This window comes from Paenibacillus jilunlii, assembly GCF_900102965.1.
In the GTDB taxonomy this organism is placed as follows: Bacteria; Bacillota; Bacilli; order Paenibacillales; family Paenibacillaceae; genus Paenibacillus_AQ; species Paenibacillus_AQ jilunlii.
Genome location: NZ_FNGM01000006.1, coordinates 173,014 through 230,684 on the forward strand (window position 1 = coordinate 173,014; position 57,671 = coordinate 230,684).

51 protein-coding genes (2 of these 51 only partly in view) are annotated in these 57,671 nt (G+C 47.6%); 8 read left to right on the plus strand and 43 right to left on the minus strand.

The genetic code is table 11. The features are described from left to right. From BLQ82_RS12940 to BLQ82_RS12970, 7 genes are all read right to left on the minus strand, one after another. Positions 1-49, minus strand: the 5' end (the start) of a protein-coding gene (locus BLQ82_RS12940) for an ATP-binding cassette domain-containing protein (protein ID WP_425287527.1). Its footprint begins 758 nt before the window's first position; only the first 49 of its 807 coding nucleotides appear in the window; it begins with the start codon at positions 47-49; its stop codon lies off the left edge, out of view. Positions 50-117: 68 nt separating this feature from the next. Continuing rightward, the gene (locus BLQ82_RS12945) at positions 118-495 is read right to left on the minus strand and encodes a GntR family transcriptional regulator (RefSeq protein WP_062520246.1); all 378 of its coding nucleotides are present in this window, start codon (positions 493-495) and stop codon (positions 118-120) included. Positions 496-887: 392 nt separating this feature from the next. Further along, on the minus strand, positions 888-2,375 hold the full coding sequence (locus tag BLQ82_RS12950) for an MFS transporter (RefSeq protein ID WP_062520248.1): 1,488 nt from the start codon (positions 2,373-2,375) through the stop codon (positions 888-890). Positions 2,376-2,531: 156 nt separating this feature from the next. Next, positions 2,532-4,121, minus strand: a complete 1,590-nt coding sequence (locus BLQ82_RS12955; RefSeq protein WP_062520250.1) for a response regulator — start codon at positions 4,119-4,121, stop codon at positions 2,532-2,534. 26 nt (positions 4,122-4,147) lie between these two features. Beyond that, complete coding sequence (locus BLQ82_RS12960) at positions 4,148-5,935, minus strand: sensor histidine kinase (RefSeq protein ID WP_062520252.1); 1,788 nt, start codon at positions 5,933-5,935, stop codon at positions 4,148-4,150. 25 nt (positions 5,936-5,960) lie between these two features. Next, positions 5,961-7,289 (minus strand): ABC transporter substrate-binding protein, encoded by a 1,329-nt coding sequence (locus tag BLQ82_RS12965; RefSeq protein ID WP_074648226.1) that lies wholly within the window; start codon positions 7,287-7,289, stop codon positions 5,961-5,963. 78 nt (positions 7,290-7,367) lie between these two features. Then, positions 7,368-7,646 carry an RNA polymerase alpha subunit C-terminal domain-containing protein gene (locus tag BLQ82_RS12970; protein ID WP_062520255.1) on the minus strand — a complete coding sequence of 93 codons (279 nt, stop codon included), beginning with the start codon at positions 7,644-7,646 and terminating at the stop codon, positions 7,368-7,370. 292 nt (positions 7,647-7,938) lie between these two features. Between BLQ82_RS12970 and BLQ82_RS12975 the strand changes: the two genes are divergently transcribed. Continuing rightward, the gene (locus tag BLQ82_RS12975; RefSeq protein WP_062520257.1) at positions 7,939-8,742 is read left to right on the plus strand and encodes a CPBP family intramembrane glutamic endopeptidase; all 804 of its coding nucleotides are present in this window, start codon (positions 7,939-7,941) and stop codon (positions 8,740-8,742) included. Between the two features lie 32 nt (positions 8,743-8,774). Beyond that, the gene (locus tag BLQ82_RS12980; protein WP_062520260.1) at positions 8,775-11,117 is read left to right on the plus strand and encodes a sensor histidine kinase; all 2,343 of its coding nucleotides are present in this window, start codon (positions 8,775-8,777) and stop codon (positions 11,115-11,117) included. Between the two features lie 190 nt (positions 11,118-11,307). On the opposite strand, the gene BLQ82_RS12985 is transcribed toward BLQ82_RS12980, so the two are convergent. The 8 genes from BLQ82_RS12985 to BLQ82_RS13015 all read right to left on the minus strand — a co-directional run bounded on the left by BLQ82_RS12985 (position 11,308) and on the right by BLQ82_RS13015 (position 21,494). Continuing rightward, a complete protein-coding gene (locus BLQ82_RS12985; protein ID WP_208810686.1) occupies positions 11,308-12,336 on the minus strand; it encodes a PTS transporter subunit EIIC in 1,029 nt (342 codons plus the stop codon). A gap of 251 nt (positions 12,337-12,587) precedes the next feature. Further along, a complete protein-coding gene (locus tag BLQ82_RS12990) occupies positions 12,588-14,144 on the minus strand; it encodes an ABC-F family ATP-binding cassette domain-containing protein (RefSeq protein WP_062520262.1) in 1,557 nt (518 codons plus the stop codon). A gap of 102 nt (positions 14,145-14,246) precedes the next feature. Next, positions 14,247-15,707: a protein adenylyltransferase SelO gene (locus tag BLQ82_RS12995; protein ID WP_062520264.1), complete on the minus strand. Its 1,461-nt coding sequence runs from the start codon at positions 15,705-15,707 to the stop codon at positions 14,247-14,249. A 97-nt stretch (positions 15,708-15,804) separates the two neighbouring features. Then, positions 15,805-16,740: a hypothetical protein gene (locus BLQ82_RS13000; RefSeq protein ID WP_062520266.1), complete on the minus strand. Its 936-nt coding sequence runs from the start codon at positions 16,738-16,740 to the stop codon at positions 15,805-15,807. Between the two features lie 95 nt (positions 16,741-16,835). Continuing rightward, on the minus strand, positions 16,836-16,964 hold the full coding sequence (locus BLQ82_RS32970) for a hypothetical protein (RefSeq protein WP_280117267.1): 129 nt from the start codon (positions 16,962-16,964) through the stop codon (positions 16,836-16,838). A 23-nt stretch (positions 16,965-16,987) separates the two neighbouring features. Then, positions 16,988-17,857, minus strand: coding sequence for an amidohydrolase family protein (locus BLQ82_RS13005; protein WP_062520268.1), 870 nt, complete (start codon positions 17,855-17,857; stop codon positions 16,988-16,990). Then, the gene (locus tag BLQ82_RS13010; protein ID WP_062520270.1) at positions 17,844-21,014 is read right to left on the minus strand and encodes a GNAT family N-acetyltransferase; all 3,171 of its coding nucleotides are present in this window, start codon (positions 21,012-21,014) and stop codon (positions 17,844-17,846) included. Before BLQ82_RS13010 ends, BLQ82_RS13005 begins: the two co-directional genes overlap by 14 nt. Before the next feature lie 135 nt (positions 21,015-21,149). Beyond that, positions 21,150-21,494 (minus strand): winged helix-turn-helix transcriptional regulator, encoded by a 345-nt coding sequence (locus tag BLQ82_RS13015; protein ID WP_062520272.1) that lies wholly within the window; start codon positions 21,492-21,494, stop codon positions 21,150-21,152. A 105-nt stretch (positions 21,495-21,599) separates the two neighbouring features. Here BLQ82_RS13015 and BLQ82_RS13020 point away from each other — a divergent pair, with 105 nt between their 5' ends. Next, positions 21,600-22,514, plus strand: a complete 915-nt coding sequence (locus BLQ82_RS13020) for an arginase family protein (protein ID WP_062520274.1) — start codon at positions 21,600-21,602, stop codon at positions 22,512-22,514. A gap of 73 nt (positions 22,515-22,587) precedes the next feature. On the opposite strand, the gene BLQ82_RS13025 is transcribed toward BLQ82_RS13020, so the two are convergent. The 11 genes from BLQ82_RS13025 to BLQ82_RS13075 form a co-directional block, all read right to left on the minus strand. Then, entirely contained in the window at positions 22,588-23,361 is a 774-nt protein-coding gene (locus tag BLQ82_RS13025; RefSeq protein WP_062520276.1) for a VOC family protein, read from the minus strand. A 3-nt stretch (positions 23,362-23,364) separates the two neighbouring features. After that, positions 23,365-24,171 carry a pyrroline-5-carboxylate reductase gene (gene proC / locus BLQ82_RS13030; protein ID WP_341874789.1) on the minus strand — a complete coding sequence of 269 codons (807 nt, stop codon included), beginning with the start codon at positions 24,169-24,171 and terminating at the stop codon, positions 23,365-23,367. Positions 24,172-24,188: 17 nt separating this feature from the next. Further along, a complete protein-coding gene (locus BLQ82_RS13035) occupies positions 24,189-25,037 on the minus strand; it encodes a MetQ/NlpA family ABC transporter substrate-binding protein (protein WP_208810688.1) in 849 nt (282 codons plus the stop codon). Continuing rightward, positions 25,034-26,068, minus strand: a complete 1,035-nt coding sequence (locus BLQ82_RS13040) for a uroporphyrinogen decarboxylase family protein (RefSeq protein WP_062520278.1) — start codon at positions 26,066-26,068, stop codon at positions 25,034-25,036. The genes BLQ82_RS13035 and BLQ82_RS13040 overlap by 4 nt, the downstream gene beginning before the upstream one ends. A gap of 30 nt (positions 26,069-26,098) precedes the next feature. Beyond that, positions 26,099-26,758 carry a methionine ABC transporter permease gene (locus BLQ82_RS13045; protein ID WP_025707876.1) on the minus strand — a complete coding sequence of 220 codons (660 nt, stop codon included), beginning with the start codon at positions 26,756-26,758 and terminating at the stop codon, positions 26,099-26,101. Continuing rightward, complete coding sequence (locus BLQ82_RS13050) at positions 26,733-27,776, minus strand: methionine ABC transporter ATP-binding protein (protein ID WP_062520280.1); 1,044 nt, start codon at positions 27,774-27,776, stop codon at positions 26,733-26,735. The genes BLQ82_RS13045 and BLQ82_RS13050 overlap by 26 nt, the downstream gene beginning before the upstream one ends. 34 nt (positions 27,777-27,810) lie before the next feature. Beyond that, positions 27,811-28,977: an amidohydrolase gene (locus tag BLQ82_RS13055; protein ID WP_244280780.1), complete on the minus strand. Its 1,167-nt coding sequence runs from the start codon at positions 28,975-28,977 to the stop codon at positions 27,811-27,813. Positions 28,978-29,006: 29 nt separating this feature from the next. Then, positions 29,007-30,221: a trans-sulfuration enzyme family protein gene (locus tag BLQ82_RS13060; protein ID WP_062520283.1), complete on the minus strand. Its 1,215-nt coding sequence runs from the start codon at positions 30,219-30,221 to the stop codon at positions 29,007-29,009. Positions 30,222-30,226: 5 nt separating this feature from the next. Beyond that, the gene (locus BLQ82_RS13065; RefSeq protein ID WP_062520285.1) at positions 30,227-30,907 is read right to left on the minus strand and encodes a GntR family transcriptional regulator; all 681 of its coding nucleotides are present in this window, start codon (positions 30,905-30,907) and stop codon (positions 30,227-30,229) included. Positions 30,908-31,403: 496 nt separating this feature from the next. After that, positions 31,404-31,865, minus strand: coding sequence for a GNAT family N-acetyltransferase (locus tag BLQ82_RS13070; protein WP_062520287.1), 462 nt, complete (start codon positions 31,863-31,865; stop codon positions 31,404-31,406). Then, the gene (locus BLQ82_RS13075) at positions 31,862-32,803 is read right to left on the minus strand and encodes a ketopantoate reductase family protein (protein ID WP_062520289.1); all 942 of its coding nucleotides are present in this window, start codon (positions 32,801-32,803) and stop codon (positions 31,862-31,864) included. Before BLQ82_RS13075 ends, BLQ82_RS13070 begins: the two co-directional genes overlap by 4 nt. Before the next feature lie 143 nt (positions 32,804-32,946). Between BLQ82_RS13075 and BLQ82_RS13080 the strand changes: the two genes are divergently transcribed. Then, entirely contained in the window at positions 32,947-33,495 is a 549-nt protein-coding gene (locus BLQ82_RS13080; protein WP_062520291.1) for a TetR/AcrR family transcriptional regulator, read from the plus strand. Positions 33,496-33,694: 199 nt separating this feature from the next. Here BLQ82_RS13080 and BLQ82_RS13085 read toward each other — a convergent pair whose 3' ends face one another. The 13 genes from BLQ82_RS13085 to BLQ82_RS13150 all read right to left on the minus strand — a co-directional run bounded on the left by BLQ82_RS13085 (position 33,695) and on the right by BLQ82_RS13150 (position 51,901). Beyond that, positions 33,695-37,222 carry an SIR2 family protein gene (locus BLQ82_RS13085; protein ID WP_163704430.1) on the minus strand — a complete coding sequence of 1,176 codons (3,528 nt, stop codon included), beginning with the start codon at positions 37,220-37,222 and terminating at the stop codon, positions 33,695-33,697. 243 nt (positions 37,223-37,465) lie between these two features. Further along, positions 37,466-37,594 carry a PadR family transcriptional regulator gene (locus BLQ82_RS32975; protein ID WP_082722599.1) on the minus strand — a complete coding sequence of 43 codons (129 nt, stop codon included), beginning with the start codon at positions 37,592-37,594 and terminating at the stop codon, positions 37,466-37,468. Positions 37,595-37,953: 359 nt separating this feature from the next. After that, positions 37,954-38,877: an NAD(P)-dependent alcohol dehydrogenase gene (locus BLQ82_RS13100; RefSeq protein WP_062522008.1), complete on the minus strand. Its 924-nt coding sequence runs from the start codon at positions 38,875-38,877 to the stop codon at positions 37,954-37,956. A gap of 111 nt (positions 38,878-38,988) precedes the next feature. Beyond that, entirely contained in the window at positions 38,989-41,712 is a 2,724-nt protein-coding gene (locus BLQ82_RS13105; RefSeq protein ID WP_482814530.1) for a winged helix-turn-helix domain-containing protein, read from the minus strand. A gap of 61 nt (positions 41,713-41,773) precedes the next feature. Next, a complete protein-coding gene (locus BLQ82_RS13110) occupies positions 41,774-43,822 on the minus strand; it encodes a methyl-accepting chemotaxis protein (RefSeq protein WP_062522006.1) in 2,049 nt (682 codons plus the stop codon). Between the two features lie 262 nt (positions 43,823-44,084). Continuing rightward, entirely contained in the window at positions 44,085-45,491 is a 1,407-nt protein-coding gene (locus BLQ82_RS13115; protein WP_062522004.1) for a M56 family metallopeptidase, read from the minus strand. 25 nt (positions 45,492-45,516) lie between these two features. Beyond that, positions 45,517-45,876, minus strand: a complete 360-nt coding sequence (locus BLQ82_RS13120) for a BlaI/MecI/CopY family transcriptional regulator (protein ID WP_062522002.1) — start codon at positions 45,874-45,876, stop codon at positions 45,517-45,519. Positions 45,877-45,983: 107 nt separating this feature from the next. Next, entirely contained in the window at positions 45,984-47,744 is a 1,761-nt protein-coding gene (locus BLQ82_RS13125) for an ABC transporter ATP-binding protein (protein WP_062522000.1), read from the minus strand. Then, positions 47,741-49,477, minus strand: coding sequence for an ABC transporter ATP-binding protein (locus BLQ82_RS13130; RefSeq protein WP_062521998.1), 1,737 nt, complete (start codon positions 49,475-49,477; stop codon positions 47,741-47,743). The genes BLQ82_RS13125 and BLQ82_RS13130 overlap by 4 nt, the downstream gene beginning before the upstream one ends. Positions 49,478-49,759: 282 nt before the next feature. Continuing rightward, positions 49,760-50,806 carry a radical SAM/SPASM domain-containing protein gene (locus BLQ82_RS13135; protein ID WP_062521996.1) on the minus strand — a complete coding sequence of 349 codons (1,047 nt, stop codon included), beginning with the start codon at positions 50,804-50,806 and terminating at the stop codon, positions 49,760-49,762. A 57-nt stretch (positions 50,807-50,863) separates the two neighbouring features. Further along, on the minus strand, positions 50,864-51,142 hold the full coding sequence (locus BLQ82_RS13140; protein WP_062521994.1) for a PqqD family peptide modification chaperone: 279 nt from the start codon (positions 51,140-51,142) through the stop codon (positions 50,864-50,866). Between the two features lie 40 nt (positions 51,143-51,182). Continuing rightward, the gene (locus tag BLQ82_RS31040) at positions 51,183-51,326 is read right to left on the minus strand and encodes a cyclic lactone autoinducer peptide (RefSeq protein ID WP_143013422.1); all 144 of its coding nucleotides are present in this window, start codon (positions 51,324-51,326) and stop codon (positions 51,183-51,185) included. Next, positions 51,323-51,901: an accessory gene regulator B family protein gene (locus tag BLQ82_RS13150; protein ID WP_062521992.1), complete on the minus strand. Its 579-nt coding sequence runs from the start codon at positions 51,899-51,901 to the stop codon at positions 51,323-51,325. Before BLQ82_RS13150 ends, BLQ82_RS31040 begins: the two co-directional genes overlap by 4 nt. A 158-nt stretch (positions 51,902-52,059) precedes the next feature. Between BLQ82_RS13150 and BLQ82_RS13155 the strand changes: the two genes are divergently transcribed. Beyond that, positions 52,060-52,803, plus strand: coding sequence for a LytR/AlgR family response regulator transcription factor (locus tag BLQ82_RS13155; protein ID WP_244280781.1), 744 nt, complete (start codon positions 52,060-52,062; stop codon positions 52,801-52,803). A gap of 140 nt (positions 52,804-52,943) precedes the next feature. After that, entirely contained in the window at positions 52,944-54,098 is a 1,155-nt protein-coding gene (locus BLQ82_RS13160) for a sensor histidine kinase (RefSeq protein WP_157243779.1), read from the plus strand. Here the strand turns inward: BLQ82_RS13160 and BLQ82_RS13165 are convergent. The 3 genes from BLQ82_RS13165 to BLQ82_RS13175 all read right to left on the minus strand — a co-directional run bounded on the left by BLQ82_RS13165 (position 54,091) and on the right by BLQ82_RS13175 (position 56,143). After that, on the minus strand, positions 54,091-54,960 hold the full coding sequence (locus BLQ82_RS13165; protein WP_062521987.1) for an aldo/keto reductase: 870 nt from the start codon (positions 54,958-54,960) through the stop codon (positions 54,091-54,093). The genes BLQ82_RS13160 and BLQ82_RS13165 overlap by 8 nt on opposite strands. 81 nt (positions 54,961-55,041) lie before the next feature. Then, entirely contained in the window at positions 55,042-55,458 is a 417-nt protein-coding gene (locus BLQ82_RS13170; RefSeq protein ID WP_074648208.1) for an RrF2 family transcriptional regulator, read from the minus strand. Between the two features lie 127 nt (positions 55,459-55,585). Next, positions 55,586-56,143 carry an isochorismatase family protein gene (locus BLQ82_RS13175; protein WP_062521982.1) on the minus strand — a complete coding sequence of 186 codons (558 nt, stop codon included), beginning with the start codon at positions 56,141-56,143 and terminating at the stop codon, positions 55,586-55,588. A gap of 172 nt (positions 56,144-56,315) precedes the next feature. On the opposite strand from BLQ82_RS13175, the gene BLQ82_RS13180 reads away from it, so the two are divergent. Beyond that, complete coding sequence (locus tag BLQ82_RS13180) at positions 56,316-56,756, plus strand: DUF6376 family protein (protein WP_062521980.1); 441 nt, start codon at positions 56,316-56,318, stop codon at positions 56,754-56,756. Between the two features lie 72 nt (positions 56,757-56,828). On the opposite strand, the gene BLQ82_RS13185 is transcribed toward BLQ82_RS13180, so the two are convergent. Beyond that, entirely contained in the window at positions 56,829-57,353 is a 525-nt protein-coding gene (locus BLQ82_RS13185) for a DinB family protein (protein ID WP_062521978.1), read from the minus strand. Between the two features lie 204 nt (positions 57,354-57,557). Here BLQ82_RS13185 and BLQ82_RS13190 point away from each other — a divergent pair, with 204 nt between their 5' ends. Next, positions 57,558-57,671, plus strand: partial view of a lipase family protein gene (locus tag BLQ82_RS13190; protein ID WP_062521976.1) — the start only. 708 nt of this gene lie beyond the right edge of the window; only the first 114 of its 822 coding nucleotides appear in the window; it begins with the start codon at positions 57,558-57,560; its stop codon lies off the right edge, out of view.

Here is a 57,671-nt window from a genome sequence, read left to right on the forward strand (position 1 = left end):
CTCCATTAGGGCCCAGCAGCCCGTACATTGTGTTGTCCTCCAGCGTCATATTCAAATGGCGGACAGCCTCGTTTTTACCATAGCTTTTGGACAGGTCCGAGCATTCAAGAATCGCACTCACTTTCGATCAGCCCCTGTCCGTTCTTTAATCATTTCAATAACATCCTCATTGGTTATTCCCAGCTTCTCCGCCTCCTCGAGCAGTTTCGAAACCATTTCATCATAAAATCGGATTCGCCTTTTGCCCATTATCGTTTGCTTGGCCCCTTCGGCAACATACATACCCAGCCCTCTTTTCTTATATAGAATTCCCTCACCCACTAGCAGCCCGATTCCTTTCACAGCCGTAGCCGGATTGATTTGAAACGTGCTTGCAAATTGCGCCATCGAAATTATCTGATCACCTTCCTGGTACGTTCCGTTCAGAATATCGTCCTCAATCATTTCAGCGATTTGTTGAAATATGGGCTGACTTGAGTCAAAATTGGTTTTCATTCACTCACCCTATCGGTATGTTGGTATCGCAACACACTATAATGCTGCTCTGAGTAAGTGTCAAGCCTTAATGAAAAACAAAAAAAAGACACTCCTCATAAAGGATGTGTCCATACATCCATACCCTGCTCATATGTATTTTATTTATTTTTATCTCACATAGAAAAAGCAGCCTATCCGGCTGCTTTTTCTGAAATCTTATTCCGGAACTCTCTTCCTCACTTCACAACCTCAGCACCAACCACCAGATGAGGGACATACGGCTCTTCCAGCGAAGCAATTTCTTCAGGTGTTAGTGTAATGGACAGAGCGGCGGCTGCATCTTCGAAAAAGACATTAACAAGGTGTTAGTGTCCTGGCTTGCGTGCGGGTCAAAGCGAATGATTCGCTTATTAATTCCATATCTTCTCGTATTTATAGCCTGTTAAGTCTTCAAAAATCTTTTGGGTCTCTGGATCAACCTGTGATTTGGAACCGTTGAGCTTTAACCGGTCGACCTCTTTTACCAAAACCCCGTGGGTTTTCTTGTTCAGCTTGAAGGTCCATGCAAAGATCAGGGCCAGCACGAGCAATGCGCTTGCTCCGAACATCAGGGTATTGGCAATCACGCTAATGGCTTCCGGCGATTGATGCTGCTGGCCTTTGACAAAGCCTCCCTCTTCAAGAACAATTCCGACGATAAAAGTTGCTAATGCCACTGTCGTTTTCCGCCCAAAGGTCATGACTGCTGCAAACAGGCCTTCGCGTCTTTTTTGGGTTACCGCCTCGTCCACGTCGGGAATGAAGGGGAACACGTTCCATGGTGTAAACTCCAGCAAGCTTCTTCCCATTTGGTACACAACTGCAAGCACATACATAATGGCTATTTTAGAGGAAGGATCATAGAGATATATCATGTAAAAGCCTGCCAGACATAAAATCATGGTCGAATACGATACTGTGTATAACCGTGAAGGTCCGAATTTGATGATCGCAAAGCCAGCCAAAAGGGTAATCGGCAAACCGACAATACTCAAAGACAGCAGATCGGCAGCTTGAGAGGAAGAAATACTTAAGCAATACACACAGAAAAATACAAATACGGTGTTAAAAATATCTTTAGCGGTAAAAGAAAGCAGGTAAATCGCCAAATGCTTGCGGAAAGCTCTGATTTTGAAGGTGGATGCATATTCTTTCAACATGTCGCATAGTGCGAGTATCCGGTCAGCAAAAGACTGCTTGGTTGGGCCCTTCTCCAATTCTTCCAGCATCGTAGGCGTTAGTTCTCTTTCCCAAGTTACTTTATAGGTGATAAAGATGCAAATCGCGAACAGGACGGCAAAAATAAGACCATTCAGAAAATAAGCATACGAATTGTCATCGCCAAAATATTTGATGAGACGGCCCGGAACAAAGGTGGCCAGGAAAGTGCCCAGCGCAGAAATAAACATCCGGCAGGTGGACAGCTTCGTTCTTTCTGTGAAATCCTTCGTCATCTCAGAAGGCAAGGTTTCCCACGGAATCAATACAAGCGCGGCAATAATTTCAAACATGAGGTAACAGACTAGATAGAACGCATAACTTATACCGTCAATCCACAGCAACGCGTAAACAATCATTAAAGGCGATCCGACCAGCAGGAAAAATCTCCGTCTGCCGAATTTCTTCCCTAGCTTTGTTTTATAAAAATGATCTGTGATGCTGCCCATAAACAAGCTGATAACGGCATCAACGATTCTCGCAATAGCCACAATAGAAGCCGCTTTCACCGGTGACATTCCCACGAAAGTCGTGTAATAAAACATCAGCCATGCCCCAATTATGGTAAACGCACCCCCACCCATTAAATCGGTCAAGCCATACCCGATACTCACCGGAATGGTTACTTTCTTTTTTGCCATTTCCTTGCACTCCTTAAGGTCAACTCAATTTGTTGTGATCGTATTCAACTTCCCTCGTCTTGATTATAGCGAAGGGGGATGTACACAATCCCATGCAAACTGTTCGGGATTTTATGATCTTGGGAGTGAAATGTGGTGGAATTGTGAATTGTTTCACTATTGCAGTTGCTTGAATTCCGATGGCGTTTTGCCGGTATGTCTTTTGAAAAGGACGCTAAAATGCCGCGGATTGGCGTACCCTACCCGACTGGCTACTTCATAGGTTCTCATTTCCTCTCCTCGCAGCAGCTCCACGGCTTTTTTCATGCGTACGTCCTGGAGGAATTCGCTGAAGGTCGTACCGGTTTGTTTTTTGAAAATCATGCTGAAATAACTGGTGCTCAGGTGCACCTGATCGGCGACATCCTGGAGTGACAGTCCTTCCTTCATGTAAGTCTTCAAGATGTAATCCACAGCCTGGTCCACCTGCCGTTTCTGCTGTGTACTCCGGCTGTCATTGACACCGGCGGCAGTGTCGCGGATCAATACTCTCAAGCTTTGGAATATGTCTTTGGCAGTACGGATTTTGGGCAGCTCCTGCAGGAGCTCCTCCACCCGCTCCCGGTCATAGGGCGGTTCGCTCCAGCTCTGAAAGGTGTTGACGATGACCAGCACGATCTCGATGCCGAGCAGACGAAGACGTTCCAGCGTAATGGGAGCGGATTGGATTTGCATTTCAATATACTCCAGCACCCGCAAAGCCTCTTGAATAAAGCCCAGCCTGATATTCATGCCCAGATCGGCCTCCCAACCCCCGTTGACGGCGGGATGACCGGACGCTTGCTGCTTCATCTGTGTATCCCGGAACGACAGGACCTGATTGGTACCCGCTATATGACGGAATTCTGTAGCCGCCTTGGCTCCATGGTAGGATTGGGCAATACCGGTCAGATCTCCGCAGACCGGACCCGTACCTAAGGTAACTGTGGTCTTCAGATACACTTCAGCGTTATAACGGATATGCTCCGCCATCTGCATAACCTTTTTTTCCAGAGCCTGCTGGTCTGCAGAACCGGTACAAATTATAGCAATCTCATCTTCTCCAAGCTCAAATACAACTCCTTCGCCAAGAGAATCCAGTACCTCCAGGGATATGTTGTGTATGCAGTATTTCAGCAGCTCCTGCCCGAACCGGTTTCCGGCTCCCGTTTCGTAATAGTCGTCAGCTATAATCAAGAGAACAGCGTATCGTTCCGCCTTCAAGGGAAGCTCCAAAAACGCCAGCTCATGATCTATTTCCTCTTGCCGATATTTTCCCCGCAGCAGATTCTCATAGAATCGCTGCCGCAGAAAGGGAACACCCTCTAGCACCTTTTTAGCCAGAACCCGCTCCTGTTCCCATTCGGCAGCCGCCCGCAGGGCAACCTCCAGCAGCTTGTCATTCTCCACCGGCTTCAGGACAAAATCGAAAACCTTCAGCTTCAGCGCTTTTTGGGCAAATTCAAACTCATCATAGCTGGTCATAAGAATGATTTTCACGTCAGGAAACTTACTCTTGAGCGCCTCGGTCAACTGCAGACCGTCCATGAACGGCATCCGGATATCCGTAATGACGACATGCGGCCGCTCCCTCTCTACTGCATCCAGCCCTTCTTCTCCGTCGTGCGCAGAAGCGGAAACCTCGAAGCCATATTCCCCCCATGGAATATTACGGCTTAATCCCCGCAGAATAATATGATCGTCATCGATTAACACTAGCTTCCACATGGCTGTTCCTCCATTGCTTGGGTTGTCTATTCTTTACCGGCGCTTAGTGGGAAGGTCACCGTAACCGTAGTGCCTTTTCCCTCGGCACTGTCGTAGGCCAGACCGTTACTGCTTCCATAATGAAGCTGCAGCCGGCGGTGAACGTTGCGGACCCCGAAGCCTACGGGCGGTTCCTCCTGCGGCTCTTCGCCCGCTGCCAGGGCAAGGTTCAGTCTGTCCAGTTGCCTCTGATCCATGCCAAATCCGTTATCTTCTATTCGAATTCGGCAGAGTTCCCCCTCCATCCTGCCGCTGATATGGATGAATCCGGGCCGCCGGACCTTCTTGATTCCATGGTAAATAGCATTCTCCACCAACGGCTGTAGGGTTAATTTGACGATGGGAACCGATAGCATCTCAGGAGCAACATCCATCTCATACCGGATAGAATTCCCGTAGCGCATTTGTTGAATCGTCAGATACTGACGGATGTGCTCCAGTTCAGTCTCCACCGGGATCATCTCATCGCCTCGGCTGATGCTGATCCGGAAATAATGGGAGAGTGCCGAGATCATCCGGGAGGCTTCAGCTGTCTCCCCCAACTCACACAACTGTTTAATGGAATACAGAGTATTGTATAGAAAATGAGGATGAATCTGCGCCTGAAGAGCTGCAAACTCGGAGATCCGTTTTTGCTCCTGCTCGTACTCTACCTGGGACAGCAGATGCTTGATCCTCTCCATCATGTCCTTGATCCCTTTGCTCAGGATACCGATTTCATAATTGTCCGACTCTATGAACTGAACATCCAGATGACCCTCTTCGATACTGTTGACCTGCCGGGTCAGCCGGGTCACGGGTCTGGCGATAAGCTTGGCCAGCACCCGGGCCAAAAGCGCTACTGCAATAACCACGACAGCCGTCACCAGCAGGTTTACATATTTGATATAATTGACCTTCTCATAAATTTCTGCCTGGGGATAAACCACTGCCAGCCGCCAGTTGTTAATCGCGATGGTCTCGTAGAGTACGACGATCCGCATACCGGTTCGGCTCGTCATTTCCAGTTTGCCGGAAGCCTCTGTCTGCGCCATTAGCATGCTGCGCAGCGCTTCGTCATCCACCCGGGCATCTCCGGCGGATGCAGCTTTGGCGCTGACCGTGCCGTCTGGGCTTGCCAGAAGCATATACCCGCTTGCGCTGATTTTTGGAGTGGAGAGCATCTCCAGGAAAAATTGCTCCTTCAATTGCAGCAAAAGCATCCCGTCCGGTTTCCCGTCGCCGCCGGCGATCCATTTGTATAGACTGGCCGTGTTTCCTCCATCGTTCTCCAGCCGGTTAGAGGCGGGAATCAACCAGCGCATTTGAGCAGTGTTTCCTCCTGAATACCCGGGATATGGGCTCATATCATACGAAAAATCCGTATGGAGGGAATCCCGGCGGTACATCGATATAGCACCGTTCCGGTAATACACCAGAATGGAGTCGATGATCGAATAGAGATTAGCATACACCTTGTCGATATTGCGGCCCACCGTCAAATAGTCCTGCGGAGTCATGGAGAAATCAGACCGGTTCGCGCGGTAAAAAAGGCTGCGCAGCTCAGTGCTGCCATCCAGCACTGCCATTTCCGCCAGCACTGCAGTCAGCCTGTCATTCATAAAATCCCGGGTCTGGGACAAGGTATCGTTCAAGCTTGTCTCCGCATTGAATTTCAGTTGCTGCGAGGCCAATATATAGGAAACAGTCCCTGTAATCGGGACGAACACTAATATCATCGGGATAAATAGCCTCATGATCGTCGATTTAAGAGGCCGGTTGAAAATCCAGCGCATACTATCTTCCTCTCTAGCCCTGCTCCTACAGCTGCTCTTCATTGGAAAGAAGATGCTGCCTGCGGGAATTCTCCATTAACTGTGCCCAGAAGTCAAGAAAATGCTCGACATCCATCGTTCCCGCCAGTACTTGCTGAAACTCCGGTTCGATCAGACGGATCAGACTGGGATAATCGGGCAGCTCATAGGGAGCGCGTACAAATGCTGTATCCGGGCTGCGAAAAGCTTCAATAGCCTCCCTCAGAACAGGGTGGCTAAGGAAATATGGATCATTCCACGCTTTCAAATTGGTGGGAATCTGTCCCACCTGGCTGTTCCAATAGATCTGGCTTTCCTCGGACAGCAGGTAACGGATAAGCCGCCATGCTTCATCAGGATGCCGGGTCGTCCTCATGATGCCGTAGCCGTTGGCATTTCCAAATAAGGTTCTTATCCCATTCATGGAGGGCGGAAGCAGCACACCGTCAAAATGACCAGTACCCAGCGCCTTTTTGTGGTCTTGATATGAGCCCAGATTATGCTGAATCATGGCTGCCCGGCCGGAATCAAAATTCGCCACCACTTCCTTATAGCCGCTGACAATATCGCTGGCTGGGGTGTAAGCCTTGTATAGGGCGAGATAGCGTTTGAGGAATTCTATATGTACCGGATCATTCACCGTACTGGAGCCGTCCTTCCGAAAAGAGTCGGTAATCCCCGAGTACGCATACATGAGGGAGGTTAATTGGGCCACGCTGCCCTCCCCGCCCCGCAGGCTATATCCAAAGCTCCCCTGACGGGTATTAGCCAATACTCTCACGCTCCGGAAGATATCCTCCCAGGTCTGCGGCCGGGGCAGCCCAGCCGCAGCAAACCAGTCGGAACGGTACCAGAATACGTCTAAATAATATGTGGAAGGAATCTGATACAGCTTTCCGTCCTGCGTAAGCGAACGGTTATAGTCAATAAAAGAAGGGTCAATCTGCCCCCGCTCCGGCCAGTCGGCAAAGTAAGCGTCCAGGGGCAGAAGCACGCCTTTGGCTGCATAATCCGCTATCCACTCTCCGTTGATCCCCCCTGCATCGGGCAGGTCGCCAGAAGCTACAGCCAGGTCATATTTGGCTTTATTGATACCGGCGGGCATTCCTTCGTATTTCACTTGAATATCGGGGTTCATCTGTTCAAAGCGGCGAAGCAGCTCCTGGAGAATGGGCGTACGGCTGGGACCGGCATTCTCATCCCAGAAGGTCAGCACGACTTTACCCTTGACCTTCGCTTGGTCCACTGTATCATCCGGCTTCGGGATGCATCCTGAGAGCAACAAACCAAGTACAACGAATATATATACGCAAGTGGCACGTTGGCTCTTTTTCATGAAAGACTCCTTCAATTCACAGCATTCTGAAATCTTCAACACAGTATAGCGCGCTTTCTTAAATCTGCTCCCCATCGATTACTCCTCTTCCGCGAGCGCTTGTCTGAGCTTCGGCATGGAGGATGGGCCAATTCCGTGCAGCTTCAAAGTAGCCTTCTCGGTATAAGCGGAGAGCTGCTGCAGCGTTGCGATGCCCTCATGCTTGAGCGCCCGTCTCACCGGCGTGGCCAGCAGGGACATAAAACCATCCGTTGGCTTCCGTTCCTGCTCACAGACAGGGCAGGCGGGACAATCTGATTTTTCGCGGTAGGTATGCCCCTTCTCGCAAGTCCTTAAGCTTCCTTGCTGATCTGGCATGGAAATCTTCCTTTCGTATTGGAGATAGGCTGCTATGATCCTAAAGCTTCCTTCGATCTACCCAGCATTCTAAACCCAATACATTTTTTCTGGTTACGAAACCCAATACGATTGCCGCCGCATCTAGTTCTATCTCATAATATCATTTACAGTAAATTATTGTACATTTTGCGTGACCGCGCAAAAATAAGGCGTGGCCCCCCTCGAATACGCCGCAAGATACGGATACCGGAATATCAGTCGTATGCTATTCTCCTTGTGACCACATTATCCAACACAAGGAGCGTTCGTTATGACAACTGATTGGACCCGTAGAGTTACCGCCTTTTTTGTAAATCGTGATCCTGAATACGAAAGTTTTCTCCGCCAGCATGAAGCAACCAGCCGTCGAGGCATTCTGTTTTATTTATCCTGCGCCATCCTTCCCGGCTTCCTGGCGTATCTGCTGATCTATCCGCTCCGCCCCCAACTTATGGAACTCACCGGTCTATCCAGCCACTACATACAGTTTCTTGTTCTGGCTGTGATGGCGAGCGGATGGCATATTTTTTTTCCAATATTCATGCTAAAATTTGTGGATAAGCTGACCTGGAAGCAGACTTTTACGTATCTCGGATTCCGAAAAGTGGACGCCAAGGGACTTCTCGTGATTCTTCCCGTAATCACTGTTATTTTCACCGTCCTCTCCCTGCCCTATATGAAATGGATTTTCCCGCCCTTGTCCGCCTTCTTGGATTCTATACCCGCGCTGCGGATGGGAGAATGGCATATCTATCATCAAGGCTACTATGATTTTCCCTGGCCGCTTTTGGTGATCGGACTGATCGGGAATTTTATCGGTGAGGAAATGTACTTCCGCGGATTTTTGCTGAAGAAGATCGGCCGCCTCCGCTTTGACTGGCTGATTGTCAGTGTGCTGTTCCAGTTTTATCACATGTGGCAAGCACCGATGAATTGGGCTTTTATCCCGCTCGCAGTAGTGATTCCTTGTGAGATTCTGGTGAAATTGCGCAAGAACCTGTACGGAGCTATTATATTTCATGTCTACATCAACACCGTCTGGGGTGCGGTTACGCTTTATCTGGTTGGCGTATAATTCTGAATGATGAACGAAAGAGGATCATGCTCATGTTTTCGAACCGAACGAAACCCGCTTTACTTGCTGTAGCGCTTGCCGCTTTCTTTCTTTTCATGGCCGTGTATGTTCACTCGGAGACGATTCAGCATCCCTATATTGGAGCAGTCCTGGGGCGCGGCGAAGCAGGCTGGCGGGTAATCCGCGTGGACCCTTCAGGCAAAGCTGCGCTGGGACATGTGCAGCAGGGAGATCGGATGGTGTCCGTTGACGGCATTGCCGCCGAAGCCAAGTACGCAGGCCAAACCCAAACCTCGCTCACCAATGTCAGCACGGCGACCCTCCTGCATAGGGATGGCTCTGTCTATGAATTTCGAGTCCACGCTTCGAACGCCGATGTTTGGAAAAGCCTGTTTGCCATGCTGCTTGAAGCACTGCTGCTGTCCATTTCCTGGCTGGCCTACCGGGCAAATCCCGGCTCCTCCACGGTGCGTAAGTTCTCTCTTATGAATTATGTCATGGCACTGGTTATCCTGGCCGTGTATTCAACAGAGATGACTGTGTCGAATTGGATTCTTGCCCTCTCTTCTCTCTGGCTGCCTTATTTGCTTCTTTCCTTCTGTGTATCGTTTGTGCTGCGTGCCGTACCCCGGACCTGGGCAAGGGCGCTGACTGCATTTCGGGTGCTTAGTTTACTGCTCGCCTGCTGTGCCCTCTGGGCGGTAGCTCAGCCTGAGATTCCCGGTTGGATCCGGGGTATACTGCATCTTGTCCTTCTGCTGGTGCTGCTGCTGCTCCTTGCGACAGTCGCATTATATTGGGGATCATTGGACAGGGTAGAGAAAAACCATGCGTTAGTTCTCGTTGCCGGACTGGTTACCAGCCTTCTGCCTTTTCTATTGCTGTATGCCCTCCCGAATATATGGGGTGACAGGTATGTTATTGCCCCTGAGTATGCCCTCATCGGCCTTGTGCCGCTGTCTGTCATTTTCCTGTATATTTTGAACAAACGGAGTATATTGGACATGCAGTTGTACCTGCCCCGACTGTTCATTCATACTGTCTACTACGTAAGCGTATTTGTACTGTTGGCTCTGGCGTACCGGGTCAGATATCCCTATGGAGTCTCCGGTTTATTTATCTGCTTCGTTGTCGGAACCTGGGCGTACCGTAATCTAGTCCAAAGGTCGAAGAGGCACGCAGAGGGCCGGAAAAAATGGCTGGAACGCCAAACCTATAAACTATCGATTCAAGCAGTAAGCAAACGGAATATTCAGGATATTCTCAGCATGATGGGTGAAATGCTGCACCATATTGTAGATGTGGAAGGGATGTTTATCATTTGGCAGGAGGAACAGGATAAGCAGCCGATCTTTCATGGTACAGTGAAATACGGGGATATGGTTGAAGTAAATCCCATAACCGGACAAGACAACCGCTTATTGGACCGAAGCCATTGGGTACAAAATTATGATTTTGAACATGTGGTTTCTCTTACCAGTGGTGATGAAAATGCCGGTGAAGGCTATCTGTGCGTTGGCCCCAAACGGAATCAGTCCATGTTCTCCGCCGAGGAGAAGCAGTTGATTGAAGATGTGGGCAATGAATCCGTCCGGCTGTTGGTGAATGCCAGGCTGATGTCTGGAATATACAAGGAATTTCAACATTCTAAGGAGCAAAATGCAGCTTATAAGCGTGATGTCAGCGGCATCCGCGCAGCGAATTATCTGCTGCTGGAAGCCCAGCAAGCTGAACGTATCCGCCTCTCGTACCGTCTGCACGACCATCTGCTTCAGAACCTGATCTTCTTGTCCCGGGATTTGGAGGAGCTGGCCGATCAGGGAACGGTGAACGCCAGGCGTATGGCTTCCTGGCTCAAGTGCCTGAATACTTCGCAGCAGGAAATACGGCTGTTGTGTGATGAACTGTATCCCCACATCGTGGATAAAGCCGATTTGGAAGCCTCCCTGCATTGGCTGCTGCGGACTGTCAAAGAGCAGAGCGGGCTTAGCGTATCGCTTGATTATCGTTGGAACGCCGAAACACCGCCGGACACCATCTTAAAATCCAACCTGTTCCGGATCATACGCGAACTGGTTCTTAATGTACAAAAGCATGCCGAAGCCAGCCAGCTGCACATCCGCTTCATACATATACCGGCAGAAGGCATATGCTGCACCGTTAGCGATAATGGCAAAGGTTTTGACGCCACCGCTTTTTCGGAACAGAGCAGCTTTATGAGTGGCAGTCATCTCGGACTCATATCCGTCAGCAGCCAGATCGGGCATTTAGGCGGCGAGCTGGACATTCAGTCCAGGCCTGGAAAAGGGACCGTTATCACCATACGGCTTCGGCCGCAGCATTACGACTCCCAGGAGGTACAACAATATGGATGACAGTATCCGGGTCATATTGATCGATGATCATCCCTAAATGAGAAATGCTACCGCTGACCAATGATTTCCGAATCCAGAGCTATATGAGTCTTCATTCATTTACTTTGCGCTTGCATCCGCCCAAGTTCAGGCTCCATCTTCACGAGCAGCGTGGCAATCAGCGCGATTAGGAAGCCAGTCGTGCAGGCGATTAGGAAGCCGCCGAACCCGTCTCCCAGGTAGGCGGGCAAGGTTGCCAGTCCCGGAAAAGCGAAAGAGATCGCGGACGAGCCAAACATCCCGGCCATTCCGCCTCCGACGGCTCCGGCACAGCAGACGGCGACCATCGGCTTGCGATGGGCAAGTTCACACCGAACATCGCGGGCTCGGTGACTCCGAACAAGGCAGAGATGGAGGCGGATAAGCTTAAGGTTTTGATCTTCTTGTCTTTGGCTTTGAAGAAAACCGCGAGTGCCGCCCCCGCCTGTGCAATGGCAGCCGGGCCCATCAGGGCCAGAATGGTATCCGAACCAATCAAGTTGATATTGTTGATCGCAAGCGGCACCAGACTCCAGTGCAAGCCAAAGATAACCATCGGCTGAATCATTGCTCCCAGAACTATTCCCGCTCCAACCGGACTGAAAGAATACACCAGGTTGTAGCCTTGGGCGAGCACGTCCCCGGCAAGCGAGCCCACCGGTCCGAACACCAGCAGCGTCGCAGATGACACCACAACTATCGAGATCAAAGGAGTGAAGAACTCCCGAATGACCTCGGGCAACACTTTGACGCAGATTCGTTCGACATACACCAGCAAACCTACTGCTAGAATAATGGGGATGGCACTCGCCGGATAATTGACGGATGTCACGTCCATGCCGAGAAACCTTATCGTCTCATGGTCTGCAAACCGGGAGGTCAGACTCGGGTACAGCAGCACCCCCGCAATAACAACGGCGGTAAAAGGATTGGCCCTGAATTTACGGGCTGCTGTATATGCCAGAAGAATAGGAAGATAGTAGAACAGACTATCCGCCATCGCGTTCAGCACAGTATAAGTTCCTTCCGTTGTACTGACCAGCTTCAGCGCCGCTGCACCGGCCAATAGCCCTTTCATAATGCCCGCCGCGCTCAGAATATTAACAATTGGAAGAAAGATTCCGGAGATACCGTCAATAATGATATTGACCGCACTCCTTTTTGACTGTCTTACAGACGTTGCCTGATTATGTACTTTCATAGTTCCCCCTGCACTCTTTGCTTTATATGTGGCCGGACTACATTTTTGGCCTGTCTTTTAACATCTACTATAGCATAGCGGCAAGAGAGTGAGGCACCCCAACAATTAGTGTATTTCATGCAGAGCGGAGGACGCATTTTCGGCATGTACTGCACCCCATATTCCAACTCAACACAAATAACCCGTAAGAGGGCCACTTGTTCAAGCTTTCCTCTTACGGGCCACTGTTTAGACCAGCTTGTTGCCAGCCGTTAAAACACTTTCGTCGTCCACGATTCACAGTTCCACGTTTCTGTCACGATATCGCGGTAAAATTCGGGTTCATGGGAGATCAGCAGAATGCTGCCCTTATACGCCTTAAGCGCACGCTGCAGCTCGTCCTTCGCATCCACATCGAGATGGTTGGTCGGTTCGTCCAGCACCAGCAGATTTGTCTCGCGGTTGATGAGTTTGCACAGACGGACTTTGGCTTTCTCGCCGCCGCTCAAGACCGCAATCTTGCTCTCAATATGCTGGGTTGTCAGACCGCATTTGGCAAGTGCCGCCCGAATTTCAAATTGCGTAAAGGACGGGAACTCCGTCCAAATCTCTTCAATACAGGTGTTGTAGTTCGTTCCCTTGATTTCCTGCTCGAAATAGCCGATTTCCAGCAGGTCGCCGAGTCTGGCTGAACCTGAAACCGCCGGAATTTGACCGAGAATGCTGCGCAGCAGCGTGGTCTTACCGATCCCGTTGGCACCGACAAGCGCAATTTTTTGTCCCCGTTCCATTTGCAGGTTCAGAGGTCTGGACAGCGGAGAATCGTAGCCGATCACGAGATCTTTGGTTTCAAAAATCAGCTTGCCGGAAGTGCGTGCGGCCTTGAAGTTGAATTGCGGCTTCGGTTTTTCCCTGGCGAGTTCGATAACCTCCATCTTGTCCAGCTTCTTCTGCCGGGACATTGCCATATTCCGTGTAGCCACGCTGGCTTTGTTCCGCGCAACGAAGTCCTTCAGATCGGCAATTTCCTGCTGCTGACGTTTAAAAGCGGACTCAAGCTGCGACTTTTTCGCCTCGTACACCTGCTGGAAATACTCGTAATCCCCCACATAACGCGTTAGCGATTGATTTTCCATATGGTAGATCAGGTTGATCACGCTGTTCAGGAAAGGAATGTCATGAGAAATCAAAATGAAGGCATTCTCGTATTCCTGTAAATAGCGCTTCAGCCATACAATATGCTGTTCATCGAGATAGTTCGTAGGTTCGTCAAGCAGCAGGATGTCCGGTTTCTCCAGCAGTAGTTTGGCCAGCAGCACCTTGGTCCGTTGACCCCCGCTGAGATCATGCACATCCTTATCCAAACCGATATCCGTAAGGCCCAGCCCGCGGGCAGTTTCGTCGATTTTGGCGTCGATCATATAGAAATCCTGGCTTGTCAGTGTGTCCTGAATCGTTCCGACATCCTCCAGCAGCTGTTCCAGTTCCTCTGGGGTCACATCTCCCATTCTGCCGTACATGTCGTTCATCTCTTGCTCCATATCGAAGAGATATTGGAACGCCCCGCGCAGAACATCGCGAATCGATTGTCCCTTCGTCAGCACCGCATGCTGGTCCAGGTAGCCCGCCCGCATGCGCTTCGCCCATTCGACCTTGCCTTCGTCCGGCTGAAGCTTGCCCGTAATAATATTCATGAAGGTGGATTTCCCTTCACCGTTCGCGCCGATAAGGCCGATATGTTCACCCTTTAGCAGGCGGAAGGATACATCGCTGAATATCGCCCGGTCTCCAAACCCGTGACTCAGCCGTTCTACATTTAGTATACTCATGAGTTAAACACCTTTTCCTTTATACAGTATCTCGTATATTATAAAGGCTTAAGCGCCACAACTCCAGACAGGTTTTAAAATAAAAAACAAGCGTTAGCCAAATCAGGTACCGCAGAAGGTCCGGTAAGGACCGGAGCAGCTCTCAGGCAGTGTTGAGTACTCCTCCTGTTCTGGAGAGTAGGCATAGGGATTCGAAAGCACCTCAAGAAACCGCTCCATCACACTGTAGTCTTCACGTTCTACCGCTGCTTCCAGGGCCTCCTCTACCCGGTGGTTACGGGGGATCAGGGCCGGATTGCTGCTGCGCATCAGCTGCCTGGAGGCGTCTTGCGATTCTTTCTGTCTGTCCAATCTAGCCTCCCACAGCTTCTTCCACCCGGCAAATTCCTCAGTGCCAAACAGCGCCATATCTTCAGTTTTGCCCAAAGTTAGAGCTCTGAAGGTGTTGGTATAGTCCGCGCGATGCTTTTGCATCATGCCAAGAAGTTCCTCAATCAAAGATTCATCCTGCTGTTCTTCGTTAAAAATCCCCAGCTTTGCCCTCATTCCCCAAAGCCAGTTCTGGTAATACAGCTCTGTAAAATCGGAAATTGCCTCCTCCGCCAGTTGGACCGCCTGCGACTCGTCGTCATGCAGCAGCGGCAGGAGAGTTTCAGCAAACCTGGCCAGATTCCAGGCAGCAATATTAGGCTGATTGCCATAGGCATACCGGCCCTCACGGTCAATAGAACTGAATACTGTATCAAGATTATAGGTATCCAAAAAGGCGCATGGACCATAATCGATGGTTTCTCCGCTAAGGGCCATGTTGTCGGTGTTCATTACGCCGTGAACAAAGCCGGTGAGCTGCCATTTGGCAATCAGTGCTGCCTGACGTTTAATCACTTCGTGCAGCAGGGAAAGATAACGGTTAGCTGTACCTTCAGTTTCGGGATAATGTCTTTGCAAAGTGTAATCTGCCAGGGCCTTGAGATCCCCGGTAACGCCTCTTGCGGCAGCGTATTGAAAGGTCCCGACCCGCAGATGGCTGGCAGCCACCCGGGTGAGAACAGCCCCCGGCTGCTCGGTTTCCCGGATTACCGACTCACCGGTGGCGGCTACAGCCAGACTGCGGGTCGTTGGAATGCCAAGCCCATGCATCGCTTCACTGATCATGTATTCGCGGAGCATTGGCCCAAGAGCAGCACGGCCATCCCCCCGCCGGGAGTATGGTGTTCTGCCTGCCCCCTTAAGCTGAATGTCAACCCGCATCTCCTGTGGAGTGATTTGCTCCCCAATCAGCACTGCTCTGCCGTCACCCAGCATCGTAAAATGCCCGAACTGGTGCCCTGCATAAGCTTGAGCAAGCGGCTCCGCTCCTTCGGGAACTTCATTGCCTGCAAAAACTGCAGTGCCATTATCGCCGCGCAGCGCTGGACTCTTCAGCCCCAGGGATGCCGCCAGCGGATCATTAAAAATGATTAGCTTCGGTAAACGGACTGGCGTTGGCTTGATACGTGTAAACAATGCTTCCGGCAGTCTGGCATAGCTGTTGTCAAAGTTCCATCCTGTATCCACCGTCATAATGTCTCCTTTTTTCTGTCGTGCTTCAATTTCTTAGTAGTGTACACTGGTGCTCATTTATTATGCCCTGCCCACTCAGAAACCGCTGCTCTTCAATTCAAGGGATTCCCGGCACCTCTAAGGATTTCAAATAATCACTAACAGCCTGAGTTTTTGTATCGCCGTTCTTCTCCAGCAGTACCAGGAAATCATCAAGCTGAGTCAGCAGCGTACTGGCCTCAATCTGCTCAGGCCCTGCTTCCGATAGTGTGTTCTCATAAGCGATTGCCGCTTTTTCACTCATCACCTGTGTCTTAGTGTCAAACAACGGCGTCTTCGGTGAACCGTAAAAGACATACTTCTTCGCCACGCCAAAAGCTTCCTTCACAGCCGCAGCACGGTTGGAGGTTTGGTAGGTTTGCAGAAAGGCTTCGTACTCCAGCGCCCGTTCCGCGACTTTGTACCAATCGATCAGCAAAGTCCCATCCACCGCAGACGGTTGCTCCGACTCGGCAGCCATCAGCTCAAAATAAGCCTGCAAATCTTTGGTGAGATAAGGCTTGAACACTTTGAAGCTTTGGTATTGGATAACCGGATAAAAGCTGCCGCCCCCGTATTCAAGCTTATAGTCCATGGCAGACAAGTCCTGCAGAACCATGCTGGTCTGCAATTGCTTCACTTTGGAACGTGCCAGCACCATGGGCATCCCTTTGGTATAAATGCTCTTAATGTCCTTTTGAATAGCAGATGTATTCATACGTTTGGCTGCTGTGGGCAGATAGGCTTTTAGCGCATTTTCCAAATGCAGGACCGCAATATTAGCCTCTCCGGGCGTCATTTCATCAATACGGTTAACCAAGGTGCCTTGGGCCAGACTTAGGGAGGAAGGCTGCTTCACTCTCTGCTCGAACAGGAGGAAGGAAGAGGAAGACTTCGCTGCTGCGGACGCAGCCATGTTCGGGAAGGTACCGGATGCAGCAATTCCGGCACTCGTTAGGAACAGAATGGCACCCAGGCTGGCAGCTATTTTTTTAGTGAATGTGGTTTGTTTCATGAGAGCTCCTTCATAGATAATATTGAAAATATTAAAATCACAGACATCCGTCTGTGATCAGAGTATGGCTTCGCGGATTTTAGATTTCCGCCAGATTAGAGGATCAAGTCTAATGCATCCTGCGAAAACCACACTTTTTCTTTAATCTTTACTGTCGGCACTTTGAGCAGTGTGGTTTTGCCGTCCAGAATGGCGATGTTTTTGTCGATGGGAAGCTTGAGCACGTGACCTGCTTTTTTCACAATAACTATGCAATCCGCTGCCGGATACGCGGAAATAGCCCAAAGGCATTCTGGTAGAATACCTTTTCGTGATGCTGCTCCGGGACGAGCCTGCGGATGAATTCTGCGTACAGACCGATTGGCGCCAGGGGCCAGTCGGTTCCGAAGAGCATTTTCTCATAATGATCACAATAGACCAGCGCCCGGCGGAAATGATCCATGAACAGCGGTTCATTCATGAACCGTTCAAAATGAGGCCGGTCACCGACGACGAGGCCGGACAAATCAGCGTATACGTTCGGATTCTTGGCTACCACTTCAGCGGCATCCATCACCCAGGGATCTCCCAGATGACAGATCATAAAGTTAACGCCACGCTGCTGATAGGCCAATTCATCTACAGTGAGCGGATGCGAATATTTCAGCAATCCGTTCATCGAGTAGGTGTCACCGGTATGAATCACCACAGGCAAGCTGTACTTAGCCGCCAGCTCATAGACCGGAGCATAAATCCTGTCATGGACATAATGATGGTAGTATCCGGCATACAGCTTGATTCCCGCCACCTCGGGTGCCTGCATCCGTGCTTCGATCCGGTCAAGCTCTGCCTGGGCCTGCTCCCCGGTCAGCCGGTTAGGATTGATGCCGACACACTCCATCAGGAAGGGAGGAACATGTTCTTCCAGGTCAAGACCCATAGGGTTGGGTGAACTGGAATCGGGAAAAGCTCCCTTCGTCTGCTCCGTGACCCCCATTCCGATGCCTAGAATGACATCGTTCTTATCAAACTCGGCCTTGAGGCCGGCCGCAGTGTAATCAACTTTGGATAGATCACTTGCTGTCCGATGGAAGCTGTCGATGTCTGACAGATGGATATGAATATCAATGATCGGCATGTAAGGCCTCCTTCTCGTCTGCTGTATCTGAAAAGCTCAGATTAAGCAAACCCCGGACATCTTCCGGGTTCAATGCGACGGTTCCCATAATCAGAAAGGTCGGCTGTGTCCAGGCGGTTTCCCCGCTCAGAAGAGACATCTGATAATCTACACCCTGACAAATCCCTTTATTGTTCATATAAACCGCTAAGCTTTGATTAGGATAACTGCTCACCACCTGCAGCATATCCTGACGGGAAGCCGCGCCGATCCGCAAAAGTCCCTTGGATTGCAGCTGTGCCTCCAGCTTGCCGAGCGAAAAACGCCCTTGCCCCGGGACTTCTGCCCATCCTTCTGAGAAGACCTCAGGCGAAGGCCTGAAGAAGTTATCATCTGCGAACGAATAATGCGGCAGCACTTCGCCGCTTCCGTTGGTCACGGAATGCAGCACACATAGCACGGGAACACCCGGCAGCATAAGGTAATGCTGATGGATGACTATTCCCCGGTTCACTTCGTGCTTGGTAATGCTGGTAGTAACACGCAGGCCCTTCCAGACATTGCCGTACCCATCCTTCCGCTCTGTCCAATCTGTATTTCTCGGTTCCTGCTCCCGGCTGAATCCGCCTAGACGCGGGATGTCCACACCAAGTCCCCCATGCCAAGGGTTCCACCAGGAATGCGGGACCGGTTCCGGGTAAGAGGTATCCAGCCATTCTGCGCCGTTGTGCTTCAAGGAATGCACCACACTGCCAAAGCCGGGCGCAGCCGCTATGCAAAGAACCCCATTGTTCACCGTGTACACAGGACCTGCTGCACTCTCTTCTATTTCACAAGTGACGTTTCCATCGGTCTGGGGGAACCAAAGCGCCGACCGCTCCTGAATCCAATCCTCGCCGTGGTAGACAGCCCGGAGCTTCCGGCCCGGTTCTCCTTGTCCCTGGTCATTCTTGTTCTCAGTAGAAATCTCCACATGGGCTGAATGAAGGTGCTGTTCCGGGTCCAGTTCAACTACAGCCATCTGCCGTTCAGGCTCCCCTCCTTTCTGCATATGCAGTTCGAGTCTTCCGGCGAGCGGTGCCACCTTCCGTTCGATCAGCTCCGCGCTCAGCAGTCCCGCTGCAAACGGATTGCCGCCGCCAACAACCAGTTCCAGATGATTATCCAGCAACGGAACAACCGGGGTGGACAATTTTAAGGCAAAGGAGCGGAAATCAGACCACTTGCGGAAGGTGTTCAGCGCAAATATAACCGGGTTCGTTTTCACTACGGCTCCGGCAGCAATCCGGCCAAGCTCATGCTCCAAGCCGAGCGGATAATCAGAGCGGAGCAGCTTCAGGGAAGGGTCCCAACAGATCCCGCAAGTGACGTTTTCTTCCCTGCAGAACAGCCAGTTTTCTGTAATTTTAGCACTATCCCAATTCGCAGGATCGCTGGAGTATGCGTCGCCCATATCGACATAACGGCCCTGGTACGGCAGGACGAGCCGGCTCCCGAAGAAACCAAAGTTCGTCAGCAAGTGCATGTTCTCCTCCAGCACTCTGCTGCTGGTATTGCAAATTTCGCAATGAAATTCGGCAATACCGTTTGCGGACAGCTTGGCCACCGACTTGATCTGCAGGCCGGAGAAATCCCCGGACTCATATAGGGCTTCGAGAACCTGGCTCTCCCCTTCAGCATAAATTTTCACTTCTGTGGCCTGCTTTTTGGAGAATTCCTGTGAGAACGGCTTGCCCAGCTTCGGATAGTTCCACCAGAAATTGTGCCGGGAGCCGGGATACTCGATCCACATATTGTTATCCAGCTTGTTCATATGTAACGAGAATGCCCCGTTTACGGCGACCCACTGATCACCGTTTTGCCCTCCGTACCGGCCTTGCGTGCCTTTCAGCAGAACCGAGAGCTTGCTAGAGAAGGTTACCTTTTTTTGTCCAGCGGGGACAGCCGTTACCTCTACCTCATGCGATAAAAGTCCATAAGACCGCAGTCTAAACGGTGCCGGTATGGCTGCTTTGCCTTTGGCCGGTACTATGAAGCGCACCGTACGGTCCGCCCATTCCACGATATCCGTCTCCGGCCAGTCGAAGGAGAACTCAGCTTCCGCAGCAAAATGATTTTCTACATTCAGGTACAGCTTGGCCGGTATACCCGGATACAGCCCGCCTGCTTGCAGAGCCGTCTTCATCTTGACCGGGAATTTCGGCGCGATGCCCATCCGGAATTCAGCCCGTTTGCCATTGATGGCCCATGTGCTCATAACCACAGGATGGGTCTTCTTGTCGTTCTGCTCTTCCAGGACCGGGTCCAGCTCAAATTCTCCCTCTACCATTACTGTTTCTCCCGGAGCAATCGTTTGTGAGACATCCAGGGCATAGCGGATACATTTATCATCCCGGCCCTTTATCTCTATCGTCATGGCAGAGGCCGAGCGGTTTTCGATGCGATACCGGACCTTGTAAGCGAAACCAAATACAAGATCATGATCATCAATATGTGTAGAGATTGCATATTCAGGCGTATCAAGCGCGGTCAAGCCGCGGCCTGTCTTCTCAAATTCCGCCCGTAAGGCAAGCGCTCCCTTGCGCCAAGTGTAATCGAAGAAATCAAAACCCCGCTCTGTGCGGCCATCCGGCTCAATCCTCAATTCACGCGTACTGTCAGCGTACCAATCCAGTTCCTCGAAATAAGGAGCCAACGCTTCAGTCTGTAAAAGAGTCGGAATGAAGTTCATGAGGTGGACGTAATCGTCATTTTTTTCCCAGAAGAACCCGCATTTCTTGTACATCGGTACAGCCTTGGTATTGCCTGCCCAGGTAAATAAATCGAGCCGCGGCCACCCCGCTTCCACGGTCTGGCGGACGGCTTTCAGAATCAGATTGCGGCCAACCTTACAGCCATGATAATCCGGGCGCACATTCAACAGCGGTACATACATCGCGCCTTCATCCTGATGGTAGTGCGAGAAACTGCAAAAGCCGACAACCTCCCCGCCGTCAACAGCAAGAAACGCATGAAGATGAGACGATACCTCCATCATCCGGCGGACGTTGGCCTCTGTCTTCTGGTTGGTGCCGCCGCCCCAGCTATCTTTACTGCGGTTCCACATTTCTGCAAGCGCTCCCGCGTAAGAAGGGTCATATTCGATAATCCGGACCTGCTCCGCAACGGTATTTGCCATGCATTCATCTCCTTATATTCATTAGATAATGTCTATAACAACCTACTAATCCCGTTGTACTAAGTAATATTATACTATGGGATGGAAGAATATTACTAACTCTGATCCAAGCTCATAGTAACTCTACTTTTCCCTCTATCCCCTATTCTGGTTTTTTGTTCCCCACTCACACAACCCTTCCAAGACGGGTAATAGCGTTTCCGCTTTATCTGTGAGGCTGTATTCAACTTTAGGCGGAACTTGAGGATACTCCTTCCGAGTCACCATACCATCCGCTTCCAATTCTTTAAGCTGTGAACTCAAAGTTTTAAAAGTAATTGCGCCTATCTGTCTTTTCAGATCATTAAAGCGGACCGGTTGATTTTCTGCCAGGAGGTACATAATAACCATCTTCCATTTGCCGCCGATCACTGACAATGTATAACCAAAGGGTGTATCTTGAATATTTTTAACTTTACCTTTATATTCGGCCATACTCATATTCACACTATCCTTTCGGGTAGTACCTATCATATTAGTGCGTACTACTTTTTTATTTGTGCCCAGTTTATACTAACCATACTTTGATGTAAAGGAGAGCAAGAAATGACCAAAAAAACAATTCGTCTGTTAATGCCAGAGTGGCAAGGAGGGAACAATCCAAACTACTCTTTTGGTGCCGAACTGCTTGCCTGGCTGGCTCCGGACAATGATCAGCCCCTTATTCACGTACCCGTTCAAGCCTATGATGGAACCCCGCTGCACAACGAGAACGGCATGTATGGAAGAACACAGCTGCTTGAGCAATTAGAGGCTGCCCGGCATCTCATCGATGCTCATAAGCCGGACCGTATTGTAATGTTTGGCGGCGACTGCTTAGTCGAACAAGCCCCATTTGCCTATTTAAACGAACGGTACGGCGGGGAATTAGGTGTAATCTGGATCGATGCTCACAGTGACTTAGTCAGATATGCCGGGTATGACAACGGACATACTTTACCTCTAGGGAATCTTTTGGGAGAGGGAGATGAGGAGTTTGCAAGGCATGTGAAAACTCCGCTAAAACCTGAAAATGTCTTTATCGCGGGATTAGCTGCTCCTACAGAGCAAGAAATGGAAGTGATTTCAGAAGCGTTTCAAAGGCTGGGCATAGCTCCTGAAGAACAAGATACAGAGATAATTCAGAGACTGGGTATAAAAACTGCCGGAACCCAAGAGTTAATGAACAGCACTGAATCTATAAAAGAGTGGATTAAGGAAAGCGGTATTAAGCACCTGGCTATTCACCTGGACCTAGATGTGCTTGATCCAATGGCATTCCGTTCTTTATTGTTTGCCAATCCTGAAGCCCCTTATAATTATTCTCCCGCGGGAACAATGCAAATGCCCTTACTATTGAATCTGATAAAAGAACTATCGGAAGCAACAGATGTAGTTGGATTAGGGATAACGGAGCATATGCCATGGGATTCGATTAACCTGAAAAATCTGCTTGGAGAAATACCTATTCTAAATACGTAAGGTCATGAAAATACAACAAAAGCGCGCTCCCTTGCCGAGGCATCGGAGCACGCTTTCTTGTACATCCCGTCTGTTAATTCGAAGCCTGGAACACATACTCCCCTTCGCCAATCCGGATAGTTTGTCCCGCCAGCAGTTCTGAATCCGTGTCCAGGATCACCTGCATGAACCGGTTCTCCTCCCCTTTGACGAAATCGTAGAACTTGTCTCCGATCCGCAAGATCGCGGATGTCTCCGTGGACTCTGCAATATCGAGGCCAAACAAATTCGCCCAGTGCCCAGCGGCGGCGGCAGGGTCCGGCACGCGGAAGACCGCCCGCCTGATCCCGGCATGGCCTGCAGGATGCGGCCGGACAATGCCGGAAGCCGTCAGCCTGGCCAACCGCTCTTCATCCGTTCCTTTCCACTGAATAATGAACGGATAGACCAGCCCGCCGAAATCACCGGCAATGGTCATCATGCGCCATTCGATCAAGCTGCCGGACATATCCAGTCGTTTGCCGTCCATAATGGGTGACAAGCTTAATCCCGCTGCGGTTAACGAAGCTGCCATAGCCTCAATATCATCGGTACGGATCACCACCCGGCTCAGCACTTCATGTTCAGGCAAGGCTGCAACAGCGTCCCGGACAACCAGATTGTACTCCGTGGACCGGGCCAATTCGGGCGATTCAATCCCCAGAAACTCGATGTAGCTCAGACCGAAGTAGCTTAACGTATTGAAGGTGCCCCAGTCCTTATGAGAACCACCTTTAAAGGCAATCAAACCGTTTTCTCCAAAGACCTCGACGACTTGGTCCAAATCGTTGATATAATGAACCAAGTGATCCCATTGTTTACTCGCCATCGTCTATTTCGCTCCCAGTTCAGTCGTTCGCTTGACCGCTGCCATTACGCTGCGCTGCAGTCCGGCCGCGAAATCGCTGTTGTTCAGTTCGTACAGACCGTGCATCCCCACCCCGCCCGGAGAGTTGTTGATGTCCAGCAGCTGTCTGGGGTGCAGCCCCGTCTGCCGCAGCATAAGCACGGCTCCAGCCATATTCTCCAGCGCAACATTCCAGGCCTGCTCACGCGGCAATCCCGCCAGCACGCCGGCATCCACAAGGGATTCAATAAAATAATAGATGTAGTTCGGTCCGGCCACCCCGTATCCGGTGAAGACATCCAGGAGCGCTTCCTCCATATACTGGACTTTGCCGAACCCAAGCAGAAACTCGTCCACCTGCTGCCGTGAAGCACCGGCGTTCAGGACGACCCCGCTGTAGCCGTAGCCCGTATCCGTCAGTGTATTTGGAATGACCCTGACGATCGGCCGTCCGGCTCCGAAAACTCCGGCCAGCTTCTCCAGCGTCAGACCGGCCACGATCGAAACGATCACGGCATTGGGCGCAGCGAGCCGGGTTACAGCTTGTCCCAGCTCGTCCAGTGCATCCTGCGGCCGCACAGCCAGCACAATCAGTCCGGCTTCCGCAAGATACGCTTCCTGGCTCCGGCCCGTATCCACGCCATAAGCCTTGGCCAGCACCTGAAGACGCGCCTCATTGATATCCGTAACACTTATCCGGCCGGCAGCAATGGTCTGATTGGCTGTGATGGCCCGGATGATCGCCTCCGCCATCTGTCCGCCTCCGATAAAATGAATCCGTTGCTCGATCAACGTCTTCCCTCCTCTGTTTAGTTGTTCTTCCACGCTTCCGGCAGAATGAATCCGTCGTATTTCTCCAATCCTGTAATGTATTCCTCGAACTCTTTGGACTCGTAGGCAGCCTTCAGATCCTTGGCCCACTGCGTATTCTCATCCTTCCGGTTCACGGATACGATGATGCGGTGCTGCATAGGTGTATTTTCAATTTTGAGTGCATCGGTAATTTTCTTGCCGGCGCTGGCGATGTAATTTCCGTTAATTACGCCGTAATCCACATCCTGCAGGGATACCATAATTTGCGCCGGGTCGAGAATTTTAATATCGATCTTATATTTATCCGGCTCCATGTTGTTGATATTGAAATCTGCCAGGTTCGAGCCTTCTTTAATCTTGACCCAGCCCAGCTCTTCCAGGATGCGGAGCGCCCGCTCCTGGTTAACAGGGTCGTTGGGAACAGCCACCGTTGTGCCGTCCTTCACATCGTCTAACGTCGTGTGCTTGACAGAATAGATCCCTTGCGGCGCACCAGGCACATAGGCGATTCCAACCATATCCGCGCCAATTTCGCCATTGATGGCTTCCATATACGCTGTGCTCTGGAAGATGCTCGCATCGATCGTGCCTTCCTTCATCGCCGGGTTGACCTGCATATTTTGCGAGAAGGTCTTAATATCAACCTTGTAGCCCTGCTTTTCCAGAATCGGCAGAATCGCTTGGCGGAACTGCTCCTCATAGGTGCCGACCCCAAATCCTACAACAATCTCCTTCTTCTCACCTTCTGCGGCACCGGCTTTCGAGCTGTCCGCAGCATTGTTGGAACCGCAAGCCGTCAATATCAGAACGAAGCCAATCAGGAACAGGGACATTGCTTTTTTCATACAGTGATCTCTCCTTCAAATACAGATTTTTTTAACTGTACTAGCGCTTCGTCGGTAACACTAAGTGGAATGGCGCAGTTGGGAGCGAGTATAAACGGTTGGTCCTTCATCTGACTCAGTGCTGCCGAAGCTTGCTGCTGAATTTGCGAAATGTCGTTAGCGGCAAACAGAGCGTGATCGACCCCGCCAACCTTCGTCGCTGTCAACGCGGCTTCCAGCCCCGGGTTTCCTTCAGCCTTCGTATCCCAGCTGATCCCGTCGATCGGATAGTCGTTGAACCGCTCGGGATGCGCATAAGCTCCACAGGTATGGAGCACATTTTTTCCGTAGCTGGCAGCGTCCAATACAATATTGTCATAAGGTCTCGAAAATTCGTTGAACAACGCCTCATCGAACATCCCTGGGTGCGCAGTCCCCGTCACCGCATAGAACAAGCCGTCTGATCCAGCCTGCTTCAGCTCCTGTACATAATCGGCCATGGTCAGGGAGATCGCATGCAGCGCATGATGCGCCGCCGCCCGGTGCTCTTTGAACAAGGAATCCAGCGTCACCGGCTGTTCGATGCCGAATACGGTCGGGTACACATAAGCGGAACGCCCGACAATAAACAGCAGCACCGTCAACGGGGAGAAGACGGTCTGGATTAAAGGGGTATCCGGCAGCCCCCGGCGGATTTTGGCTACAGCCTCAAGCTGCTCCAGCAGAGGGGCTGATTGTGTGGCCTTTTTCACTTCAAGCTGCCACAGCTGGGCTGCTGCCGGAACCACCGTTGTAAGCTGCCGGGGAAATACGGCCCTATAATGGCCGAAATCATATTCATTCCCCCAAGCTTCGGCTAAATAGGTGGCTCTGGGGTTGATCTTAACCCAGTCCCAGTCATATTGCTTAGTAAAAGCGATGGTCGTTTCGGCCAGATCGTCCGCATTCTGCTCTCTGTCAATGAAGTGGCGCCAGCCGCTGACGATGGGCCGGTCCGCCCGCTCCCCCGATAAAATAGCCTGAAACCGTTCCTGTCTGCTCCATGTACTCACTTTGTTTGCCTCCTTTTGTTAGGACAGTTCCTAATACCGGCGGATCTTTCTCGCCAGCGAGTTGCCCAAAGATTGAATTCCCTGTACGAAAATAACAAGTATCACCACGGTCGCAACTACAACCACAGTGTCAAACCGTTGGTACCCGTACACAATCGCCAAGTCTCCGACACCGCCGCCGCCGACCGTTCCGGCCATAGCCGTTGCGCCAATCAATCCGATGGTTGCCGTGGTCAAGGACAGAATCAGCGAGCCGACAGCCTCCGGCAGCAGAAAGTAGCGGATAACCTGAAACGGTGTGGCCCCCATCGATTCCGCCGCTTCCATAATGCCCGGATTCACCTCAAGCAGGGAATTTTCGACCAGACGTCCGATATACGGCGCGATATACAGGATGAGCGGCACGATTGCGGCGTTCGTCCCGATGGAGGTGTGGACAATCATCCGGGTGAACGGAATAATCGCGACCAGCAAAATGATAAAGGGCAGAGAACGAATGATGTTGATGACCGGATTAAGCAAGGTATAGAGCAGCTTGTTCTCCAGAACACCCCCGGGACGGGTAACAACGAGCAAGATGCCGATGGGGATTCCGATCAACGAGCCTACGAACAAGGACATCCCCACCATATAGACCGTATCGATGATGGCTTGTATAAACTGCTCACTGGTCACTGTTGTTGAGAACATGCTTATCCACCTCCTCCAAATCGATTTCTCTGCGCTTCAGGAAGTCCAGCGCCTTGTCCATTTCCTCTGAACTCCCCTGAAGTTGAATGATCATCGTCCCCAGTGTGGTGTCCTGAATCTCCGTCATATTGGCAAACAGAATATTGACCTTGACATCACTTGCGCGGATCAGTTCGTACAATACCGGCTCCGACGCGCGTTCCCCGAAGAATTCCAGCTTGTACATGCGGCTTCCCTCATCTGTAGTCAGAGTTTTCCGCATACTGCTTGTCATACTGGTCTGAATAACCGTACTCACAAAATTTTGTGTTGTCGGATGCTGCGGATGCCCGAATACCTCCAGCACGCTGCCCTGCTCAATGATCCGGCCGCCTTCCATTACCGCCACCTTATTGCAAATCTCCTGGATGACAGACATTTCATGGGTAATAATCATGATCGTAATATGATATTCCGCATTAATCTTCTTAAGCAATTGTAAAATAGAGCGGGTCGTCTGCGGGTCCAGCGCCGAGGTCGCTTCATCGCATAACAGCACTGAAGGGTTTGAAGCCAGCGCACGGGCAATTCCCACCCGCTGCTTCTGTCCACCCGACAATTCGCTCGGGTAGCTCCCTGCTTTGTCGCTCAAGCCAACGAACTCGAGCAGTTCCATGACGCGCTGGTGAATCTCGTTTTTATTCTTTTTGAGCAGCACAAGGGGAATTGCCACATTGTCAAAGACCTTTTTGGATTCCAGCAGGTTGAAATGCTGAAAGATCATGCCGATATTTTTTTTGGCGGCACGCAGCTCTTTATCGCTGTACGCTCCCAAATCATGCCCGTCGACAAACACCTGTCCTTTCGTCGGCCTTTCCAAGTAATTGACCAGCCGGATCAGCGTGCTTTTGCCAGCACCGCTATAGCCGATCACTCCGAAGATATCGCCTTTATCAACCTTCAGCTGAACACCCTTAATGGCATCATTTGAGATTCCCTTGCGGAGATACGTCTTGTAAACGTCTCTTAATTCGATCATCACCATTCCGCTCCTTTCATTAGATGTCCTGGGGCTAAGCCTGCTCCTTCAGCTGCACCAGCGCCCGCTCGGCCAAGAGTGCAAAATAACGGGCGGCAGGAAGAAGAGCAGCTTCGTCCACGTCAAAACGCGGATGATGCAGTGCATAAGCGGGACCCGTGCCGATATTTACAAAAGCGCCCGGTATTTGCTGCAAATACAGCGCAAAATCTTCTCCCCCCATTTGCGGCGGGATGTCGTGTACCTCATATCCTGCCTGCCCGGCGATCTCTTTGCAGAAGTCAGCCCAGACGCCGTAGTTGATCGTCGCCGGCGGTCCCGGAGCCCAAAGCAGCCGTGCCTTCGCTCCGGCGGCTCCAGCGATGCCTTCAATGATGCGGGTGATCTTCTCCGGCATGCCTGCGCGAATTTCTTCATTATAAGTACGTACCGTACCCTCCAGTTCCACCCGTTCCGGCAATACGTTCCAGGTATGGCCTCCGCTGATCCGGGTGACACTCAGCACTACCGTATCCCTGGCACCGCATTGACGGCTGACGATGGTTTGGAGCGCGGTAATGATCTGGGCTGCCGTTACGATCGCGTCCACGCCATTCTCCGGAGTGGCGGCATGAGCGCCTATTCCTTCCACCGAAATTTCAAACCGGTCCACCCCCGCCGTTAATGGTCCTGTTCTCGTTCCGAAGGTTCCCGCCGGCAGTTCGGGCGAGTTATGCAGCCCGAATATTGCAGCTACATTGCCCAGTCCTCCCGAAGCCAGCACGCTCTCGGCGCCATGACCGGTTTCCTCCGCTGGCTGGAACAAAATTTTCACGCTGCCCGGCAGCTCGGCTTCACGTTCTTTCAGCAGCATCGCGGCTCCCAGTATGACCGCTGTATGAAAATCGTGGCCGCAAGCGTGCATTTTCCCCGGAATTTCCGACGCAAACGGCAATCCGGTCTTCTCCTCAACCGGAAGCGCATCGATATCGCAGCGGATCGCCACGACCGGCCCTTCACTCTGCCCGACTTGGGCAATAAGCCCGGTTGGCAGCGGAAGATCCAAGACGGAAATATGAGCCTCGGCCAGCCATGTCCGCAGCTTGTCCGTTGTCTTAAATTCTTCGTAAGATAATTCCGGCTCGCGATGCAGACTTCTGCGAACGCCAATCAGCTGTTGCTCCAGTGCTTGCATCATTTCATCCTGCGGTTTCACCGGCATCATGTTTCCCCCTTTGTATAAGCCATATTTTATTTAGAAATGGAGTTCCGCCCCGCATAAGGGAACAATGCCTCCAGCGCTTGATCGAAATCTGCGATAATATCGTGTACATCCTCCAGCCCGACCGAAACCCGGATCAACCCGTCCGTAATCCCGAATTGAACCCGCTCCTTCTGCGGAATGGAAGCGTGGGTCATAGAGGCCGGATGCTGCACCAGCGTTTCGGGATCTCCCAGGCTGAAGGAAATCATCGCCAGCTTGAGCGAGTTGATCAGCTTCTTCCCTTCTGTCAGCCCTCCCTTGACTTCGAACGAGACGATTCCTCCCATGCCTTTCATCTGGGCAAGAGCCAGCTTATGCTGGGGATGGGATTCAAGACCCGGATAGAACACTCTTTCAATCGAAGGATGGGCCTCCAGAAATTCCGCGACTGCCTGGGCATTCCGGCAATGCCTTTCGACCCGCAGGGCCATCGTCTTCATCCCTCTGAGAATCAGAAAGGATTCCCAGGCGTTCAGATTCTGCCCCAAATCGCCCATCAGCCTTTTTCGCATAAAGGTGATCACGTCTTTGCTGCCCACAACGAATCCGGCCAGCACATCCCCATGGCCGTTGATGTATTTAGTAGCACTGTGCACCACAACATCGGCTCCCAGCTCCAAAGGCTTTTGCAGACAAGGGCTCATGAAGGTGTTGTCAACAATGACGGGAAGCTTATGCAGCTTGCAGGCTTGGGTAATTTGCTTGATATCAAGGATCGTCAGCTTCGGGTTGGAGGGTGTTTCGATATAGACAGCTTTCGTATTGGGCTTAATCGCCTGGAGCATTGCAGCAGTATCCGTACAGTCGACAAAGTCGCATTCGATACCGAAACGTGGTGCGAGGGAAGTTAGGAAGTTATATGTGCCGCCGTACACATCCTTTGTTACCAGGACATGGTCTCCATGCTTCAAAAAGCCAAGCAGGGCAATGGAGATGGCGGCCATTCCGCTGGAAACACCCAAGGCGTCTTCACCGCCTTCCAGTGCGGCGATTTTTTTCTCCAGCGTGCGGGAGGTCGGATTACCGTATCTGCCGTAATACACGCCTTCCGCTTCACCTGCCACCACGGAGGCTGCTGTTTCAGCATCAGGAAACGCATAGGCAACCGCAGGGATAACGCTTTGGGAAATGGCACCTGTCAGGGGATCGGGAGACTGGCTCTCATGAATAATCTTCGTGTCCATCTTCCATTCTGATTGCATGCGGCTCAGTCCTTTCTGGTTTCGTCAACCGTTTTTAGACGTTTCAGCGCTGTGGCCAAGCTGTTGGAGATGTGATCCTGCATCACTTTTTCCGCGCCCTCTTCATCCCGGTCAGCGATCCTTTGCAGAATCAGGCTATGCTCTTCATAGGCCTGTGAATTCCATTCGCCGTGCAGGGAGACATAACGGCAATAGCGGAGCGTGTGGTCCCGGAGCTGGCTCAATATTCTTTCAAAGGTATGCAGGCCGCTTATTTCCGATAAATAATCATGAAATTCAAAGCCGAACGGGAGAGCATCCTTATCGGAGCCTAAATGCAAGGATTGATTCGTTTTTTCAACCATCGCCGTCATGTGTTGAATATCTTGGGGGGTAGCGTTTTTGGCGGCATTTTTGGCAATATGCCCTTCCAGCATGCCGCGGACAAGAAAGATCTCTTCCAGCTCTTCCACAGTAACCGGCGCTACCTTCAGCCTTCCGTTTGGCTGGCGGACAAGAAAATCCTCATTCTCCAATCGCTGAATCGCCTCCCGCAAGGGAGTACGGCTGACGCCGAGCAGTGACGCAAGGCTTTCTTCATGCACGTTCTGGCCCGGCTTCAGTTCATTGTCAATGATCTTCTGCTTCAGTTCAAAATAGGTGTTATCCTTGGACAACCTGCGTGTCCGTAACATTGAGCTGCTCATTGGCGCTTCTCCTCTATATTGCGATTTCTTACCTCCAAGCACTTCATTGCTCATTTGTGTAATTGTATAATTGTATACAATTATTACTAAAGTCTCACCTCTCTCTTTCCTATTTCGTTGCGGTTTGTAGATTTAGGCTTATAATACCGAGTGAAAATCATTTTGTCTATACTTTCATGTCAATTTTCGTCACATTTCGCCATATTTTTTTAGGAAAACGCTCTCTAAACTCATATCATCGCAATACATGTCATATAAAGTCACGCAAAAAAAGCAAACCGGAATGCAGAGCGCCTCATGCTCCAGCATCATGCCAAAATCAACTTGTCCAAAATGAAGACTGCGGTTCAATCTACACAGCACAAAAAGACACTAACTAAGGGCTAGTGTCTTTGGGCGATATCATCTATTCCTTTTGGGCAGCTTGTGAATGGGGAGTGATTATAAAAGTGCTTTTTTGTTATCTGGTTTAACTTAGTTCTAAATCTCTAAAAGTTCAGGGTCTGGCACGCGTGACATCGAGGTGCATCCGCGGCGCCGGCCCACCCTGTGTGTTGGCGAATCCGTTGGCGACAAAGCCAACGGATTCGTAAAACCCTATCGCGTGCGGGTTGGCGGTCACCTCTACACGCATACCGCGCCGCGCAATGTCTTCGATCAGAGCACTCGCGACACCTTGGCGCATCCAGTCCGGATCAGTGAACAGATCCTCGAGTTCGAGAAAGTCGCCGATAGGACGTACCGAAGCAAAGCCGACGACCCGACCGTCAACAACAGCGACACGAGTGAACGGCATCATCGCGTCGTCCCACAGGAGCCACTCAGGATGAATGGCGATCAGTTCCCGGACGTCCTCGTTTGTCAGCGCTGCACGGCGAAAGACGTCGCGCAGCGTGTCGACGTCGTCGACGACTGCGTTTCTAATGACTAGGTTAGACGAATATGAAGTTTTTTTCATTCAGAGCTGCGTCTCCTTTTTACGAAAAACCCATGATCGATATCCTTTTGATTTAAAAACTTCAATAAATCGTTATTCAACTGCACAATTTCATTGTTTGCGCTACTCGCATAATCCGGCAACATCATATCCTTAACCATTTTAGTCCGTAGCCATATCATAAAGAAAAAATCCAAAATCAAATTAGGGAATTTAAGCACAATTTTAAGTGCAGACGGATTAATAGCAATGCCAGCTTTTTGGATTGCCTTTAAATACGTTTTTAAAGTGATTGTTATTTTATGTGCCGTTTTTCTGGTTTTAGCTGTTTTTTCATCAATGATCTTATCTTCAGAATGCAAAACACTAATCATAGCAATGTCAGATACTGAATGTGTGATTAGATAAGCTTTCATATCCTGATTAATTGCGTAGGGAAGTTTTGCTGTTTTAAATAATTTTGCGAGGTTTTCTGTACGTTCTGTCACTAAACCACTAATTTCTCCAAACATAGTAGCCACTAGAACCTTTGGTGGAAACCGGGCATACAAAATTCCATCTTTAATCTGTCCGCCGGCACCGGGGAAAGCTGGTAAAAGTCTATCTCCAACAATATCCAGCCACGAAGAAAATCCACTTGAATTGCTAATCATCGTAACAATATTTTTGCTTTGATTGTCTTTTAATGCTAACAACGCTGATTCGGATCGATCGTAACGAACTGTAACGAAAATAAAATCATAGATATCATCATTTTCAAGCGTATCAATGACATTTACTTTTATAGATTTAACCGCACCTTTTTCATTATATTGTAAGCCATTTTCTTTCAATGTTGTAAATCTATTAGAACGTGCAAACAGAGTGACGTCAATCCCTGCTTCAATGAATTTGATTGCGTATGCGCTGCCTATAACACCTGCACCAAAAATTAACACTCTATTTTGTTTTGCTGACATAAAACCACCCCTATTTTCAACATTTCTTTTTATCATCAGACAACATGTTGTATAATGTGATCATAGATCTTTATTATTCCTTGATCAACCATCAGTTTTTTATTATTTGTCGGATGATATTCTTGTTCGAATAGGAGTATAAAATGAAAAAGCAGCCCGAAATCACGGAAAAAACAAGACAAAATTTTATAGATGTTTTTTGTGAGTTATACAGCCAAAAGCCGATCGAAAAAATTTCCATTCAAGAGATTGCGAATAAGGCTGGATATAACCGCAGCACATTTTATCAATACTTTACTGATATTTACGAATTGTTAGACTTTGTTGAAAATGATTTATTGAGCTACATAAAAGAAGAATTGGCGAATAAAGAGCTGTCTACCTACACTGTTCAGAATGCACTTCATTGTTTGGAAAACAGAGAATATCTCACGGTTCTTAATGCCCTCTTGGGAGATCATGGGAGCATTCGTTTTTTAGAACGCCTGAAAAGAGAAATCACCCTTGGCAGATTGGATTTAAACTTTCCGCAAAACCATTCCATAACGCCATACTTGATTGAGTTCCACATCTCAACATCACTTTCTTTATTTCGTCTTTGGCTCCAGCGGCAAAAGGATTTATCGCCAGAAGAATTTTTCGAGTTAGTGGACAACCTGTATACAAAGGGCGTTACGCCCTATTCTAAATAATAAATCTACCATTCAAACCCAATCATGGTGTAGTACTACAAGTAGAAACGGGTAACATCCTTATTAGGACGGTACCCGTTTCAGCGAGCTCCTGGGAGCTTTTCTTCAAAAAACTTGCTGCTAATTGTGGTATGGTTCAGCGTAACATTTGTACGGTGAAAAAACTCTAGAAATACTTAAACAAGAGAAGAAGTGAATGTCACTTCCAACCTTTTATAAATTCATCAATTTCCCTTTTAAATTCATTTGGGTTATCAAGATCATTATAGTATTGAGATTCATTCTTTTCTAGATTCCGAAAATTATGCATCAAGAACTTGTATTGGTTTTCTTCTGCAACCTTAATTCCCAGAGAAAACCAATGTTTTGATTTATCCATATCCCCTTTTTCTTTAAGATATTTGCTATAATAATAAATTGCCTCAACATAATGGTATTGTATATGCTTTAAATCCTTTATTGCCATCTCGAAAAGTAATGTTGCCTTTTCAAAATCTTCCTCAATAAATGCCAACATCAAATTTCTTAATCCCTTGGTGTAGGGATTAGTTACTACTAGCTTGCTTATTGATTTTTTGTCTATTTTTCCCATTTTAGCTAAAATATAGTTAGACTGCATGATTTCAATGTACTGCTTCTTATACAAGCCTGATATATATTCTTTAAGTTTGTTATATAAATCCCCTTCACAATCACCTAAGTTGTATAGTATATCCATATTAAAATAATCTATTTTCTGATCGAACAGTTGATATGAGTTATATTCACCTAATATATATAAAATATATGAAAATCTCATGCGACCAAAATAATACTTGTTTTGGAGATAGTACATTAAGATATCTTTACCATTCTTAAAACTATAAATAGTACATGCAGCTTTAAGAATATATCGTCCAATATCCGTTGTATTATCAATTTTGTTTATTTCGTTTAACGGCAAAAGGTTAGATATATTATAATACGACCTTTCAAACTCGCCTTCATAATAATGTAATTCCAATAAAGTAGCTTCAAGTGCAAGAACCCCATTTTTCAGATCGCTGAAATGATCCTTTAATTCATCAAATTTTGTATAAAGCATATTTTGTTGTTCAATCATACTGCATAATTGAGAAAGAGAAACCAAATACTGTAATTTATCCTTTTTACTTCCATCAAATTTCTCAATATAAGCTAATGATTTCATAAAGTTATTGAAATTTTTATCAAATATCCGTAATGCATCAAGTTCATTCTTTCTGTGAATAGACCATAAGATATCCTCAAAAAAATAAGTAAATTCAATAGCTGTTTGATAATATCTCATTTTCTCTTCTTCGCTTCTCTTACTAAGTTGATGATCTGCGAATCTACCTATAATTGATTGTAATTTAAGAAACCCGCCACTGATTTCTATTAAGGATTTATTTTCAAGACTAGTGATTTCTTTGTCTGTTATTCTGACGTTCCCAAATTTACCTCCGCCGTTATTTCCACTATTATTAAAGAAAGTTTTTATATTTTGCATATGGATACCATCTGGAAATAATGATAGTAGTTCAAATAATAACCTTTCACTATAGTTCAACTTATTATAAGAATAGTAAATTGATTGGAAAAGAGATTTTGATCTCTCTATGTTTTGATCTTTTTGATCCATAAAAATATCTTTATAGTTCTGTCCAATTATATTAAAAAAATCTTCCTCCAAGTCGTTTTTCAATAGTGACATATTTTTGAATTTAGGTAAGTTTTTTGCTACCAATTTAATAGCAAGTGGATTATTGTTTAGTAATTTATCTAGTATATCTTCTTTAAGTGTTCTGATTTCTTCTTTATTTATATATCCACTGTAGTATTTACTGAACAGTATTAATGCCTCTTCATTAGTTAATGCACGAAGTTGATGTTTATTCTCAAAATCAAATCCAAGCCATTCTCTGGAAGTTACCACGATTTTGGAGTATTCACATATAAAGGTTACAAGATCCTTTATGATATCTTTATCTTCCAAATAAAGAAGTGGTTCGAAATTATCTAAGATGATTAACTTGTCTTGATAATTTTGATTTTCAAAAAGATGCTTTTTAAGTTCAATTGTGCTCTCCATCCCAAAACACTCAGCAATTTTATATTCGAAATTCTGATAATCCGTAAGAAACTCACAATCAATAAAATGAACGCCGTCGCTAAAAAAGCCTCTTTTGAATAATTCTATAGATGCAATCTTGATGGTGGCTGTTTTCCCTATTCCGCCAGATCCTTTAATAGTAATTATTCTATTATTAGTGTCTAATATTTTTCGTACGATATCTTCTAAATCAATTTCTCTGCCTACAAAGTTAATAAGTTTTTTTTCTTCAATTGCATCCGATAACTTACTATTACTGTTTTCAAAATATATATTTATTTTTGGCTTTCCCTTTGGTATTGAAGATAAATGAAACTGCTCTTTGTTATAAACTTTTGACGAAACCAATTGATTGATGCTTTCTTTCTTAAATAATTTGAATAAAACAGCACTCATATCACTGTCCGCAATTAAAGCAATAGGGAGTGTCACTTCCTCATTTGTATCTATATCTAAATCAATTTTTTCAGAGAAAATGAATATCCCTTTAACATTTCGAAGTGCTAAATTATACTCTAATTCAAGAAGTGATATAAACTTGCTTTTTAGATTTCTATCCTCTATTAATAGCTTTCTATTTTGTATTACACTATATATAAAGACATAATCGTAGTTGTCAAGATCTTGTAGAGAAGATTCAGATATATAATAACAGTCTATTATTAATTCGAATTTTATAAAGTTACGAAGAATTTGATGAAAATCTAACCCTGTCTCCTTATCAATTGGGGAGCTTATTAATATTGCGACTCTAGAAATTTCTGATTTACTAAAATGAGATTCGCTCAATAATTTCTCTTTTGTGCTACCTACCAACAAAGTTGATGTTTTTATTTCAACAAGAGATGTTAATAATTCTTGAAAAGATTCGTCCCAATTTTCTAATTGTATTGGCTCAACTCCATATCTACTTACATCAATATTTTCTGTGGTAAGAAGAAAATGCTTAGTACCTAGATTATTATAAACAGAATTAATAAAGTCGAACTGATATCGAACATATGGGTCATTTAAACTAAAGCCTATAAATAAGATTGTATTATCGGAAATTAAAGCCCTCAGTCTTTGAATTGCTGCTGAAGATTCTTGATAAAGGCTCTCATAATCTTGTTTAAACAGAACACATTTACTTGGTATTTCAATACTTCCATGTATCTTCATTATGTATGAATCTGGTATATTAGCTAAATAAAAATCATTATCTTGTGTAATTTTTCTGAAGTGTAGTGCTGTCTCTAGTGCTTTGTCATAATTTGTTGTAATAATTTTACTTGATATACTCCCCAACATATTATGGATAACAAGTTTTTTCTCATCAAATTCAACATCTATCTTGCTGGCCAACACTTCATAGATAGTTTTTTTCTCTTCTTTAATAAATTCTAGCAGATCAATTTCAGATAAGGATATATTGGGTAGACCGAGCTCTATTCCTTGTAGTAACCATTTATACTTTTCATAATCACTCCCTTCTTGTGATGATAATACTGTTAAGAATTCTATTATTAATTCTTTCCAATTTGGTAAACCGAGAGGTTTGGTTAGTCCAGAACCAATAAATAAAATAAGTTTATTGTTTTTAATTGCATTTATCAAATTCAAATTGATACTCATGGGCTCACCCTTTTTCATAGAAGAATAGGGAAATTTGTAAATTTCCACTTAAATACTTCTATAAATAATTCTAATTTCCTTTTAACACCTTATATTCCGCCCTACTAATGATACGGTTCAGCGTGATTGATTTTCAACTAACTTGCCCGTTAACATACCCTCGACAGTCCAGTACTTTATTTTCTCAGTCTACAACTTTTTTTCCGGTCTAACACCTTATTTTTCAGTCTAAAAAGAAGTTGGTTATGAAAATCTCTGCTGTCCTTTTTCAGTGATCTTGTAATATTTCGTTCTGCCGTCTCGGGCTTCTTCCCCCCAATAGGAAAGGATTCCCCCATCATTCTCCAGTCTCTTTAAGCTGTAGACAGTCAAAAATAACCCGCCAGATCATCTAACGGGTTGCTCCTAGGTTTCATATGGAATGATAACTTTGTATATATTCCTAAGTTCATGATGGAGCACTTGAATAGTCAATTCGTCATCCCGTCTTTATGCAAACTCAATTTTCCTCATTGAGTTCACCTTCGAACTTCTCCTCTTGATTTTGCTTAAGGGTTCTTTCCACTGGAATCTCCCCATTCTACAGGTCCAGCAGCTTGGCCGCCTAATACTACTGCGGTTGCAGCACTTATACTAGAAAATATCGCATTTGGGGTAACCTATTGGGATTGCTGTTCAATTACCCAATCTCCTCAGTTCATAACCCAGCCTTTCCCAGCCTAAACCATGTATTATCCCCTGCCCTGACTTACTCTGATGACTACACTGCCCTTCTTATGCCCTTGTTCCACATACCGGTGAGCCTCGGCCATTTGTTCTAACGGGTAGTACCGGTCGATCACCGATTTAATGGCACCCGACTCCATCAGTTCTTTGAGGAGCTGCAGATCCTGGAGGCGTACCTTGGCAATGCCCTGCCCATCTACTGTGACGTATGTTCCGTGTGGCTTCAGTGCTTTTGTGCAGCTGGATTTGGGGAGTTTGCCAACGGCATCAAAGATGATGTCATACTGCCCGCCTCTTTGAGTACAATCTTCAGCCGTGTAGTCAATTACCTGAGAGGCGCCCAGCGATCTCACCCATTCCAGGTTTGCAGTGCTGCATACCCCGTGAACTTCTGCCCCAAAGTGCCTCGCAAGCTGCAGCGCGAATGTCCCTACTGTGCCTGAAGCTCCATAGATTAGAACCTTTTGTCCCGTTTGTATGTTCGCTTTTCTCAGAAAATATAGTGCCGTGGTTCCCCCAAAAAGCGTAGAGGCAGCTTCCTCAAAGGTCGTATTGGCCGGTTTGATGCTCACCATTGCGTCTTCAGACAGACAGGCATACTCAGCGTGTGCGCCAAAGCGCATCCCCGTTAAGGCAAAAACCTGGTCGCCTGGCTTAAAGCGCGTGACCTCACTGCCTACGGCTACAACTTCACCGGCTAATTCCACACCCAGAACAGGTTTCCTGGGTTTGCTGAGACCTAAAACAAGACGCATTGGCAGCCATAGCAGGACAGGACTCTTAAACGTCCGTACTCTAATGTCCCCTGCGGTTACAGTTGACGCATGAACCTTTACCAGCAGATCTTTGCGCTTCGGGACGGGCTTTTCCATATCTATGAGGTGCAGATTTTCCGGTGAACCGTATTTTGAGCATACTATGGCTTTCATGAGTTTCCTCCCGGATGTCGATTTTCAATAAGTATAGCTTCAGCGGGGAAAGTCATGTAGATACTTAAGTATGGTTTTAGTTAAAAAGCTGCGGATTAGCAATTGCGGACTTTACAATAAACCCAGCGTACGTGCACGCGCTATCGCCTCCGTACGCCGCGAAACCTGAAGTTTGTCAAAGATATTCCGGTTATAGCCCTTAACGGTACTGAGTGCAAGAAACAACCGGTCACCAATCTCGCGGTTCGAGAGGCCTTGGGCAATCAGTTTCAGTATCTCGAGCTCCCGCCCGCTCAGATTTTCGAAAAGGGGCTGATCAGACTGGACCTGATGCCGGGAGGACCCCGTTTGGCTGGCGGGTGTTGTCTCCACTGCAAATGCAACCAGCAGCTTATTCCGATAGTCCAGCATTTCCCCAGGAAGTTCTGCCCCGCGCAGCAGCCTTTCAGCTTCCGGCCCCTCATCGACAAAGCTCCGGATACATCCGCCCGGCTCAGCAATCCTCAGAGCTTCGGCCAGTGTATGCGCCGCCCCGGATTGATCTCCACACTTATAAAGTGCAGCCGCATAGAGAATCATGCCCTTAAGCCGTTCGTCTTGGCGCCCCTTGACTGCCGCTTGCCTAAGCACCGGCTCCAGCACCGCCAATGCGGCAGCCGTGTCTCCGCGAGCCAGGTTTACCTTGGCCTGGCTAAGGGGAAGCCCGTGCTTCTCCGCGAGGATAGCGGCTGCCTCCAGATTCCCTTGATGAAGCATTACCGGCACCTGCACAGCCGCAATATGGGGAATCTGTGTCCAGTAATGACGCCGGCGGGCGAAATGGTCCGCTTGCTCCAGAATAGCAGCCGCTTCGCTCACCTCTCCCTGCGCAAGCTTCAGCCTTGCGAGCAATACTTTTCCTGCAACTTCCCGGTCACTGTCTTCAAATTGCCCGGCAAGCAGGATACTCTGTTGACCATGCAGCATAGCCGTGTCCCATTCGTTCCATTCATAATAGATCCGCGCTAATCCCAGGTGCGCTTCGCAAGCGACCGGCAGCGGCGGATCACCTGCCCATTCCAGCACCCGCAGATAGCTCCCGGCCGCAGCCGGTAACTGGTTCCCGGCTTCCTGTATATTCCCCTGGCCAAGAGTCGCCATAATCGTGATCATGACATGTCCGATCCTCTTGCTGACCGACAAGGCATCGTTATAGGCTGCTCCGGCTAAGCCGCGCTCTCTTTGGAGCTGATAAGCATACCCCAGCGTCCATGCAGCGGCTGCTCGGACCGGCAGATTGTCAGGGTGCAAATATTCCAGGGCGCGGCGCGACTCAGCAACAATGAGATCGGCCTGGTGTTTGCTGACGGCGAGCGTAGCACGAATAGAAGCAATGTGTCCTATAAGATCACGGGTTTTCACGTCCTGTACGGCACCGTGCAGTGCTTGTTCGGCAGCTTGCAGCTTCTGTTCAACACCGGATAGCCGCCCCGTCATCAGGAGTGCGGAGGCATACATCACCCACAAAGAAGGAATTGCATCCAGTTCTTCCCCCGGCATGGCTTGCAGCCAGTTCAATACAGGAGTTACTGCTCCGCGAAAAAGCAGTGGCATCCCCTCACCTTCTATCAACCGTGCGGCGCGTTTGATATCTCCGGCAGCGGCTGCATGATGAAACGCTTCAAGCTCAAAACCATTGTCCTCATACCACTTACTGGCCCGTATGTGTAATTCAGAAACGGTCCTTTCCGCCTCCCCTTTTAATGGGCAAATGCCTTGAGACAGCCGCTCCCGCAGCGAATCCGCAAAGAGATGGTGATAGCGGTACCAGCGTCTTTCGTTGTCCAACGGGATGAGGAACAAATTCGCATGTTCAAGATATTCCAAGGTCCGTTGTCCGGATGAATGAGGGGATCCTTCGGAGTCTTCACCAAGAACAGCATCACACAGCGGGCCGCACATCCTGTCCAGGACCGATGTGAACTGCAAAAAAGCCTGAATGTTTGTGGACTGCTGCTGCAGCACTTCTTCGATCAGATAATCCAGGACAAACTTATGACTGCCGGTGAACGATTGGATGAAGCCGGTGGTGACATTGCGCCCCTGCATGGAGAGAGCAGCCAATTGCAGGCCGGCAACCCAGCCTTCTGTGCGGGATTCAAGGAGCATGACATCTTCAGCGGAAAGCGCCAGTCCCATCACCCTGCCCAGAAATTCAGCAGCTTCGGAGGCGTTGAACCGCAGGTCTGAAGCGCGAAGTTCAGTCAATTGATGCCGCACCCGGAGCCTTGGCAAAGGCAGCACCGGATCTTCGCGTGTGGCGATGACGAGATGCATCTGCGGCGGCAGGTGCTCTAACAAAAAAATAACAGCCTGGTTAACCGGTTCGGCAGAAATCACATGGTAATCGTCAAGGACAAGTATGGAGGGTTCAGACTCAGAGCTAATTTCATTCAGCAGTGCCGTTAGCAGCGATTCGATTGGCGGTGGCTGGGGAGATTGAAGCAATGCATACACTCCCTCTCCGAGGTTCACTCCGATTGACCTGCAAGCGGCGAACAGATACGTGAGAAAACGTGCGGGATCATTATCTCCCGCATCCAGCGACAGCCATGCGGCTCTGCGTCCGCAGACGGAGAGCCATTCACTGGCGAGTGTTGTTTTACCATAACCCGCAGCGGCCGAGAGGATGGTCAGCTTGCCTTGCAAGCCCTCGTTAAGCCGCTCCAGCAGACGCGGGCGGACAACGGCTTTTGACCTGGCCGGGGGGATATACAGTTTTGCATCTACAATGGTTATTGTCATAGCTAGATTATAATAATTGCCTTCCTGCAGCGTCAACAAAACAGCATTCATTTAAGGCGTTATTCCTGCATATTCTGCATCAGCGGATAATTGAAGGCCGTTCCCTTCAAATTTATTTAATCTTGAATTGCTCAAGCAAGCTCTGCAGTTCCTGAACCATTGAACTTAATGATTTAGCGGAGAATGAAACCTCCTCCATGGAAGCCTGCTGTTGTTCACTGGCTGCAGCAACATTTTGGGTGGCATCTGACGCTTCTCCAGAAATGCGGGCAAGCTGCTCCATAGTAGCGCTTATTTGCTGGGAGCCGGCAGACATTTGCTCGGAGACTGCAGATACCTCCTGAATTTGGTTAACAATTTGTTGAATTTCCAGTACAATTCCGTTGAATGCTTCTCCTGCGTGTTCCACGAGCACAGTGCTGGAATTAACCGCTTTCGTCCCGATTTCAACCGATTGTACCGCAGCTTGCGTCTCCCCTTGCATTTCTTCAATAATCTCTCGAACCTTCCCAGCAGAATCTTTGGTTTGTTCGGATAGCTTACGAATTTCCGCAGCAACTACAGCAAATCCCTTGCCATGCTCGCCAGCGCGCGCTGCTTCAATCCCGGCATTCAAGGACAGCAGATTGGTTTGTGTACTTATCCCGCTTATCACATTGATTATATTGCCTATATCTATAGAACGCTCTCTGAGCTGCTCCATATGCCAAGCCGTGACCGAGACAGAACGATTGGCTTCGTTCATATCATGGACTGCCTGCTGAATGATCTCATTCCCCTGCTCCGCCTGCTGTGAGGTGTTTTGTGAAGCGTCATGCAAAACGGACGAAGACTCAGAAATCCGTTGGATGCCCATTGCCAGTTCCTCAAGCGACCTGGCACTTTCTTGTGTCCCCGCAAGCTGCGTCTCGGCACCGGCAGCCACTGCTTGAATGGTATGGGCAATATCCTCAGCCACTATACTTGTCTGGTCTGCACTAGCCGTCAGCTCTTCCGCTGTAGAGGCAACATGCAAGGAATGTTCGGTGACTTTAGCCATCATTTTATTCAGAAGATTGCTTGTATAATTTAAATTTTCTGCCATCTTACCAAATTCATCTTTCGTTTTCACCTCAATGGAATAGGTGAAATCCCCTTGAGCTAAGTGCTCGGCCATAGAATTTACACGATTCGTATGAGCGGTCAGGTTACGAGTGTAGAGTAGAATAACCACCACAATCAGGACCATGCCAATAATTAGAAAGATTAGAGTTTGCAGAAGCAATGAATTCACTTTTTCTTTAAGCTCTTGATCCGGCAAAGCTAGAGCGACAATCCATTCTGTCTGCTCCAGCTTTGTGAAATAGACATGAACGAGTCCTTCTGAAGAAGTATAGGTTGCACCGCCCTTTCCATCTTGCAAAATCGTTTTCGCTAAAGTGGATACGACTGGGTCCTGCTCCTCCTGAAGTTTTACCTTCATGATTTTATCCGTCTCAGGTCCGGCTAAATAAGTACCGTCTTTATCAAGCATAAACGCCCATCCACTGTCACCTACATGTGTCTCTGTGATGATATTTTGCACAGTATCCAAATTTATGTCTCCGGTTGCTACTGCAACGAACCGTTCTTGGTCATCATACACAGGAACTGACGCCGTAACCATGGTTGACTTCGTTTTTTCATCATAGAAAGGGGCAGTATATTGTATTTCTTTTTGGTTGGTTGCAATTTTATACCATGCTTGTGCTGGATAATTGTAGCTGGGGTCACTATAGTCATGTGTAAGGGTTATTTGATTCTGATCGCGAAAGGCATAGGAAGAAACAAACTTTGTATCAGCTTTATATAAATTAGGCTCAAAATAAATGCCTACACCGAAGGTATCTTTGTTGATTTCCAGCGAGTTCTTGAGAGTTACATCATAATCCATCAGGCTCAGCTTGCTGTAATGACCTTGAATGGATTTTGCTATCGTTTCCGGCACTCTACCGTGAGAGGTTATCCGATTCTGAATGCTTTGACTGGTATTTGCCAGTTGCTCCTCCATGCTGTTCTCCGTCTGATCAAGCAATAAACTATGGGATTTAAAGATTACTGCAGAAGATACTCCAATAACAATTACAAGTAAAAGCGGCATAATGAGAAGTAGTGTTTTTGCTTTAATGCTTCTTAGTTGCATCTAATATGGCCCCATTTCCTGATGATAGTTAACTAACCTATGTATTACATCGACATTGTTCGACATATTTTTAGAGGTATTTTTTAACATTCCCTTCAACCTTCCCATTCTGCTTACGACTAAAGTTATGAGTGTTCCCGGTTGATACATAAAAAAAACGGAGCAGCTCAGAAAGCTCCCCCGGCAATGATCTGTATATTCAAGAAACCAAGCTTACCTTATATTATACGCAAGTCCCTTCGGTAAGCTGTTGGAGACTGCCTTAGTTTGCATTTTGAAATTTCAGGCCATCCTCACCAAGTTCAAACCCATACACTTTGGCTAAAGCCTGGAGTTCATGTTCATCCACTTCAGTAATATTAGTTACCTTGTTGTCTTTATCTCTGATGACTTTGAAATCGGCCGTACCGTCCCCGTCATAATAAAATTTGTTGAACTTTCCTTCATTTTTAAGATCCTGGTCCATGAACAGCCGGACATGCTTGCCATTGTACAGAAATCTGTCTTGGGCTTTGTCATAAGTCAGTCCATAGGCCACATAATCCTTCAGTGCATCATAGTTAAAGTCGCTCACTGTTCCGTCTTCCTGCGATGAGGCTGCCGCAGCAGCTGAATCACCTCCAGCGTCGCCTCCGCTTTCCACAGCGTTCATTTCAGCAGCGTTTTTTGTATTCACGCTGTTTTCTTCTCCGCTCGTTTGTTCTGCAAACGCAGACACCGCTCCCAAAATTAAAATGAGCGAAATGGCTGCCGTCACTACCGTCAGTTTTTTCAATTTCATAATCGACACGATCCTTTCTTTAGTCGCATTTTTGCTGAAGCCACTGTACAGGGGAGTGAATCTCCCTTTTTGTTCTGCTACCGCCAAGAGACATAAGGCGTAGTCCGCCTTGTGTTCGGCACCAAGCTTGCGGATCACTCTTGCATCGCACACCATTTCCATATCCCGGTTCAGGTAGAGATACATCAGCCAGACCAGCGGATTGAACCAGTGCAGGCATAGGGCAGCGGCTGCAGCCAATTTCCATACCGCATCAAAGTGTCTGATGTGCATGTATTCATGAGTGAGAATATAATCCATTGCGGATTCGTTGCCAGTATCCAATGATTTGGGCAAAATAATCTTCGGGTGCAATATTCCGAAGGTGATCGGCGTATCAATCCGGTCATAGGTCAATATCGTCAAAGTCCGCCGCAATGGATGTTTGGTTAACCAGGCTTCGATAACGGGATGGCTCCCCTGCAGAGGCAGCGCTGTCCGCAGCTCCCTTTTGCTTCTGTAATAGATCACCACTAGCGCCATAAGCAGTAGAGCAGCACCCCCAAGCCATAAGGTCGTCAGAAGCTCTGGCTCTAACATCGGCTCCGGCTTCGGCCCCCCGCCTGAATCTGCCGGAACCCCAATATCACGGGTCAGCAGCCCGGTGTTCAGGGCAGTGTGCTCGGACATCTGGAATACTGCTGCTGTACGTGCATTCACGTGGTTGGTCGTTTCAGCGATTTCAGCCGGTAGGGATAACTGCGGAAGAATGGGAAAAGAAACTGGAACCAGCAGTCTGGCAACCACAATTCCCCACAGAACGATAAATAACAACCTGGGTAATTTGTGGATGGCCACAGACCGCAGCAGGATAACAAGAACGATCAGCACACTCGCCGAAATACTCATCCGTAGGATATCCACCATCGCCGCCTCAGCTTAAGCTTTCCACAATTTTTTTCAGTTTGTCGATGTCTTCTTTGCTCAGGTTCTTCTCATTGAGGAACGCCGAAAAAAACATCCCCGCCGAACCGTTGTACATTTTGTTGATTAATTCCTTGGTTTCATAAGTCTGCACCTGCTCTTTGGGAATCAGAGCGGTGCAGACAAAGCCCGGATCTGTTCGCTGGATGGCTCCCTTGACGATCAGCTTTTTGATTACCGTGTAGGTCGTATTTCTGTTCCAGCCCGTTTCCCGGTTCAAGACCGCCGCCAGATCACCTGCCGCCAGCATCCCTTCTCTCCACAAAATTTCCATCACTTTTAACTCGGAATCATACAGTTTGATCTCCATATACCAGCCTCCCTTGCATTGACTACTGAAGTAGTCATAAGTCAATACTACTCCAGTAGTCACCTATTGTCAATTATATCCTTTTAATTCTTGTTTATTCCAAATGATTAGGCGTACAAATAGCTTTGTGCCGAATACATCTGATAATATTTCCCCCTCCGGTTCATCAGTTCCGCATGCGAACCAAATTCACAGATTTCTCCCTGGTCAAATACATAGATCTTATCGCACAGCATGGTCACGCCTAAGCGGTGTGAGATCATAATCGCAGTTTTATTTTCACACAGTGCCGAGAATTCCTCATATATTTGTGTTTCAACCTTAGGGTCCAGGCTGGCTGTAGGTTCGTCCATAATCAGAATTTCGGTTTCCGCCCGGCTGAGCGCCCTTGCTATCGCCAGTCTCTGCCATTGGCCGCCAGACAACTCCACATCGTTGTTCTCAAGCTGCCCAAGCTGGGTATCCAGACCCTGCGGCAGGTTGCTGATAAAGGAATCCATATTGAATATCCGCAAAGATTGTTTGTGAAAATCTTCTCCGAAATTTCCCGCTTTGATATTATCCGCTACCGAAAACTGGTATTTGATAAAATTTTGGAATACGCAGACCGTCTTCGTCCGGAAATCATCAATCACGTCAGCCAGCGGGTCACCGCCGATCAAAACCTCGCCTGAAGTCGGCTTGTACAGGCCCAGCAGCACATTTATAAAAGTGGTCTTGCCGGATCCGTTTTCCCCAACCAAGGCAATTTTCTCGCCTTTATTTATCGTTATATCAATATTTTTCAAAGTATGGGTCTGGCTATTGGGATATTTGAAATCGACATGTTTGAAATGAATGGTGGGTGCGTCAACAATTTTCTTGTGCCCGCCCCCGGTATCTTCAGGAATATCCAAAAAGTCCATCATGTCTTCCATATACAACGTATAATTGTTCATCGAACTGATCTTATTGACCATACTGCTCAAGCCGTCTGTTATGGCGTGCATTGAAGTGATCACCAGCATCACATCGCCAATACTCATTCTGTTCTCAAGAACGCCTATACAGGTCATCAACAGACAGATTCCCAGCGCAATGTTCCGGAATATATCGACAAAAGCTCCTCCCAGCGTATAATGCAGCAGCAATCTGAACTTCTCTTTCCATAAATCCTTCCTGATCTCTTCGGTCCGGTCATTAAAATAATCAATCAGCCCGAACATCCGGATCTCCTTGGCATATCGTCTGCTTGTCAGCACATCGTACATATAGTTCAAACGGCGCAGCGGCTTGCTTTGTTCAACGGCCTGAAAATAGCTTTTCTTTCCCTGGGCATTCATCAGCAGCAAATAAGGGACAGTAGCGAGTACCGCAATCAAGGGGAAATACAGGTTGATGTTAATCAGCAGCAGAATGTAGGAGATGATGGAGAACACAGGAAGGACCACAGACAATGAGTTATTGATATAGGATAATATGCCTTTATTGACATTGGACTGCACCCTGTCGAGCAGATCATAGACCGCCGGATTCTCCAATTGCTCCATAGAAATGACGGACAGCTTCTTATTCACTTGTCTGATGAATTCCCGGTTGATATTATATTTCAGGCGGTTGTTGATGTGTGCCGTAATATGCTCAAACCATTCCAGGAGGATCTTCAGCACGGTATAACCGGCGATAATGACCACCAGCTTGTGCGTCACGGCGGATGCCGAATGAACGAAAGCGAGGTCATCTATTAAAAGCTTAAACAGCCAGGTCCCGAGAGGGGCCAGCAGCGCGCTGAACGCCATAAGCCCCAGTGAAAAGTATAGCTCTTTGGTGCAAAACAGCTTGACGATCATCATAATGTTGCGGACATGAATCAGCAATTTATTTTTCATATGACCTGATCTCCTGTATCGTACCATTTGGCCTGATTCATAAAGAAACTGCAGTATTCGCCATTGAGCTGCATCAACTCAGCATGGGTGCCCTCTTCAACGATCTCCCCATGCTTCATAAACACGATTCTGTTGGCCAGCTTGGCGATTCCGATTCTGTGCGAGATCAGTACAACGCTTTTGCCGCGAAAATATTTGCCGATATTGCGGAATTGCTGGATCTCCGACAGCGCATCCAAAGAGGCGGACGGTTCATCGAATATGATAAAATCGGCATCGCGCATAAACGCCCGGCTGATCGCGACCTTTTGCCACTGCCCTTCGGACATGTCGATTCCATCGGCATCGAATTTTTTGCCCAGTATAGTATCCAGCCGGTTAGGATATTGCTGAATGACATGGTTGATTTGGCCTTTAACGGTTGCTTCCTTGATCTTTTCGTTGTCATTTATGTTAGCGACATCGCCTATGCCGACATTATCCCGTATAGAGAATTCAAATTTGGCATAATCCTGAAATGCCGCGGTGGCGGAGGGACAATTCCTCCGGACGATGCCCTCAGTAGGCTTCAGCAGGCCGGCCATAATTTTGGCCAATGTGCTTTTTCCGCTGCCGTTCTCACCAACGAGCACGATGCTTTCGCCTTTGCCGACGCGCAGATTGATATCCTTTAATGCTGCGGAATGATCACCATACGAGAAAGACACATGCTGCAGCTCCATAACCGTTTTTGCTCTGGCTAAGGCAGGGTCCGGTCCGGCTGGAATCCCGGATTCTTCAGGTGTGATCAGCGCTCTGAATTCTTTGATATAGATCTTATTTTTTTGGGCTTCGGAGAAAAACTCTGCAAAGGCATTGATGCCCACGATGATCTGTCCCTGGCCCTGGCTCAGCACGATCAGTTGATCGACCGTCAGCGTTGTCAGCGCCACACCATAACACATCACCAGCAAAATGCTATTCTCCAGGCCAATCATCAGGCCCGACCATATACATCCGATTACCGTCCATCTTTTGCTGAAGGTCAGATCAATATCCCTGATCTCGTCAAATTTGCCGAGCCGTTTCGCCTCCAGCCAATCGAAAATTTTGAAGCTTCGGATTTCTTTCTGGTTGCTTCTGTCCTGCATAAGATTGCTCAAATACTTCAGTTTGCGGTCCTCGTGCTCCTGCCTTTTCATCAAACCGATGTGTTCTTTCGTGTTTTTCTTCACAAAATAGTTGTAGAGCAGTCCAAGCACAATAAATGACAGTAAATAGAGAACACCCAGCCTGACTATAATCAGAGCAGACATACAAAAGCCGGCAATGGACCCCAGAAAATGAAATACGTCATTAACGGCATTGGTAAGTTTAAACCATAACGTATCCTTGGCCCTTTCGATTTGCAGCAGATAATCCGCCTGATCCAATTTGCATAAATCTGCCTTGGCAATGGCGTCGAACAGACTTCTCTGCAGCATGGCACCGACCTTGTTCTCAAGCAATTCTATGAAGAGTAGCGAAAAAGAATATTGAATATTCTTCAATGAATAGACGAGGATATAGGCGAGGATAAGTCCGGCGATGGCCAGAATTTCAGACTGATGGCTAAGGCTGACAATAATCCGCTGAATCAGAAGCAGCTCTAAAGGCTGCAGCGAGTACATTAATATGTAGAGCAGGAGAATGGATACCATAGTCACCGGCTGATGTCTGAAGTAGATCTTTAAGAACCATATGTATTCCTTCAATGGGTATCCCCTGCCTTTCAAAGAAAAGAACATGATTATGTAGAATAACCATGTTCTTTTTGCATAATATGGATATTACCAATAATGCCATAGACCAGTTTTTACCAATTTCCGCATTTAAAGTTACTCTTACAGGAGTAGTTACCACAGTTGAATGTTTTTGGACAACTGAAGCCTGAAGTACATGCTGCAGGAGTGATCATGGAATCAGCACTTGCTTTTTCAATCATCGGTCTGATATAGCTCATTTTCTTCACCTCCTTTCAAGTGGCTAGCCCGTTTTTACTGGGGCACCAATGTTTTTCTGTTTTTGTTCAGCTCGGATACATAATATTTCGTTCTCGCTTTGCAGCAGCCATCGGTATCCTGAATGGAACCCCCGTTTGCCACGGCGATTGCCACACAGCCCTTGCCGCAATTGTGATTCCAAATACAGGTCTGGCACTTGTTCATATAGGTCTGTCCAACTTGAAAAAAACGGATCAGATTAATCATCTCGGGGGATTGCAGCATCGAAGACAGGCTGGTCTGATTGACATTTCCGATTGAATATTGGACATCGGTAAATAATTGGCACAGAAATACATTACCGGAAGAGTCAATTCGCGGTGTTAAAGGAATTCTATCTGCTTCCTCAGTCACTCCACTCAATAAAGGACAGGCTCCTGTAAAATCATCGGGAAGTGTAATTTTGACGCCGCTGTTGATCAAATCCACAATTTTCGCATTTTTCTCCAGACTCTCCACAAGCGCTGATTTTTCCAGGATGTCCAGGTATAAGTCATTTTTATTATTTTCACTTCGGCCCAGGCTGCTCAAGCCGGCAATCTCGGCCTGGGGTATCTTTTTGTCAGCGACCATTGTCAGCAGATTAACGATGTCATCTTTGTTGAAGCTGGTAAGCACGCTGCGGATTAGAATACGTTCGCTCATGCCGGCTTCAATTAAATGATCCAATCCCTGCATCGTTTTGTTAAAGCTGCCGCGTCCGCATAATTGGTCATGGATTTCAGCACGCGACCCGTTTACGCTTAATTGGAGGGCAACTTTATAGGATGCAAACTTCTCAGCTACTTCCTTTGTAATATAAGTGCCGTTCGTGATCACCAGCACCATGCCAAAATGTTTCTTTTGCAGCTCATCCATAAAATCCCAGAATTCAGGATGCGTAGTCGGCTCTCCGCCGGAAATGGTAATGCTTGTATCGGGATTATCCGGCAGATCATTAATGATATTCATAAAGGTCGGCTTATCAATCTGACTTTGCAATACACCGGATTCGTTATAGCAATGCAGACAGCGCAGGTTGCAATTGGAGGTGATTTCCAAATAACAACCGCCTAATTTAAAACTTTCGGCTGGCGACAAAAATTCCACACAAACACCTCATTTCCTGATTTTCACAAATCCTCTTTGCTCCAGTTCTTCAAATGCGCCAAGACAGTCCGTGATAATATCGCTCAATACTAATCCATCCTTATCCAGGCATTGGTCATAGAGCAAGCCGGCTACTTCAGAAACGGTTCTCCCGTTGCAGTGTTCCCATAAATATTTGGCTGTCTGGTTCAAAAAGAACATCTCGTTATTGCGGTCCAGCACCAGCGATTCCTCACCCAAATCCTCATTGATTACATTCACTTTAGACAATAGCGTATTTGCGTTCATTCACTCACATCCTCATAGGAAATTACACCGAAGTGTTGCGTTATTGCAGCTTTTGCAATTTTTTTACTTCTTCCGGCATTTCCGGCTCATGAGCTATCCACCAGCAAGTTGTATTGGCCCCCAGCACAGCAAACATCCCGGCCAGCATCGTGAGCGATTTCAAGGGCCATTGGACAAATTTCATTGATTCTCCCCCTTTAATTGGATCAGCACAGAAAGCTGAGAAATGAGGCAGCCGCATAGACTGGCCAAAATGGCGGTACCGGCCAGCTGCAGCAAAATCATGGACAGGATAAAAGCGTAAAATGAAATATGTACAGTAACAGATATCTTCTGCAGCGTGCTGCGGCCGGTTGTATCCGCTTGTCTACCCTGCCGGGACATCCGGTTCAAACAGACAAACAGAACTACAGAGCCTCCAAACAACAGGACCACAAAAGAGTTCACACTCATGGGAGGCAGCATATCCACAAAAACCAGGGTCAGTATAAAAATAGTGACTGAAATGAAATAACAGGTTTTGAATGATTTCGCATGATAACCCCCGCCAAAGCTTCGGCAACCAATAATGGCTCCCAGCCAGGCCAACGCTTCAGGTATTTCCCTGAGCCAGACAGAAATGGCGATCATAGACATGGCGATGATTGTAACCTCGATCATGGCCTGCAGCCCGTAACGGATGACCGGCGCATTCTTTTCTTCCACAATGCCTTGTTGGACGCTTCGCAACGTGATCAGTTTCACAATATAATCTATCATTCACATCCCCCAAAACGAATATAGCGTATTTGTTAATTAAATGGAACATTATGTATGTTAATGGTATAATAGGACATGCAAACGCATTCTTTTGTCAGGTTTGCTTCCAAATCTTACATAAACTTCACTAGATGAGAGGAGAGAGAGATTTGTTCCACGTGGGGGTGTGCGATGATGAAGTCGGGATTCGCAACGAGCTGCAGCGGTACTTTTTGCAACTTTCGGTTACGACAAACTATTCATTTGATGTCCATTATTTTCCCTCCGGCGAAAAGCTCCTACAGCATTATAAAGCAATGCAGGGAGAGTACACCTATCACCTGCTGATTCTGGATGTCGAAATGAACGGCATTAGCGGACTTGAGACGGCCCGGCAAATCCGTTCCTTGCCAGACCGTGACGTACAAATTATGTTTTTGACCAGCTATCCCGAATACATGATGGAAAGCTTTGACGTTCAAACCTTCCAATACCTGCTCAAACCGGTTACATATGAATTATTCAAGAAAAAAACACTGAAGCTGTGCAGCTACATCATTTCCTCCTCGAACCGTTTTTTCACCATCAAGGTGGAAGACGGGCAAATCGTGTTGAGGAAGCCCGAAATTATCGCCATTGTCAAAATCAAGCATTCACTCGCCCAAAACAAGCTTAAAGTACTAACAGCAACTCAAGAGTACATGATAAACGGCACTCTGCAGGAGTATTCGGACAAGCTGGGCAGCCTGTTCCTGATGGTTCACCGTTCCATTATCGTTAATCTGGAGCATGTCCGCAGATTTACCGCCACCACCGTTGTGATGTCCAATGAAGAAGAATATCCCATTGGCCGTTCCCAATCGAAGGCCATCAAGGATATCTATGCCCAATACGTGCTGGAAGAATTAAAAGGGAGAGGGTAGCCATACTGCCTACTGCATTGTTCACCGGGACAACTTTGCTGGAATTGATTCTGTTGAACCGCTACTTCACTGTTCTTTTTCATAATCCAGGCCGAAAGCTGCAGATCATTATACTTCACTACTTATTGGCCGGAGCAATCTTGTTTACATCGTCCGTTTCCTTTTTCCCCATGCCTGTCACCGGGCTTTTGACCATGGCCAGTACCTTTTTAATTGCCCGGCTCTACGCTGTCCGGCCCGGTTCCCAGCTGATTTTTAGCGCCCTGTACCTTATCCTGGGATTTATCGCGGAGTCGCTGTCTTATTGCTTAATCCTTGCCATTCGTCCGGCGCACGGGGTAAACCAATTATCCAGGCTGGAGCAGCGCCTGCTCATCTTGTTCATTTCTGCTTTGATTATGCTGCTGTTCATCAACTTCATCCGTTTGATCAAGCGGGGGCAGGACTATAAAATCAGTAAAAGCTATTACTTCATCATGACGCTGATTATCTTAATAAGCCTGCTCATTTTGAATACGCTGTTTTTTTACTCCAGAATAAATCTTTGGTACATCCTGTCCGTGATCGGGATTCTCGGCATCAATTTTCTGATCATCTTCCTGTTCGACAGGATGATTGAAATATTTAGGCTGGCAGAGGTGAATTACCGGCTGCAAAGACAAATGGACGCCCAGGATATCAGTTACAAGCAGACGGTACATTCATTTATGGGCATCAAACGAATTATTCATGACACCAATAAGCAATTAGTATACATACGTGCCTGTATTGAAGCAGGCCATGCTCTGGAAGGCATTGAACATATCAACAGGATATTGCATCAAATAGAAGCTTCCTGCCAAAAAGTAACCACCGGCAACCTGGCGATTGATGCCTTAATCAGCAATGCACTTAGCATCGCTTATGACCGCCGGATTGCCATGGAACACAAAATCCATATTATCGCTGCAGAAATTAACATTGACCGCTATGATTTATGCATTGTTTTAGGAAACCTTCTGGATAATTCCATAGAAGCTGCACAGCAGGTTAGCGGGACCGAAAACAGGTTCATTCAACTCCATATCCATTCGAACAACAATGCACTGGTTATTTATGTTGGCAATTCCATGGCCGATCCCCCCCTGTCAGAGCCGCTGAGCCACAAAGACAATCCCGGGCTGCACGGAATCGGTTTAAGCAATGTGCAGCGGACGGCCGACAAATATGGAGGTCATTTAAAAACAACGGCCAAAAATGGAAAATTCGAAACCGTGGTTGTGCTTCCTTATCCAAAGATCAGCGATTCTATTTAATAAAAACCTTCATCAGCATATTGTAAAGCGGGTGAATCATATACCCCGTTGGATTAACCGCATATCTTGTGCCTGTATCCAGCTGGCTGATCTTGTCCATGTCTTCCCCGCTCAGGGCAAAGTCAAAAATCTCACTGTTCTCCTTGATTCTTTGGGGATTGGAGGATTTGGGAATCAGAATAATGCCCCGTTCCAGGTGCCAGCGTAAAATAACTTGAGCCACCGTTTTATGATGCTGCGCTGCAATCCTTTTTAGTTCACTGTGCTGATGCAGAGCCTGGTTTCCTTGCCCCAGTGGAGCCCAGGCCTCGTGCAATATATGATGTTTCTTAAGATAGTCATGCAGTTCATTTTGCGGAAACTCGGGATGGGTCTCAATCTGATTGATCATCGGCGGTATTGTGGCATGCTTCATTAGATGTTCAAGATGCTGAATCTCGAAATTTGCCACGCCAATGACTTTGATCCTCCCTGCTTCATATAACTCCTCCATGGCTTTCCACGTTTCAATATAATCCGGTGATGCGAAATGGATTAAATACATATCTAAGTAGGCTGTATCCAGCCTCTGGATCGTTCGTTCAAAGGCCTTCTTTGTTTCCTTATATCCATGGTCTGTGTTCCAGACTTTGGAGGTGATAAAAAATTGCCCGCGCGGGATTTGACTCTTATGAATCTCTCTGCCCAACGCTTCTTCATTCCCGTAGATTCTGGCGGTGTCAAAATGCCGGTAGCCTACCCCGATCGCCTCACTGATCGCAGTTTTGAACTCCTTCTCCTTCGTTATTTTGTAGACTCCAAAACCCAATTGGGGAATTGCAACTCCGTTGCTTGCATGTATTACTGCTGATTGCAGATTCATTTGAATGCTCCTTTTCTGATTATACGGTATATTCTAAATATTTATTATATTTAGTTTGAGCAAAAAAAGAGGTTAACCTATTTAAGCCAATAAATCCGTTAACCTTACTTCTTTTAACTGATTCTGCATTGCCAGCTCCGCTGCCTCCAGACTGTCTGCGATTCTTTGCTTAACCTCGTCCACTTCTTTTCCTTGCAGCGTTACATCCGTATGGAGCTTGAATAAGGCTTTCCCTGGCTCCACCGCCAGAAAAACATCCAATAACGTAATTTCAGATAACGGCCTCGCCAGTAAAATACCACCCTTTGCCCCTTCTTTGGCGATCGTCAGCTTGGCATTGTTCAAGTTGCGGATGACTTTTACCGTAGTGGGCACAGGAATATTAAGCTGCTCCGAAATCATTTTGGTGGATAAAAAGTTAGTACAGTTCTCCTCTGCGAGGCTATGGATATAGAGCAAAATGGATACCCCGTGTGATAACGCTGTCGAGTATGACAATAGAATTCATCCTAACCTTTGGTTTCTGAATATACTATATATCTTTTATGTTCAGATAGCAATTACATAAGAAAACGGCCGCATTATCCTTCACCGGACAGTGCAGCCGCTTGGCATTCCATTTATGTTACCTATATGAGTCATGTGTTGGACGAAACAGGTCTTCCTCCGAGGCTCTGACCATCGAAAAGTGTTCGACATTATAGTGCCCGTGCAGCGTACTGTTATGATGCCTGATGATTTGTTCTGCGCTCAGAACATCGCTGTCTGTTGTAGAATGTCCATCACCAACCAAGGTGACATCCAAATGACTGACGGTAGCCGCCCGCACTGAAGTATCGATACAATGCTGTGTTTTACAGCCCATGATAACTACATGTTCTACCTGCTGCTCTTTCAAATATTGCAGAAGTCCGGTGCCGTGAAAAGCATTCGTTGCTTTTTTATCAAACACTTTGGCATCAGCAGGCACACGAATTTCATTATGCACCTGAAAGCCTGCACCTTTCCCCCCGGCAACATCAAGATCCCTAACGAATACGGCCTCAACACCGAATTGTTCAGCTTTTTCAATCACTGTATTAATAGTCTGGATCAGCTGATCTTTATGGAATACCGCACTTTCCTTTTGGTTCCCATCCATTAATTCCTGCTGCGCATCGATGATTAATAATATCTGATTCAAATGATGGTTCTCCTTTCAAATGGCCTATTTATTGGATGATTGGGCCCGGTTTATGCTGGCCCGATGTCCAGAATCGGAGAATCTGCCTAAATTTCACGCAACCTGGAGCGTCCCTGGCCGTATGAACTACAGTAAACTTGGCACATACGATAACTCAAGAGGAGTGATGCGAATGAAGAAATACGGTTTAAGTCTTCTGCTATTCATCTTGCTGGTTGTACCGGGTTGCGGGTTTGCGGAAAAGGTGGAAAACAGCGTCAATTTTGCCACCGATACAGCTACTTACATGCAAACATTGACGGAGTTCGGACAAGAAATGGATACGCTGGCTGCCGATGCTGCCACGGATACGCAGGCCAGGGAGGCATTGACAGACAGACTCGTTGCACTCAAGGAACAGATTATCCAATATGCTGATCTTCAGGTACCTGAATATGCAGCAGACCTGCACCAATCGATTGTGGGGTACAATGACACGCTGCAGCAAGGACTGGATCAGGCAATAACTAACCTGGAGCAAGGAAAAGCCGCCTTCGAATCGACAGGCATTCCCGAGACGATCAACAAGGTGAGCGAGCTGTTGAACCAGATCACCCAGCTAACCCCGCAATAACAGCAACATATAAGCGCTCAAGGCATGGCAGCACATGACTTGTGCGCTTTTTCTTTTTTGCCCGTCGAGGCTCTATTTCAACCTTTTACGGATCATTCGGATCTGCCCTCTGTGGTTAATCTCATCTTCAAAAACATGAAACCACATAAAATAGTAGTTTGCCGGTTGGTCACCCCAGAATGGTTCCTCCTCGTATAACCACTCGTCATCCACAGTTTGGAACCATTCAAGCGTCGTCCGTCTTACTGCATCCAACTGATCCATATAATAACTCAATTCATTGCCCTTAATTTGCCCTCGTCCTTCTTCACCTAAATTTAACGCCGCTCCCCATCTGGCCATTTCTTCTTCAGATAAGTCTCTTCCTTCAAAGGTTGCAACTTGGTAGGCATATTCTACAGCGGCAAAATGTAATAATAACCCGCCGATTGAATTGCTCTGAGAATCGATCAAATAATCCAACTGGTCAACGCTTAGTCCTTTAACAGATTCAATAGTTGTAAATCTTGCGTAATTCATCATAGAGATCAAACGGCTGATTTGTGGTGAATACCCGGGAATATCGGTAATAAGATAGAGCTTATCGGTATGTATCATTTAAGATCCTCCCTTTAATGTTGTTCTCCCCCCACTTGATAATCAATAACTATACGACTCCTCAAGTAGCCTATACGATGATTAAAATCATTTTACCATATTGATTGATACAGAAAATGGTAGAAAACTTTTTTAGAAAATCTTTTTCAGGGGCACACACCCATCCTGTGTTCTTGTCATACATAGATTATAAGGAAGGGCGGGATGCATGTGAGCAACAACCAGGCTTTCGAAGAACGGGCTATCTTTCTGGCGGCTGTCTGCGGGCAGACCTACGCCCAGTTTAATCATGCGGACGGTTCGTTCACCGTTCCAGCT

Coding starts and splice junctions, on each gene's coding strand:
- BLQ82_RS12945 (WP_062520246.1), bottom strand. CDS start 495: ATGAAAACCAATTTTGACTCAAGTCAGCCCATATTTCAACAAATCGCT.
- BLQ82_RS12950 (WP_062520248.1), bottom strand. CDS start 2,375: ATGGCAAAAAAGAAAGTAACCATTCCGGTGAGTATCGGGTATGGCTTG.
- BLQ82_RS12955 (WP_062520250.1), bottom strand. CDS start 4,121: ATGTGGAAGCTAGTGTTAATCGATGACGATCATATTATTCTGCGGGGA.
- BLQ82_RS12960 (WP_062520252.1), bottom strand. CDS start 5,935: ATGCGCTGGATTTTCAACCGGCCTCTTAAATCGACGATCATGAGGCTA.
- BLQ82_RS12965 (WP_074648226.1), bottom strand. CDS start 7,289: ATGAAAAAGAGCCAACGTGCCACTTGCGTATATATATTCGTTGTACTT.
- BLQ82_RS12970 (WP_062520255.1), bottom strand. CDS start 7,646: ATGCCAGATCAGCAAGGAAGCTTAAGGACTTGCGAGAAGGGGCATACC.
- BLQ82_RS12975 (WP_062520257.1), top strand. CDS start 7,939: ATGACAACTGATTGGACCCGTAGAGTTACCGCCTTTTTTGTAAATCGT.
- BLQ82_RS12980 (WP_062520260.1), top strand. CDS start 8,775: ATGTTTTCGAACCGAACGAAACCCGCTTTACTTGCTGTAGCGCTTGCC.
- BLQ82_RS12985 (WP_208810686.1), bottom strand. CDS start 12,336: ATGAAAGTACATAATCAGGCAACGTCTGTAAGACAGTCAAAAAGGAGT.
- BLQ82_RS12990 (WP_062520262.1), bottom strand. CDS start 14,144: ATGAGTATACTAAATGTAGAACGGCTGAGTCACGGGTTTGGAGACCGG.
- BLQ82_RS12995 (WP_062520264.1), bottom strand. CDS start 15,707: ATGACGGTGGATACAGGATGGAACTTTGACAACAGCTATGCCAGACTG.
- BLQ82_RS13000 (WP_062520266.1), bottom strand. CDS start 16,740: ATGAAACAAACCACATTCACTAAAAAAATAGCTGCCAGCCTGGGTGCC.
- BLQ82_RS13005 (WP_062520268.1), bottom strand. CDS start 17,857: ATGCCGATCATTGATATTCATATCCATCTGTCAGACATCGACAGCTTC.
- BLQ82_RS13010 (WP_062520270.1), bottom strand. CDS start 21,014: ATGGCAAATACCGTTGCGGAGCAGGTCCGGATTATCGAATATGACCCT.
- BLQ82_RS13015 (WP_062520272.1), bottom strand. CDS start 21,494: ATGAGTATGGCCGAATATAAAGGTAAAGTTAAAAATATTCAAGATACA.
- BLQ82_RS13020 (WP_062520274.1), top strand. CDS start 21,600: ATGACCAAAAAAACAATTCGTCTGTTAATGCCAGAGTGGCAAGGAGGG.
- BLQ82_RS13025 (WP_062520276.1), bottom strand. CDS start 23,361: ATGGCGAGTAAACAATGGGATCACTTGGTTCATTATATCAACGATTTG.
- BLQ82_RS13035 (WP_208810688.1), bottom strand. CDS start 25,037: ATGAAAAAAGCAATGTCCCTGTTCCTGATTGGCTTCGTTCTGATATTG.
- BLQ82_RS13045 (WP_025707876.1), bottom strand. CDS start 26,758: ATGTTCTCAACAACAGTGACCAGTGAGCAGTTTATACAAGCCATCATC.
- BLQ82_RS13050 (WP_062520280.1), bottom strand. CDS start 27,776: ATGATCGAATTAAGAGACGTTTACAAGACGTATCTCCGCAAGGGAATC.
- BLQ82_RS13055 (WP_244280780.1), bottom strand. CDS start 28,977: ATGCCGGTGAAACCGCAGGATGAAATGATGCAAGCACTGGAGCAACAG.
- BLQ82_RS13060 (WP_062520283.1), bottom strand. CDS start 30,221: ATGCAATCAGAATGGAAGATGGACACGAAGATTATTCATGAGAGCCAG.
- BLQ82_RS13065 (WP_062520285.1), bottom strand. CDS start 30,907: ATGAGCAGCTCAATGTTACGGACACGCAGGTTGTCCAAGGATAACACC.
- BLQ82_RS13070 (WP_062520287.1), bottom strand. CDS start 31,865: ATGAAAAAAACTTCATATTCGTCTAACCTAGTCATTAGAAACGCAGTC.
- BLQ82_RS13075 (WP_062520289.1), bottom strand. CDS start 32,803: ATGTCAGCAAAACAAAATAGAGTGTTAATTTTTGGTGCAGGTGTTATA.
- BLQ82_RS13080 (WP_062520291.1), top strand. CDS start 32,947: ATGAAAAAGCAGCCCGAAATCACGGAAAAAACAAGACAAAATTTTATA.
- BLQ82_RS13085 (WP_163704430.1), bottom strand. CDS start 37,222: ATGAGTATCAATTTGAATTTGATAAATGCAATTAAAAACAATAAACTT.
- BLQ82_RS13100 (WP_062522008.1), bottom strand. CDS start 38,877: ATGAAAGCCATAGTATGCTCAAAATACGGTTCACCGGAAAATCTGCAC.
- BLQ82_RS13105 (WP_482814530.1), bottom strand. CDS start 41,712: ATGAATGCTGTTTTGTTGACGCTGCAGGAAGGCAATTATTATAATCTA.
- BLQ82_RS13110 (WP_062522006.1), bottom strand. CDS start 43,822: ATGCAACTAAGAAGCATTAAAGCAAAAACACTACTTCTCATTATGCCG.
- BLQ82_RS13115 (WP_062522004.1), bottom strand. CDS start 45,491: ATGAGTATTTCGGCGAGTGTGCTGATCGTTCTTGTTATCCTGCTGCGG.
- BLQ82_RS13120 (WP_062522002.1), bottom strand. CDS start 45,876: ATGGAGATCAAACTGTATGATTCCGAGTTAAAAGTGATGGAAATTTTG.
- BLQ82_RS13125 (WP_062522000.1), bottom strand. CDS start 47,744: ATGAAAAATAAATTGCTGATTCATGTCCGCAACATTATGATGATCGTC.
- BLQ82_RS13140 (WP_062521994.1), bottom strand. CDS start 51,142: ATGAACGCAAATACGCTATTGTCTAAAGTGAATGTAATCAATGAGGAT.
- BLQ82_RS31040 (WP_143013422.1), bottom strand. CDS start 51,326: ATGAAATTTGTCCAATGGCCCTTGAAATCGCTCACGATGCTGGCCGGG.
- BLQ82_RS13150 (WP_062521992.1), bottom strand. CDS start 51,901: ATGATAGATTATATTGTGAAACTGATCACGTTGCGAAGCGTCCAACAA.
- BLQ82_RS13165 (WP_062521987.1), bottom strand. CDS start 54,960: ATGAATCTGCAATCAGCAGTAATACATGCAAGCAACGGAGTTGCAATT.
- BLQ82_RS13180 (WP_062521980.1), top strand. CDS start 56,316: ATGAAGAAATACGGTTTAAGTCTTCTGCTATTCATCTTGCTGGTTGTA.
- BLQ82_RS13185 (WP_062521978.1), bottom strand. CDS start 57,353: ATGATACATACCGATAAGCTCTATCTTATTACCGATATTCCCGGGTAT.